The organism is Pseudomonas sp. GW821-FHT09A09, assembly GCF_059418405.1.
In genome coordinates this window covers 97,511-154,315 of the sequence record NZ_JBWKPU010000015.1, presented here as the reverse complement: position 1 = coordinate 154,315, position 56,805 = coordinate 97,511, and the positions used below count along the sequence as shown (strand labels likewise).

General features: G+C 60.7%; 50 protein-coding genes and 1 pseudogene (1 of these 51 running past the window's edge). 23 read left to right on the top strand and 28 right to left on the bottom strand.

The window, feature by feature from the left end; all coding sequences use genetic code 11:
- The 3 genes from hda to AC07OV_RS15800 form a co-directional block, all read right to left on the bottom strand.
- A protein-coding gene (gene hda / locus AC07OV_RS15810; RefSeq protein ID WP_010208669.1) for a DnaA regulatory inactivator Hda crosses the window boundary here: on the bottom strand, nt 1-506 show its 5' portion. Its footprint begins 199 nt before the window's first position; only the first 506 of its 705 coding nucleotides appear in the window; its start codon is at nt 504-506; its stop codon lies beyond the left edge, outside the window.
- 203 nt (nt 507-709) lie between these two features.
- Entirely contained in the window at nt 710-1,783 is a 1,074-nt protein-coding gene (locus tag AC07OV_RS15805; protein WP_176996238.1) for an AI-2E family transporter, read from the bottom strand.
- Between the two features lie 42 nt (nt 1,784-1,825).
- Nucleotides 1,826-2,866, bottom strand: a complete 1,041-nt coding sequence (locus AC07OV_RS15800; protein ID WP_495092536.1) for a DUF2066 domain-containing protein — start codon at nt 2,864-2,866, stop codon at nt 1,826-1,828.
- Nucleotides 2,867-3,220: 354 nt separating this feature from the next.
- On the opposite strand from AC07OV_RS15800, the gene purM reads away from it, so the two are divergent.
- From purM to AC07OV_RS15780, 4 genes are all read left to right on the top strand, one after another.
- A complete protein-coding gene (gene purM, locus AC07OV_RS15795; RefSeq protein ID WP_034099596.1) occupies nt 3,221-4,279 on the top strand; it encodes a phosphoribosylformylglycinamidine cyclo-ligase in 1,059 nt (352 codons plus the stop codon).
- Nucleotides 4,279-4,929: a phosphoribosylglycinamide formyltransferase gene (purN, locus tag AC07OV_RS15790; RefSeq protein WP_071482945.1), complete on the top strand. Its 651-nt coding sequence runs from the start codon at nt 4,279-4,281 to the stop codon at nt 4,927-4,929. The genes purM and purN overlap by 1 nt, the downstream gene beginning before the upstream one ends.
- Nucleotides 4,930-4,937: 8 nt before the next feature.
- Entirely contained in the window at nt 4,938-5,651 is a 714-nt protein-coding gene (locus tag AC07OV_RS15785) for a DUF3108 domain-containing protein (protein WP_176996241.1), read from the top strand.
- A gap of 379 nt (nt 5,652-6,030) precedes the next feature.
- A complete protein-coding gene (locus AC07OV_RS15780; protein ID WP_178919837.1) occupies nt 6,031-6,219 on the top strand; it encodes a hypothetical protein in 189 nt (62 codons plus the stop codon).
- Nucleotides 6,220-6,392: 173 nt separating this feature from the next.
- Here AC07OV_RS15780 and AC07OV_RS15775 read toward each other — a convergent pair whose 3' ends face one another.
- The 7 genes from AC07OV_RS15775 to AC07OV_RS15745 form a co-directional block, all read right to left on the bottom strand.
- Nucleotides 6,393-6,938 carry a DUF2058 domain-containing protein gene (locus AC07OV_RS15775; protein WP_176996243.1) on the bottom strand — a complete coding sequence of 182 codons (546 nt, stop codon included), beginning with the start codon at nt 6,936-6,938 and terminating at the stop codon, nt 6,393-6,395.
- 25 nt (nt 6,939-6,963) lie between these two features.
- Nucleotides 6,964-7,797 carry a nucleoside triphosphate pyrophosphohydrolase gene (gene mazG / locus AC07OV_RS15770; protein WP_495092546.1) on the bottom strand — a complete coding sequence of 278 codons (834 nt, stop codon included), beginning with the start codon at nt 7,795-7,797 and terminating at the stop codon, nt 6,964-6,966.
- A gap of 158 nt (nt 7,798-7,955) precedes the next feature.
- Nucleotides 7,956-10,199, bottom strand: a complete 2,244-nt coding sequence (gene relA / locus AC07OV_RS15765) for a GTP diphosphokinase (RefSeq protein ID WP_176996244.1) — start codon at nt 10,197-10,199, stop codon at nt 7,956-7,958.
- 137 nt (nt 10,200-10,336) lie between these two features.
- Entirely contained in the window at nt 10,337-11,689 is a 1,353-nt protein-coding gene (rlmD, locus tag AC07OV_RS15760) for a 23S rRNA (uracil(1939)-C(5))-methyltransferase RlmD (RefSeq protein WP_494997568.1), read from the bottom strand.
- Entirely contained in the window at nt 11,689-12,591 is a 903-nt protein-coding gene (cysM, locus tag AC07OV_RS15755) for a cysteine synthase CysM (protein WP_178919840.1), read from the bottom strand. The genes rlmD and cysM overlap by 1 nt, the downstream gene beginning before the upstream one ends.
- Before the next feature lie 103 nt (nt 12,592-12,694).
- A complete protein-coding gene (locus AC07OV_RS15750; RefSeq protein ID WP_495092535.1) occupies nt 12,695-13,303 on the bottom strand; it encodes a tRNA-uridine aminocarboxypropyltransferase in 609 nt (202 codons plus the stop codon).
- Nucleotides 13,304-13,309: 6 nt separating this feature from the next.
- On the bottom strand, nt 13,310-14,203 hold the full coding sequence (locus AC07OV_RS15745; RefSeq protein ID WP_017134867.1) for a LysR family transcriptional regulator: 894 nt from the start codon (nt 14,201-14,203) through the stop codon (nt 13,310-13,312).
- Nucleotides 14,204-14,451: 248 nt separating this feature from the next.
- Between AC07OV_RS15745 and speB the strand changes: the two genes are divergently transcribed.
- From speB to AC07OV_RS15725, 4 genes are read left to right on the top strand one after another with little or no spacing between them, the layout of a single operon-like run.
- Nucleotides 14,452-15,402, top strand: a complete 951-nt coding sequence (gene speB, locus AC07OV_RS15740; RefSeq protein ID WP_021490873.1) for an agmatinase — start codon at nt 14,452-14,454, stop codon at nt 15,400-15,402.
- Nucleotides 15,402-15,824, top strand: coding sequence for a YybH family protein (locus AC07OV_RS15735; RefSeq protein WP_176996248.1), 423 nt, complete (start codon nt 15,402-15,404; stop codon nt 15,822-15,824). The genes speB and AC07OV_RS15735 overlap by 1 nt, the downstream gene beginning before the upstream one ends.
- 21 nt (nt 15,825-15,845) lie before the next feature.
- A complete protein-coding gene (locus AC07OV_RS15730; RefSeq protein WP_176996249.1) occupies nt 15,846-17,357 on the top strand; it encodes a purine-cytosine permease family protein in 1,512 nt (503 codons plus the stop codon).
- A 35-nt stretch (nt 17,358-17,392) separates the two neighbouring features.
- A complete protein-coding gene (locus AC07OV_RS15725) occupies nt 17,393-18,775 on the top strand; it encodes a sodium:solute symporter family protein (protein ID WP_176996250.1) in 1,383 nt (460 codons plus the stop codon).
- A gap of 82 nt (nt 18,776-18,857) precedes the next feature.
- On the opposite strand, the gene AC07OV_RS15720 is transcribed toward AC07OV_RS15725, so the two are convergent.
- The 4 genes from AC07OV_RS15720 to ptrR all read right to left on the bottom strand — a co-directional run bounded on the left by AC07OV_RS15720 (nt 18,858) and on the right by ptrR (nt 23,500).
- Nucleotides 18,858-20,912, bottom strand: coding sequence for an FAD-dependent oxidoreductase (locus AC07OV_RS15720; protein WP_495092534.1), 2,055 nt, complete (start codon nt 20,910-20,912; stop codon nt 18,858-18,860).
- A gap of 584 nt (nt 20,913-21,496) precedes the next feature.
- Nucleotides 21,497-22,099 carry a peptidoglycan recognition protein family protein gene (locus AC07OV_RS15715; protein WP_176996252.1) on the bottom strand — a complete coding sequence of 201 codons (603 nt, stop codon included), beginning with the start codon at nt 22,097-22,099 and terminating at the stop codon, nt 21,497-21,499.
- A 242-nt stretch (nt 22,100-22,341) separates the two neighbouring features.
- Nucleotides 22,342-22,464: a PA1414 family protein gene (locus AC07OV_RS15710; protein ID WP_003193089.1), complete on the bottom strand. Its 123-nt coding sequence runs from the start codon at nt 22,462-22,464 to the stop codon at nt 22,342-22,344.
- 142 nt (nt 22,465-22,606) lie between these two features.
- On the bottom strand, nt 22,607-23,500 hold the full coding sequence (gene ptrR, locus AC07OV_RS15705; RefSeq protein ID WP_176996253.1) for a putrescine utilization regulator PtrR: 894 nt from the start codon (nt 23,498-23,500) through the stop codon (nt 22,607-22,609).
- A 103-nt stretch (nt 23,501-23,603) separates the two neighbouring features.
- Here ptrR and AC07OV_RS15700 point away from each other — a divergent pair, with 103 nt between their 5' ends.
- Nucleotides 23,604-24,803, top strand: a complete 1,200-nt coding sequence (locus AC07OV_RS15700) for an MFS transporter (protein ID WP_495092533.1) — start codon at nt 23,604-23,606, stop codon at nt 24,801-24,803.
- Here the strand turns inward: AC07OV_RS15700 and AC07OV_RS15695 are convergent.
- The 3 genes from AC07OV_RS15695 to AC07OV_RS15685 form a co-directional block, all read right to left on the bottom strand.
- Nucleotides 24,715-26,157, bottom strand: a complete 1,443-nt coding sequence (locus tag AC07OV_RS15695; protein WP_176996255.1) for an NCS1 family nucleobase:cation symporter-1 — start codon at nt 26,155-26,157, stop codon at nt 24,715-24,717. The two genes, AC07OV_RS15700 and AC07OV_RS15695, sit on opposite strands and share 89 nt — an antisense overlap.
- 199 nt (nt 26,158-26,356) lie before the next feature.
- The gene (locus tag AC07OV_RS15690) at nt 26,357-26,755 is read right to left on the bottom strand and encodes a DUF2177 family protein (protein WP_495092532.1); all 399 of its coding nucleotides are present in this window, start codon (nt 26,753-26,755) and stop codon (nt 26,357-26,359) included.
- A gap of 111 nt (nt 26,756-26,866) precedes the next feature.
- The gene (locus AC07OV_RS15685; protein WP_034099624.1) at nt 26,867-27,703 is read right to left on the bottom strand and encodes a CvfB family protein; all 837 of its coding nucleotides are present in this window, start codon (nt 27,701-27,703) and stop codon (nt 26,867-26,869) included.
- 334 nt (nt 27,704-28,037) lie between these two features.
- Here AC07OV_RS15685 and AC07OV_RS15680 point away from each other — a divergent pair, with 334 nt between their 5' ends.
- From AC07OV_RS15680 to AC07OV_RS15665, 4 genes and pseudogenes are all read left to right on the top strand, one after another.
- Nucleotides 28,038-28,217, top strand: a complete 180-nt coding sequence (locus AC07OV_RS15680) for a PFL_1563 family small protein (RefSeq protein WP_003193095.1) — start codon at nt 28,038-28,040, stop codon at nt 28,215-28,217.
- Nucleotides 28,218-28,426: 209 nt separating this feature from the next.
- Nucleotides 28,427-29,149, top strand: coding sequence for a TorF family putative porin (locus tag AC07OV_RS15675; RefSeq protein ID WP_176996257.1), 723 nt, complete (start codon nt 28,427-28,429; stop codon nt 29,147-29,149).
- 66 nt (nt 29,150-29,215) lie between these two features.
- Nucleotides 29,216-30,108 (top strand): annotated as a pseudogene (locus AC07OV_RS15670) (DUF6279 family lipoprotein).
- A gap of 92 nt (nt 30,109-30,200) precedes the next feature.
- Entirely contained in the window at nt 30,201-31,238 is a 1,038-nt protein-coding gene (locus tag AC07OV_RS15665; protein WP_494997576.1) for an alpha/beta hydrolase, read from the top strand.
- Between the two features lie 60 nt (nt 31,239-31,298).
- Here AC07OV_RS15665 and AC07OV_RS15660 read toward each other — a convergent pair whose 3' ends face one another.
- On the bottom strand, nt 31,299-31,688 hold the full coding sequence (locus tag AC07OV_RS15660; protein ID WP_176996260.1) for a transcriptional regulator: 390 nt from the start codon (nt 31,686-31,688) through the stop codon (nt 31,299-31,301).
- Nucleotides 31,689-31,842: 154 nt separating this feature from the next.
- On the opposite strand from AC07OV_RS15660, the gene AC07OV_RS15655 reads away from it, so the two are divergent.
- Entirely contained in the window at nt 31,843-32,118 is a 276-nt protein-coding gene (locus tag AC07OV_RS15655) for a hypothetical protein (protein ID WP_494997577.1), read from the top strand.
- 50 nt (nt 32,119-32,168) lie between these two features.
- On the opposite strand, the gene AC07OV_RS15650 is transcribed toward AC07OV_RS15655, so the two are convergent.
- Nucleotides 32,169-33,515 (bottom strand): DEAD/DEAH box helicase, encoded by a 1,347-nt coding sequence (locus AC07OV_RS15650; protein ID WP_494997578.1) that lies wholly within the window; start codon nt 33,513-33,515, stop codon nt 32,169-32,171.
- 193 nt (nt 33,516-33,708) lie between these two features.
- On the opposite strand from AC07OV_RS15650, the gene AC07OV_RS15645 reads away from it, so the two are divergent.
- Entirely contained in the window at nt 33,709-35,007 is a 1,299-nt protein-coding gene (locus AC07OV_RS15645; protein WP_495092531.1) for a mechanosensitive ion channel family protein, read from the top strand.
- Nucleotides 35,008-35,147: 140 nt separating this feature from the next.
- Here the strand turns inward: AC07OV_RS15645 and AC07OV_RS15640 are convergent, their stop codons facing one another.
- The 3 genes from AC07OV_RS15640 to AC07OV_RS15630 form a co-directional block, all read right to left on the bottom strand.
- Nucleotides 35,148-36,014, bottom strand: coding sequence for a carboxylate/amino acid/amine transporter (locus tag AC07OV_RS15640; protein WP_176996264.1), 867 nt, complete (start codon nt 36,012-36,014; stop codon nt 35,148-35,150).
- A 202-nt stretch (nt 36,015-36,216) separates the two neighbouring features.
- Nucleotides 36,217-36,816 (bottom strand): FMN-dependent NADH-azoreductase, encoded by a 600-nt coding sequence (locus AC07OV_RS15635; RefSeq protein WP_495092530.1) that lies wholly within the window; start codon nt 36,814-36,816, stop codon nt 36,217-36,219.
- 151 nt (nt 36,817-36,967) lie between these two features.
- Nucleotides 36,968-37,282 carry a 3-phosphoglycerate kinase gene (locus tag AC07OV_RS15630; protein WP_176996266.1) on the bottom strand — a complete coding sequence of 105 codons (315 nt, stop codon included), beginning with the start codon at nt 37,280-37,282 and terminating at the stop codon, nt 36,968-36,970.
- A 49-nt stretch (nt 37,283-37,331) separates the two neighbouring features.
- Here AC07OV_RS15630 and AC07OV_RS15625 point away from each other — a divergent pair, with 49 nt between their 5' ends.
- The 5 genes from AC07OV_RS15625 (at nt 37,332) to aqpZ (ending at nt 42,533) form a co-directional block, all read left to right on the top strand.
- Nucleotides 37,332-38,255, top strand: a complete 924-nt coding sequence (locus AC07OV_RS15625; RefSeq protein ID WP_495092529.1) for a LysR family transcriptional regulator — start codon at nt 37,332-37,334, stop codon at nt 38,253-38,255.
- A gap of 14 nt (nt 38,256-38,269) precedes the next feature.
- Nucleotides 38,270-39,073, top strand: coding sequence for an alpha/beta fold hydrolase (locus AC07OV_RS15620; protein WP_495092528.1), 804 nt, complete (start codon nt 38,270-38,272; stop codon nt 39,071-39,073).
- A 3-nt stretch (nt 39,074-39,076) separates the two neighbouring features.
- Nucleotides 39,077-39,640 (top strand): peptidylprolyl isomerase, encoded by a 564-nt coding sequence (locus tag AC07OV_RS15615; RefSeq protein WP_176996269.1) that lies wholly within the window; start codon nt 39,077-39,079, stop codon nt 39,638-39,640.
- 83 nt (nt 39,641-39,723) lie between these two features.
- The gene (locus AC07OV_RS15610; RefSeq protein WP_176996270.1) at nt 39,724-41,556 is read left to right on the top strand and encodes an ABC transporter ATP-binding protein; all 1,833 of its coding nucleotides are present in this window, start codon (nt 39,724-39,726) and stop codon (nt 41,554-41,556) included.
- A 275-nt stretch (nt 41,557-41,831) separates the two neighbouring features.
- The gene (aqpZ, locus tag AC07OV_RS15605) at nt 41,832-42,533 is read left to right on the top strand and encodes an aquaporin Z (protein ID WP_176996271.1); all 702 of its coding nucleotides are present in this window, start codon (nt 41,832-41,834) and stop codon (nt 42,531-42,533) included.
- Between the two features lie 91 nt (nt 42,534-42,624).
- Here the strand turns inward: aqpZ and AC07OV_RS15600 are convergent, their stop codons facing one another.
- A complete protein-coding gene (locus AC07OV_RS15600; RefSeq protein WP_495092527.1) occupies nt 42,625-43,749 on the bottom strand; it encodes a GNAT family N-acetyltransferase in 1,125 nt (374 codons plus the stop codon).
- Between the two features lie 282 nt (nt 43,750-44,031).
- Between AC07OV_RS15600 and AC07OV_RS15595 the strand changes: the two genes are divergently transcribed.
- A complete protein-coding gene (locus tag AC07OV_RS15595) occupies nt 44,032-45,354 on the top strand; it encodes a putative porin (protein WP_495092526.1) in 1,323 nt (440 codons plus the stop codon).
- 122 nt (nt 45,355-45,476) lie between these two features.
- Here the strand turns inward: AC07OV_RS15595 and AC07OV_RS15590 are convergent, their stop codons facing one another.
- The 5 genes from AC07OV_RS15590 to aceK all read right to left on the bottom strand — a co-directional run bounded on the left by AC07OV_RS15590 (nt 45,477) and on the right by aceK (nt 53,762).
- Nucleotides 45,477-45,710, bottom strand: a complete 234-nt coding sequence (locus tag AC07OV_RS15590) for an anti-sigma factor family protein (protein ID WP_178925562.1) — start codon at nt 45,708-45,710, stop codon at nt 45,477-45,479.
- Nucleotides 45,704-46,318: an RNA polymerase sigma factor gene (locus AC07OV_RS15585; RefSeq protein WP_176996277.1), complete on the bottom strand. Its 615-nt coding sequence runs from the start codon at nt 46,316-46,318 to the stop codon at nt 45,704-45,706. Before AC07OV_RS15585 ends, AC07OV_RS15590 begins: the two co-directional genes overlap by 7 nt.
- Before the next feature lie 119 nt (nt 46,319-46,437).
- On the bottom strand, nt 46,438-47,559 hold the full coding sequence (locus AC07OV_RS15580) for a beta-ketoacyl-ACP synthase III (protein WP_495092525.1): 1,122 nt from the start codon (nt 47,557-47,559) through the stop codon (nt 46,438-46,440).
- Nucleotides 47,560-47,923: 364 nt separating this feature from the next.
- Nucleotides 47,924-51,835 (bottom strand): ATP-dependent RNA helicase HrpA, encoded by a 3,912-nt coding sequence (gene hrpA, locus AC07OV_RS15575; protein WP_494997585.1) that lies wholly within the window; start codon nt 51,833-51,835, stop codon nt 47,924-47,926.
- 217 nt (nt 51,836-52,052) lie between these two features.
- The gene (gene aceK / locus AC07OV_RS15570; RefSeq protein WP_495092524.1) at nt 52,053-53,762 is read right to left on the bottom strand and encodes a bifunctional isocitrate dehydrogenase kinase/phosphatase; all 1,710 of its coding nucleotides are present in this window, start codon (nt 53,760-53,762) and stop codon (nt 52,053-52,055) included.
- Nucleotides 53,763-54,162: 400 nt separating this feature from the next.
- Here aceK and AC07OV_RS15565 point away from each other — a divergent pair, with 400 nt between their 5' ends.
- Complete coding sequence (locus AC07OV_RS15565) at nt 54,163-55,788, top strand: methyl-accepting chemotaxis protein (protein WP_495092523.1); 1,626 nt, start codon at nt 54,163-54,165, stop codon at nt 55,786-55,788.
- Between the two features lie 52 nt (nt 55,789-55,840).
- Nucleotides 55,841-56,728: a DMT family transporter gene (locus AC07OV_RS15560; protein ID WP_495092522.1), complete on the top strand. Its 888-nt coding sequence runs from the start codon at nt 55,841-55,843 to the stop codon at nt 56,726-56,728.
- Nucleotides 56,729-56,805: the final 77 nt, after the last annotated feature.

Below are 56,805 nucleotides of genomic sequence, written 5' to 3'. Positions count from 1 at the left end.
TCGTCGGACAACGGGCGCATCTGGAAGATCAGCGCCAGGGTCATGCGCGACTTGAGGTCAGCCAGCTTGATCGGCAACTCGCGTGGCGAGGTGGATGCCGCGATCAACAGGCGCCGGCCGCTGTCACGCAGGCGGTTGAACAGGTGAAACAACGCCTCTTCCCACTCGGCCTTGCCGGCGATCGCTTGCAGATCGTCCAGGCACACCAGCTCGTATTGTTCCAGATGGTCGAAGATACCGATCCCACGATCCATCAACTCCGCCAGGGGCAGGTATACCGCCGGCTCGCCCATCTGCTCGAAGCGCAGGCACGCGGCCTGCAACAGGTGGGTACGCCCCACGCCGTGCTTGCCCCACAGGTAGATCAGGCTTTCAGTCCACCCGGCGTCGGCTTCGCAAAGCCGCTCGACATAGCCGAGTGCAGCGGCATTGGCGCCTGGGTAGTAGTTGATAAAGGTGGCGTCGTCACGCAGACGCACACCCAAGGGCAGCTGAATCGGTTTCATGCTGACTGAACGGCTCCAAACGAACCGTTAGTGGCCTCTGTGTAAAGTTTGCAAAGTTTATACCCGTGACGCCGGGCGCACAATGCAGCAGACCACAAGCAAAATCAAAGGTTTGCGTTAACTTGGGCGATTTGCGCAAATTGTTTGACGCAGTTCCCCCATAAACAACAAACCCGGCCTGGGCCGGGTTTGTGACGAAGGGGTTACAGGTCGGGGTCTTCCACCCCCGTGTATACATCCGAATCCTTGTACAGATCATGCACATGGCGCACCAGCACCATGATCACCGCCGCCACCGGTAGCGCCAGCAGGATGCCGGTAAAGCCGAACAGCTCACCACCCGCCAGGATCGCGAAGATCACGGCCACCGGATGCAGACCGATCCGGTCGCCCACCAGCAACGGCGTCAGCACCATGCCCTCCAACGCCTGCCCCACCATGAACACCGCAACGATGCCCAGCATCGGATACAGGTCGCCACCAAACTGGAACAACCCCGCCACCAGCGCCGCGCCGATACCGATCACAAAGCCCATGTACGGCACGATAGCGGCCAGGCCGGCGATCAGACCGATCAACAGGCCCAGCTCCAGGCCGATCGCCATCAGGCCCGCTGCGTAGATAATCCCCAGCGCCAGCATCACCAGTAACTGGCCACGTACAAACGCCCCCAGCACTTCATGACACTCCTCGGCGAGAGAGACGATGCGCTCCTCACGATTACGCGGCAGCAGGCTGCGGATCTTGGCCATCATGATGTCCCAGTCGCGCAGCAGGTAGAACGCCACCACCGGGATCAGCACCAGGTTGGTCAGCCAGCCGATCAACGCCAGGCTGGACGCCGTGGCCTGGCTGAGCACCACACCCACGATATCGGTGGTCTGCCCCATGTGTTCGCTGATGGCCGCCTTGACCTTGTCGAACTTCCAGAACCCATCCGACAGCCCCAGCTTGGCCTGGGCCCACGGCATGGCCGTGTGCTGCAGCCAGTCGAGCATCTGCGGCGCCAGTTCATAGAGGCGAAACAGCTGCTTGGCCAGCATCGGCACCAGGACCAGCACCAATGCCGTGATGATCAAGGTGAACAAGGCGAACACCGCCACCACGCCCCAGGTGCGCGACAGGCCGACTTTCTCCAGGCGATCCACCACCGGATCGAACAGATAAGCCAGCAGCAACGCAACCAGGAACGGCGTCAGGATCGAATGCAGCAAAAACACAAAACCGCACAGCAGGACAATCCCGCCAAGCCACACCCAACGACGCGTATCCGCCATAAACCACTCCATCTCTAGCTGCTTCTATATAAGGAAGAACATTTACCAACGAAAACGCAGTTGCGCCTGAGGCTCGGGAGCAGGGGCCGGTTGAGTGCCCTCCACTGCCGGCTGCTGTGCAGGTGCCTCACCCGCAGGCACTTCCTGCAACTTGGCCAGGCTCAACTGGGTACGCAACTGATCGGCACTGCCATTGACGCGGTACACGATGCGATTGCCATCGACCAATTGGGGCTGCCCACCAAACGGCTCAAGCAGATGGCCCAGTGCGGCATAACGCTCAAGGGTCATGCCCTGCACTTCCAGCAGTTGTTCAGTACTCACGCCCGGCTTGACCGCGAAGCGTGGCGCGAGCTTCTGACTGACCGCCAGCATCACCGCGTCGGCGACGGCGCCGGTATCAGCGCCTTGGGCGGTGCCCTGCTCGCTCTTGTCACCCAGCCACAAGCGCCACTTGGCTTGCCATTGGCTGCCTTCCTGGCGCGCATGCACCGCCAGCAACGCATCGGCGCCGTAACGCTCGGACGCGGCGCGCAAGGGTGTGGCGTCAGCGTTTTCCAGGTTCGGCCCAGTGGCGACCACTTGCTCGTCCAGGTCACCCAACGGCAGGCGCAGCGGCAAGCCACGATGTTGTGCGGCTCGGCGCAATGCCTGGGCGACCGCCTGGCCGTCACCGACCAGGCTGCTGCCTTCGGTGGAGTCGTTCAGCCACCAACCGAGGATCGACGGCCGATTGCTGCCCCAGATCGACAAACCCGCCTCACGCAAGGCGCGGTCGGTGCTCACCGGATCGAAATCCACTTGCAGGCTTTCGGGAGGGCCGGCGTCGTAGCCGTACTGGCTGATGATTTGTTGCGGATCTTTACGGACGGCCGCCAGGCCCGGGCCATCGGCAGCCTTGGCGTCGCCGGTCAGGCGGATCACCAGGGTCTGCACGGCGCGCTGGGTGGCCTGGTCACGCTCTTGGGGCGACTGACTGCTGACCGGTTCAAGTACTTGGTAAAGACCATTGAGGGTTTCGGCATGACTCGCCAGGCTGACCAACGACAAGCAGCCTACAAAGAAGAATTTGCACAGACGCATGAAAGATTCCCGAACGACAAAATTAGCGGCTGGAACAGACCGTGTGAACTCGGTTTGCCAAGGCTGTGACCACAGCGACTGGTAAAACATTCACAGGGTCTTGGTAAGTTTTCGCAACGTCATAACGATAGCGGGTTCAAGGCTATACCTTAATACGCGCCTTGGCAGACCCGGTCAGCATTTTTAACCAGCTTTTTTCACGGATATGGCCCTGCCCGTCGGCCCGAGGATGGCCGCTGCCCCTCAAGCCTGATAAAATCGCGCGCCTTCGCAGACCGTCAACGGCTGGGCCTTTTACAAAAAGCGCCTGCCCGCTCGGTCGTTACCCAGAAATCCCCCCTAAAGGCCTGGATCATGAGCAAGCAACCCTCCCTGAGCTACAAGGACGCCGGTGTAGACATCGACGCCGGTGAAGCATTGGTCGAACGCATCAAGAGCGTCGCCAAGCGCACTGCGCGCCCCGAAGTCATGGGCGGCCTGGGCGGTTTTGGCGCCCTCTGCGAAATCCCGGCCGGCTACAAGCAGCCTGTACTGGTCTCCGGCACCGACGGCGTGGGCACCAAGCTGCGCCTGGCACTGAACCTGAACAAACACGACAGCATCGGCATCGACCTGGTTGCCATGTGCGTCAACGACCTGGTGGTATGCGGCGCCGAGCCGCTGTTCTTCCTCGACTACTACGCCACCGGCAAGCTGAACGTGGACACCGCGGCACAAGTGGTCACCGGTATCGGCGCTGGCTGCGAACTGTCGGGTTGCTCCCTGGTAGGCGGCGAAACCGCTGAAATGCCGGGCATGTACGAAGGCGAAGACTACGACCTGGCCGGCTTCTGCGTTGGCGTTGTAGAAAAAGCCGAAATCATCGACGGTTCCAAAGTCGCCGCGGGCGACGCCCTGCTGGCCCTGCCGTCCTCCGGCCCGCACTCCAACGGTTACTCGCTGATCCGCAAGATCATCGAAGTGTCCGGCGCCGACATCGAGAACACCCAGCTCGACGGCAAGCCGCTGACCGACCTGCTGATGGCCCCGACGCGCATCTACGTCAAGCCACTGCTCAAGCTGATCAAGGACACCGGTGCTGTCAAAGCCATGGCCCACATCACCGGTGGCGGCCTGCTGGACAACATCCCGCGCGTCCTGCCAAAAGGCGCCCAGGCCATCGTCGACGTGGCCAGCTGGCAGCGTCCTGCAGTCTTCGACTGGCTGCAAGAGAAAGGCAACGTCAACGAAACCGAGATGCACCGCGTGCTGAACTGCGGCGTGGGCATGGTGATCTGCGTGGCACAAGAACACGTTGAAACCGCGCTGAACGTGCTGCGTGAAGCGGGCGAGCAGCCTTGGGTCATCGGTCAGATCGCCACTGCCCCGGAAGGCGCAGCCCAGGTTGAACTGAAGAACCTCAAGGCTCATTAATGTCTCAGACCTGTGATGTCGTGGTGCTGCTTTCCGGCACCGGCAGTAACTTGCAGGCCCTGATCGACAGCACGCGCACCGGCGACAGCCCGGTGCGCATTGCTGCGGTGATCTCCAACCGCAGCGACGCCTACGGCCTGCAACGCGCCAGGGACGCGGGTATCGAAACCCGTTCGCTGGATCACAAGGCTTTCGAGGGCCGCGAGGCCTTCGACAGCGCCTTGGTCGAACTGATCGACGCCTTCAACCCAAAACTCGTGGTACTCGCCGGTTTCATGCGCATCCTCAGCGCTGACTTCGTGCGCCACTATGAAGGGCGCCTGCTCAACATCCACCCTTCCCTGCTCCCCAAGTACAAAGGCATGCACACGCACCAGCGCGCGCTTGATGCTGGCGACAGCGAGCATGGCTGCAGCGTGCACTTTGTCACCGAGGAACTCGATGGCGGGCCTCTGGTCGTACAGGCAGTGGTTCCGGTAGAGTCTGCAGACTCGGCGCAGACGCTTGCGCAACGGGTTCACACCCAGGAACACAGGATTTACCCGCTGGCTGTTCGCTGGTTTGCCGAGGGGCGGTTGATTCTTGGTGAACAGGGTGCATTATTGGACGGTCAGTTACTCGCGGCCAGCGGCCACTTGATTCGAACCTAGGAGATTTTATGCGTCGCGCCTTGCTCTTCGCTTTTGCGCTGTTCGCCTTGCCTGCCGTGCAAGCAGCAGACCTTCACCCTTTCTCCGCCAGCTACACCGCCGACTGGAAACAGTTGCCCATGAGTGGTTCGGCCGAACGCAGCCTGACCAAGAATGACAATGGCTCCTGGACCTTGAACTTCAAGGCTTCCATGATGATTGCCAGCCTCACCGAAACCAGCGTGATCCAATTCGACAAGGACGCCTTGCAACCGAAGAGCTACACCTTCGAACGCGGCGGCCTGGGCAAGGCGAAGAAGATCAACCTGGACTTCGACCACTCGACCAACAAGGTCACCGGTTTCGAAAACAAGGACCCGGTCAACGTCACCCTCGAAAGTGGCATGCTCGACAAGTCGACTTACCAGCTGGCGCTGCAACGTGACGTGGCTGCCGGCAAGAAGAGCATGAGCTACCGCGTGGTCGAAGGCACTGATGTCGACACCTACGACTTCCGCGTGATCGGCCCGGAAAAGGTCCAGACCAAGGCCGGCTCCATCGATGCGATCAAGGTCGAGCGTGTACGCGACCCGTCGCAGAGCAAGCGCATCACCCAGATGTGGTTTGCCAAGGACTGGGGCGGCATCCTGGTTGCCCTGCGCCAGGTTGAAACCGACGGCAAGGAATACAACATCATGCTGCTCGACGGCACCGTTGACGGCAAGGCTGTCAAAGGCAGCTGATGGGCGGGTGAGTTAGAGAAGAGGCCTCGCGGAATGCGGGGCTTTTTTTTGCCTGTCGGTTTTGCGTTGAAGCTTCTACCGCTATCGCCGGCAAGCCGGCTCCTACAGGAGGAATGCGTTCAAACTGTAGGAGCCGGCTTGCCGGCGATGGCGTCAGCATGGCCAATACAGCCCCATAAGCCTGACCCGAACATGAAACTTCTGTCATAAAACTCAATGACCTGCGACGCAATGTCACGGTTTACGTGGCCTGCAGGATAGTTGCGTTTTATGCAAAGAATTGTTGCGCGGAAAATCGGTTTACTTAGCAAGCTAACAAAACATATAAAAGAGGCCTGCGACGACTTGCCGCAGATCAACCAGAGATTGGAGCAAGCAGATGACTGTAAAAGTAACTGAACGCGACGACGAACATATGTCCCACGAAGCAGTAGCCCACGGGATTCATATCTGGGATGTACATCAGCAAGATCAGCTGGTCGGCATGTTTCACAACGAGAACGAAGCCCACAATTATAAAAACGAGCTCGAAAGTCTCGAACTGAAACGCCAGGCGCAAAGCTCCTGAGTATTCGTATGGTTCGGGTCCCTGGCCCACGCAGCCTTGATACCTGAAAACACAAAACCCGCCTTTTGAGCGGGTTTTGTATTGAAGGGGCCGCTACGTAGCCCGGCGCGGGGCAAGCCCGCTCACTACAAACAAAAACCCCGCCATTGGCGGGGTTTGTTGTTTTTACCGGCTTACCACATCAGATCGTCCGGGATCTGGTAGGCGGCGTATGGATCATCCTCATCCGGCACCTGGCTTTCGGTGAGGACATTGAGCTGCACGATACGCTCCGGTGCACGCTCCTGGATCTTCAGCGCCGCTTCACGCGGGATCACTTCATAGCCGCCACCGTGATGCACGATCGCCAGGGAGCCGTTGCTCAGCTTGTTGCGCATCAAGGTGTTGACCGACAGGCGCTTGACCTTCTTGTCGTCCACGAAGTTGTAGTAGTCCTCGGTGGTCAACTTGGGCAGGCGCGAGGTTTCAATCAGTTGCTTGACCTGTGCCGTGCGGGCCTTGGCCTCGGCTTTTTCCTGCTGCTGGCGGTTCAGCTCCTGGTCGCGCTTGACCTTCTCGGCCTGCGCTTCCTGGGCCAGGCGCGCCTGGGTGTCATCGGCTTCGATCTGGCCTTTGTGGACCAGACGTTGCTGCTTCTGTTTCTCTTTGCCGACCTGCTTGGCCTGCTTTTGGTTGACCAGACCTGCTTTGAGCAACTGGTCGCGAAGGGAAAGGCTCATGGTGCTTACTCACTTAGGCAACTGCTCAACCGCAGCTGGACACATTCTTTTCCTGACGTTTGGCTTCACCCCACAGGGCGTCCAACTCTTCGAGGGTGCAATCTTCTATGGGTTTGTGCGTATCGCGCAATGCCTGTTCGATAAATCGGAAACGTCGTTCGAACTTGGCATTGGCGCCACGCAGTGCGGCTTCCGGGTCGACCTTGAGGTGACGGGCCAGGTTGACGGCGGCAAACAGCAGGTCGCCGACCTCATCAGCGATGGCCGCAGAATCGTTATCAGCCATGGCTTCGAGCACTTCATCCAGCTCTTCGCGCACGTTGTCCACCACCGGCAGCGCGGATGGCCAGTCGAAACCGACCTGGCTGGCGCGCTTCTGCAATTTGGCGGCACGGGATAAAGACGGCAAGGCGGTGGGCACATCATCAAGCAGGGACAATTGCTCCGGCGCGTCGGATTTTTCCGCACGCTCCTCGGCCTTGATCTGCTCCCAGCGCTCCTTGACCTTTTCCTCGCTCAGTTTCGGGATGTCCAATGGCGCATACAAGTCGCCCGTAGGGAACACGTGAGGATGGCGGCGAATGAGCTTGCGGGTAATGCTGTCGATCACCCCGGCGAACTCAAAACGCCCCTCTTCCCGCGCCAGCTGGCTGTAATACACCACCTGGAACAACAGGTCGCCCAACTCACCTTGCAGGTGATCGAAATCACCGCGCTCAATGGCATCGGCAACCTCGTAGGCTTCTTCCAGGGTATGGGGCACGATGGTGGCGTAGGTTTGCTTGATGTCCCACGGGCACCCGTATTGCGGGTCGCGCAGGCGGTTCATCAGATGTAGCAGGTCTTCAAGCGAATACATCATTCAATCTCTGCGCATATTTCCAGAACACTGAAAATCAACTGTGGGAGCTGGCTTGCCTGCGATGCTGACAACTCGGTCCATCAAGCAGACCGAGGCGATGCTATCGCAGGCAAGCCAGCTCCCACACAAGCCCGGTTCCCACGGGTTGTACCGCATCAAGGGGTGCGGTTACGCCGCGTCTCGATGATGTTCGGCAACTGGGAAATGCGCCCCAGCAACCGCCCCAATGCGTCCAGCCCCGGAATCTCGATGGTCAGGGACATCAACGCGGTGTTGTCCTCTTTGTTCGAGCGGGTGTTGACCGCCAGCACGTTGATCCGCTCATTGAGCAGCACTTGCGAGACGTCACGCAGCAAACCGGAACGGTCGTAGGCGCGAATGACGATATCCACCGGGTAGGTGAGCACCGGCACCGGCCCCCAACTGACCTGGATGATCCGCTCCGGCTCACGCCCGCCCAGCTGCAGCACCGAGGCGCAGTCCTGGCGGTGAATGCTCACGCCCCGGCCCTGGGTGATGTAGCCGACGATGGCGTCGCCCGGCAACGGCTGGCAGCAACCGGCCATTTGCGTCATCAGGTTGCCCACGCCCTGGATCTGGATGTCGCCGCGCTTGCCCGGCTTGTAGCCCGTGGCCTTGCGTGGGATCAGTTCCAACTGTTCGCTGCCGCGCTCCGGCTCGACCAGTTGCTGGGCCAGGTTGACCAGTTGCGCCAGGCGCAGGTCGCCGGCACCCAGCGCCGCGAACATGTCTTCGGCGATCTTCATGTTGGCCTTTTCGGCCAGCTTGTCGAAGTCCACCTGCGGCAGGCCCAGGCGCGCCAATTCGCGCTCGAGCAAGGTTTTGCCGGCTGCGACGTTCTGGTCGCGGGCCTGCAACTTGAACCAGTGGACGATCTTCGCCCGTGCCCGCGACGTGGTGATGTAGCCCAGGTTCGGGTTCAGCCAGTCGCGGCTCGGCGTGCCGTGCTTGCTGGTGATGATCTCGACCTGTTCACCGGTTTGCAGGCTGTAGTTGAGCGGCACGATGCGCCCGTTGATCTTGGCGCCCCGGCAGTTGTGGCCGATCTCGGTGTGCACGCGGTAGGCAAAGTCCAGCGGCGTGGCGCCCTTCGGCAAATCGATGGCATGGCCGTCAGGGGTGAAGATGTAGACCCGGTCCGGCTCGATATCCACCCGCAACTGTTCGGCCAGGCCGCCGATGTCGCCCAGCTCTTCGTGCCATTCCAGCACTTGGCGCAGCCAGGAGATTTTCTCTTCGTACTGGTTGGACCCGGCCTTGACGTCGGTGCCCTTGTAGCGCCAATGCGCGCACACACCCAGCTCCGCCTCTTCGTGCATGGCGTGGGTGCGGATCTGCACTTCCAGTACCTTGCCTTCGGGGCCGATCACGGCGGTATGCAACGAGCGGTAGCCGTTCTCCTTGGGGTTGGCGATGTAGTCGTCAAACTCCTTGGGAATGTGCCGCCACAGGGTGTGGACGATGCCCAGCGCGGTGTAGCAGTCGCGCATTTCCGGCACCAGCACGCGCACTGCACGCACGTCGTAGATCTGGCTGAAGGCCAGGCCCTTGCGCTGCATTTTGCGCCAGATGGAATAGATGTGTTTGGCACGGCCGCTGATGTCGGCTTCAACACCGGTAGCCTGCAATTCGGAGCGCAGCTGGTTCATCACATCGGTGATAAAGCGCTCACGGTCCAGGCGCCGTTCGTGCAGCAGCGTAGCGATCTGTTTGTATTGGTCGGGCTCAAGGTAGCGGAAGGAGAGGTCCTCCAGCTCCCACTTGATGTGGCCGATACCCAGGCGGTGCGCCAGCGGCGCGTAGATATCGAAGACTTCACGGGCAACGCGATTGCGTTTTTCGTCGTCGGCGGTCTTCACCGCGCGGATCGCGCAGGTGCGCTCGGCCAGCTTGATCAGTGCAACGCGCACGTCATCGACCATGGCCACGAGCATCTTGCGCAGGTTCTCGACCTGGCCCTGGGTGCCCAGCACCATGGATTGGCGCGGGCTGAGGCTGGCGCTGATGGCGGCCATGCGCAGCACGCCGTCGATCAGCTTGGCCACCACGGCGCCGAAACGCTGGCTGACCAGCGGCAACGCGATATGCCCTTCACGCACGCCGCGATAGAGCACGGCGGCGATCAGTGAATCCTGGTCCAACTTGAGATCGGCGAGGATCTCGGCGATTTCCAACCCGGTGCGAAAGCTTGAAGTGCCTTCGGCCCACAGGTTCTTGGCCGCATTGTTTTGCTGCTCCGACTCACGAGCGAACTCGCAAGCGGCCTTCAAGGCTTCACGGTCCAGTGCCGGGTCGACACTGACGGCATGATCCAGCCATGCCTCGAGATTGATACTGCCGTCGGTGTTGATCGGCTGGTGTGCTCTCACCTGTACCATCTTGCTTACCTTCCCTACGACGCACCTTCGATGCGCCAAAAATCATCGCTGACCTGCTTTAACTGTTAAAGCTTACACACGCTCCCTGGCAGGTCACGGCCCTGGAGAATGCAGGCCAGTCGGATTAAACGGGCATCCTAGCCCGCTTCAAATAACGCCATGGCCTCGACATGCGCTGTCTGCGGAAACATGTCGAGGATCCCGGCACGCTTTAGCCGGTAGCCTTGCTTGACCAACTCAACCGTGTCCCGCGCCAGCGTGGCCGGGTTGCAGGACACATACACCAGGCGCTTGGCCTTGAGGGTCGCCAGCTTGCGCACGACCTCCAGGGCACCATCACGAGGTGGGTCCAAGAGTACCGCAGAAAAGCCCTGTTTGGCCCATTCTGCGTCGGTCAAAGGCTGGGACAAATCGGCCTGAAAAAACTGCGCATTATGCAAATTGTTGCTGACGGCATTGAGCGCCGCCCGGTCGACCATGGTCTGTACACCCTCTACCGCCACCACTTCACGCACCTGTTGGGCCAGTGGCAGGGCAAAGTTGCCCAGGCCACAGAACAGGTCCAGCACGCGCTCATCCGGCTGTGGCGCCAGCCATTCCAGGGCCTGGGCGACCATCGCCTCGTTGACGCCAGCGTTGACTTGCACGAAGTCGCCCGGGCGGTAAGCCAACTCCAGATTCCACTGCTCCAACCGGAAGCCCAGCTCCGCGTCGGCTTCGACCGGCTCTGGTTGCCCCTCGCCATGCAGCCACAGCTGGGCTTCATGGAAGGCACAGAATTCTTTCAACACCGCCAGGTCTGCGTCGGACAACGGCGCCATATGCCGCAGCAACACGGCGATGGACGTGCCACTGAACAACTCCACGTGCCCCAGGGCCTGTGGTTTGCTCAGGCGCCGCAACATGTTTGGCAAGCGCTGCATGATCGGTTGCAAGGCCTGTACCAGCACCGGGCAATCGTCGATGGCCACAATGTCCTGGCTAGCCACGGCGCGGAAACCCACCTCCAGATGTTTGGCCTTGGCGTCCCAACGCACCGCCACACGGGCACGGCGACGGTAGCCAAATTCCGGCCCACTGAGTGGGGCCGCCCATTCTTGCGGCTCGACACCCGCCACACGGGACAATTGTTCGGCGAGCATGCGCTGTTTCAGGGCAAGTTGTTCGGCATGGGGCAAATGCTGCACGCTGCAGCCGCCACAACGGCCGACGTGGGCACACGGCGCCGGCCGGCGCAATTCACTGGCTTTGAACACCCGCTCGGTACGCGCCTCGACGATTTTGCCGTGAGCGCCCAACACCCGCGCCTCGACTTCTTCGCCGGCGAGCGCACCGTTCACAAACCAGGTACGGCCTTCGAAGAACACGATGCCCCGGCCATCATTGGCCAGGCGCTCGATGGTCAGTTTTTGCTTCTTGCCTACAGGGATCTGCGGGGCCCGGCTGCCGCCCGTCGGTTGGAAGCGCAGGCCTCTCTCGTGCTTGGCCATCAGTTGGGTTCGTCGAAGATGCCGGTCGACAGGTAGCGGTCGCCTCGGTCACAGATGATCGCGACGATCACCGCGTTTTCCACTTCTTTGGACAAGCGCAACATGCCGGCCACGGCGCCGCCCGAGGACACGCCGCAGAAGATGCCTTCTTCACGCGCCAGGCGGCGGGTGGTGTCTTCGGCTTCACGCTGGGCCATGTCGATGATGCGGTCCACGCGGGTCGCGTTGTAGATCTTCGGCAGATACTCCTCGGGCCAGCGGCGGATACCGGGGATGGCCGCGCCTTCCATCGGTTGCAGACCAACGATCTGGATCGCCGGGTTCTGCTCCTTGAGGTAGCGCGAGTTGCCCATGATGGTGCCGGTGGTGCCCATGGAACTGACGAAATGGGTGATGGTGCCCCCGGTCTGGCGCCAGATTTCCGGGCCAGTGGTGGTGTAGTGCGCCTCGGGGTTATCACCGTTGGCGAACTGGTCCAGCACCAGGCCACGGCCTTCGGCGGCCAGGCGCTCGGCCAGATCACGCGCGCCTTCCATGCCTTCTTCCTGGGTGACCAGGATCAACTGGGCGCCATAGGCGGTCATCGCCGCCTTGCGTTCGGCGCTGCCGTTGTCGGGCATGATCAAAATCATCTTGTAACCCTTGATCGCTGCGGCCATGGCCAGGGCGATCCCGGTATTGCCCGAGGTGGCTTCGATCAAGGTGTCGCCGGGCTTGATCTGCCCGCGCAATTCGGCGCGGGTGATCATCGACAGCGCCGGGCGGTCCTTCACGGAACCGGCCGGGTTGTTCCCTTCGAGCTTGAGCAACAGGGTGTTGCTGGTTTCACCCGCCATGCGTTGCAAGCGGACCAGGGGCGTGTTGCCGACGCAATCGGCGATTGTAGGGTACTGCAAGGTCATGGCGTATTCGCAATCCAGACTGCGGGGCGCACATCATACCGGGAAAGGCCGGCGGGCCATATCACGCAAAGTGCGGTGCTTATGGCTTAAAGGAATAAGCCGGTCATGGGCCGGCAGGGCCATCGCCATGGTTTCTTTGAAACACCTCATCCCCCATCGCCACAATCTGGCCCTCGATCAACGCCTCGAACGGTTTGAGCAACGCTTCAAACGATCGTGGCACTTCCAATACCTGTAATGCCTGCGCAATCGCTTCAATGGTGGACAAGGCCCCCGGTGCCGGCGCCTTGCGCAGCCGATAGCGGGAAACGCCGCCCTCGGCCAGGGTGACTCGAGGCAATGCGGCCAGCAGCGGGTTGAGGTGCAACATTTTGCGCGCCTTGCGCCAGGTGCCGTCGGGGACCACCAGCAGCAGCGGCTGATCGGAAGATGCGTAGGCCTGCAATGGCTGGGCATCATCGGCCGGAAACAACAGTCGGGCCTGATAGCCCGGTGGGTTGAGCAAGCTGGGCAAGTCCTCAAACACCTCGCCCACCACCAACTGCGCATTGTTCAACCCCAACGCCGCCAACCGCGCAGTGTTGAGCGCATGGTTGACCTCGCTCGGGTGCTGCAACAGCAACACCCGGGTGCGGCTGTCGAGGCAGGGGATCAGCGGGCACAGGCAGTGGGTAACGGGCCGCAGGCAGCGGGAGCATTGGGGTCTGGACATGGTTTATCAGGCCTGGTTGAGCTGAGCTTTGAGCAAGTCGCGGAAGGTCTGGATCAGCGGCTCGCGGCTGCGGCCACGGCGCATGATCATCGAGAACGGCGCCTGGTAGCCAAAGGTCGCCGGCAGCAACACGCGCAGGTCGCCCTTGTCGGCCCATGCCTGGGCGTAGTGCTCCGGCAGGTAGCCGATATAGGCGCCGGACAGCACCAGGATCAGCTGCGCCTCCATACTTTCCACCGTGGCGGCGCTGTGCTTGAAGCCGTGGCGCGCGAGTTCTGCCTGGCTCCAGTAACCGCGCCCGACCATGCGTTGCTGGGTAATGACCTGTTCGGGGATGCGCCGTTCGTTGAACAAAGGATGGCGCGTACTGCAATACAACCAGTGCTGCTCACGGTACAGCGGCATATAGATCAGGCCGCTCATGCGGTTGGAAAAGGCGCCGATGGCCAGGTCCAGGCGATTGTCCTGCACGCCCAGTTGCAGCTCATAAGGGCTCATTACCGACAGGTGCAGGTGAACGGCCGGGTGCTCCAGGCTGTAGGCACCGATCACTTCAGCAAAGGGCAAAGCCTTGTCGCTGACGGTGGAGTCGAGCACGCCCAGCTTGAGCGTGCCGCGCAGTTCGCCTTTGAGTGCCGCGGCGTACTGCTCGAAACCCTCAAGCTCACCCAGCAACCGCAGGGTTTCCTGATGAAACAACTCGCCCTTGCTGGTGAGGCTGAACCCGCCCCGGCCACGATGGCACAGCACCAGGCCCAACGCCGACTCCAGTTGGCTCATGTAGGTACTGATGGCCGACGTGGACAGGTTGAGTTCGTGCTGGGCGTTGGCGAACCCCTGGTGCCGCACGACGCTGACGAAGATGCGCAGGAGTTTCAGGTCGGGCAAGGCATTGGCCATGGGGTCTCCGAAGGCACACACATAATCCTGTGGGAGCGGGCTTGCCCGCGATGGCGGTGTATCAGCAATACAGGTGCAAGCTGACCCACCGCTATCGCAGACAAGCCAGCTCCCACATTTGAACGGAGTTTACCTCAGGCATTAGTTTAGAAAAATCTGAACTAAGTATTTGCCCCTGCCGATTCTTTCGTATCGGCGTATTTCGCATTATCGGCCCCTAATAAACAAAACAACGATGAGGCACTCCCGTGGACAAGATTTTCCACCAACCACTGGGCGGCAACGAAATGCCGCGCTTCGCCGGCATCGCCACCATGATGCGCCTGCCCCACCTGCAAACGGCCAAGGGCCTGGACGCCGCCTTTATCGGCGTGCCCCTGGACATCGGCACCTCCCTGCGCGCCGGCACCCGCTTCGGGCCCCGTGAAATCCGTGCTGAATCCGTGATGATTCGCCCGTACAACATGGCCACCGGTGCTGCTCCGTTCGATTCGCTGTCGGTGGCCGACATCGGTGACGTGGCGATCAACACCTTCAACCTGCTCGACGCCGTGCGCATCATCGAAGAAGCCTACGACGAGATCCTCGAGCACGATGTGATCCCCCTGACCCTGGGTGGCGACCACACCATCACCCTGCCGATCCTGCGGGCGATCCACAAGAAACACGGCAAGGTCGGGCTGGTGCACATCGATGCCCACGCCGACGTCAACGACCACATGTTCGGCGAGAAAATCGCCCACGGCACCACCTTCCGCCGCGCGGTGGAAGAAGGCTTGCTGGACTGCGACCGCGTGGTGCAGATCGGCCTGCGTGCCCAGGGCTACACCGCCGAAGACTTCAACTGGAGCCGCAAACAGGGCTTCCGAGTGGTCCAGGCCGAAGAATGCTGGCACCACTCGCTCGCGCCGCTGATGGCCGAAGTGCGTGAAAAAGTCGGCGGCGGCCCGGTGTACCTGAGCTTTGATATCGACGGTATCGACCCCGCGTGGGCACCCGGCACCGGCACCCCGGAAATCGGTGGGCTGACCACCATCCAGGCCATCGAGATCATTCGTGGCTGCCAGGGCCTCGACCTGATTGGTTGTGATCTGGTAGAAGTTTCGCCGCCGTACGACACCACCGGCAACACCTCGCTGCTCGGCGCCAACCTGCTGTACGAGATGCTCTGCGTACTGCCCGGCGTGGCCCACCGCTGATGAGCGCCCACGACGTACTGAAAGCCGCGGCCGACCTGGTGTCGGCCTTCGCCCGCAATGACCGCGCCGCCTACTTCGGCGCGTTCACGGCCGATGCCAGCTTTGTGTTCTACACCCTCCCCCAGCCGCTGCTCAGCCGCGACGCCTACCAGGCGTTGTGGGACAGCTGGCGCCAGGACGAGGGGTTCGAGGTGCTGTCCTGCACCTCGAGCAATGCCGTTGTCAGCCTGCAGGGCGACGTGGCGATTTTTATTCATGACGTGGCCACCGAGCTGCGCATGAACGGGGAGCAATTTTTTAGCCAGGAACGCGAGACCATTGTCTTCAAGCGACAAGGGACGAGCGAACAACAAGAACAAGGCCTGTGGCTGGCCTGTCACGAACATTTGTCCGCAATGCCGGAAGGGCTGCCGCCCCCTTAGCCAATGTGATCGGAGCTGATCATGAATAATAAAAACAACGAAAACAGTATTCGCAAAATAGAAACCAACGGGGTCGAACAGATCCCGGACCACGAACGCACTGCCGGCCCCAAGGATCTGTTCCGACTGATCTTCGGCGGTGCCAACACCTTTGCCACCGCCGTGCTGGGTTCCTTCCCGGTGCTGTTCGGCTTGTCGTTCCAGGCCGGTGTCTGGGCGATTGTGCTGGGCGTGCTGGTGGGTGCGCTGATCCTGGCACCCATGGGCCTGTTCGGGCCGATCAACGGCACCAACAACGCCGTGTCTTCCGGTGCGCACTTTGGCGTGCACGGGCGGATTGTCGGCTCTTTCCTGTCATTGCTGACGGCGATTGCCTTCTTCTCACTGTCGGTGTGGAGTTCAGGTGACGCGCTGGTAGGCGGTGCGAAACGTCTGGTAGGCCTGCCGGAAACCGACCTGACCCTGGGCCTGGCCTATGGCCTGTTCGCCCTGCTCGTGCTCACGGTGTGTATCTACGGCTTTCGCTTCATGCTATGGGTCAACCGCATTGCGGTGTGGGCCGCGAGCCTGTTGTTCCTGCTGGGCATCTTTGCCTTCGCACCGGCGTTCGACAGCCACTTCGCCGGCACCGTCGCACTGGGCCAGACCGGCTTCTGGGCGGCGTTTATCGGTGCCGCGCTGGTGGCCATGAGCAACCCGATTTCCTTCGGGGCGTTCCTCGGTGACTGGTCGCGCTACATCCCACGTGAAACGCCGAAAATGCGCATCATGCTGGCGGTGGTGCTGGCGCAGATCGCCACTTTGATCCCGTTTCTGTTCGGCCTGGCCACCGCGACCATCGTGGCGATCAAGGCGCCGGACTACATCGCGGCCAACAACTACGTCGGCGGTTTGCTCGCCGTGGCACCGAGCTGGTTCTTCCTGCCGGTGTGCCTGATCGCGGTGATCGGCGGCATGTCCACCGGCACCACCTCGCTGTATGGCACGGGCTTGGACATGTCCAGCGTGTTCCCGCGCCTGCTGTCGCGGGTCAAGGCCACGTTGCTGATCGGGGTGATGTCGATTGCCTTCATCTTCATCGGACGTTTCGCCGCCAACCTGGTGCAGAGCGTGTCGACCTTCGCCGTACTGATCATCACCTGCACCACACCGTGGATGGTGATGATGATCATCGGCCTGATCGTGCGCCGTGGTTACTACTGCCCGGATGACCTGCAGGTGTTCACCCGTGGCGAAACCGGTGGTCGCTACTGGTTCAGCCATGGCTGGAACTGGCGCGGGCTGGGGGCCTGGATCCCGAGTGCGCTGGTGGGCCTGTGCTTCGTCAACCTGCCGGGGCAGTTTGTCGGGCCGCTGGGCAACCTCGCCGACGGCATCGATATCAGCTTGCCGGTGACGCTGGGACTGGCGTCGGTGGTGTACCTGACCTTGCTTCGCGTGTTTCCGGAACCGGCCGCTGTCTACGGCCCGGCGGACCCTCGCAGCAAGCGCACGGATGCGCGCGTTAAACCGGCGCTGCAACACGCCGCCTGATCGCTCATAAAAAAGATAATCGGAGACCCGCCGTCATGGCTTTGGATTTATTCGTCGTACTCATCTACGCCGCCGGCATGCTCGTGCTCGGCTATTACGGCATGCGCCGCGCCAAGACCCACGAAGACTACCTGGTAGCCGGTCGCAACCTGGGCCCTTCGCTGTACATGGGCACCATGGCCGCCACAGTATTGGGCGGTGCGTCCACCGTCGGCACCGTGCGCCTGGGTTATGTTCACGGCATCTCCGGCTTCTGGCTGTGCGCCGCGCTGGGCATGGGGATCATCGCGCTGAACCTGTTCCTGGCCAAGCCGCTGCTGAAGCTGAAAATCTTCACCGTGACCCAAGTGCTGGAAAAACGTTACAACCCCATGGCCCGCCAAGCGAGTGCGGTGATCATGCTGGCCTACGCCTTGATGATCGGCGTGACCTCGATCCTGGCAATCGGCACCGTGCTGCAAGTGTTGTTCGGCCTGCCGTTCTGGATCTCGGTGCTGCTGGGCGGTGGCGTGGTGGTGGTGTATTCGACCATCGGCGGCATGTGGTCGCTGACCCTCACCGACATCGTGCAGTTCGTGATCAAGACCGTCGGCCTGATGTTTATCCTGCTGCCGATCTGCCTGTACCGCGTCGGCGGCTGGGATGAGCTGGTGGCCAAGCTGCCGGCGTCGAATTTCAGCTTCACCGAAATCGGCTGGGACACGATCATCACCTACTTCATGATCTACTTCTTCGGCATCCTGATCGGCCAGGACATCTGGCAGCGCGTGTTCACTGCCCGTGATGAAAAGGTCGCCAAGTATGCGGGCACCTTCGCCGGCTTCTACTGCATTCTCTACGGCCTGGCCTGCGCATTGATCGGCATGGCAGCGCATGTGTTGATCCCCAACCTGGACAACGTCAACAACGCCTTCGCCGCCATCGTCAAACTGTCGCTGCCGGACGGCATCCGTGGCCTGGTGATTGCGGCGGCCCTGGCCGCGATGATGTCCACCGCCAGCGCTGGCCTGTTGGCCGCCTCCACTGTCCTGACCGAAGACCTGCTGCCACGCCTGCGCGGCGGCAAGCAGTCGAGCCTGGCGATCAACCGCCTGTTCACGATGTTGACCGGTATCGCCGTACTGGGTATCGCGCTGGTGGTGAACGACGTGATCAGCGCCCTGACCCTGGCCTACAACCTGTTGGTGGGCGGCATGCTGATCCCGCTGATCGGCGCGATCTTCTGGAAGCGGGCAACCACCTCCGGCGCAATCACCTCCATGACCCTGGGCTTTGTGACCGCACTGGTGTTCATGTTCAAGGATGGCCTGGATGCGAACACGCCGATCTACTACAGCCTGGCAGTCGGGCTGGTGAGCTTCGTGCTGGTGAGCCTGTTGTCGCGCAAGCCGGAGGCGATGGCGGCGCGGGCGGTTTGATATGTAACAGGATTTAGAGCGGTTTCTTCAGCGGGCACGACGTCGGATGTCGTGCCCGTTTTTTTTGTTCTGTTGAAACGCCTCAATTCGCCTGGATGATTTCCTGGACCAGCGAGGCCCACACCAAGCCCTGGGTTGTGCCTGCGGCGTAGGTTCCACCGGCTACGATGCGATGGTGGGCAGAGCAATAGACTATCGATAGCCCATCCTGAGTGCCGGGCCTGGCACATTCGATAATATCCAAGTCGCCAATTTCGATAGCCCTGCGATAGGAGTTCGGAAAGTGCCGAGCAACCGCCATCAGACATGCAGTCAATATTTCTTCCTTGTGCTCTGACGTTGAGCCGGGCACTACTTGCCCGCCAGAGACAAGAATATAGTCCCCGTCCAAACGGCAATTCATGACGCCTATTGGCAGATCGTACTGCAACTTGAACCCACGCATTTCGGCACCTTCATTACCAACCGCGCGCAGCTTGAAAAACCAGCCAATAATCGCGACGACCTCTGGCTCCTCCACTCCCATGGCAGTGACGACGAAGACGTCCTGGCTTAATTCGGCGATTTGAGAAGTGTTCAAATGCTGGGGTACAAACTGAACTCCGGAGCCCTGCAAAAGAGCCTCGACCTCTCCCATTAAATGGACAAACTCCAAGTCGTAGCCCGACACCTCGATCGCTCGGCCAACTCCGCAGACTCCATAGCGTCCTTGGAATTGCAGTGGCGCAATATCTGTTAGTTCACCTCCTGGCTTACCACTCGGCCAAGTCCTGTTTTCAATATCGCATTGCTCACGAATCGCTCTCTCTGCGCCTGTGTCCTCGTCCCTATAGGCTCGTACAACCCGTGCCTTTGCGAATCGCGCCAGCGACGGATTGTCCGCCAGAAGCTTTTCAAACAACTCGATGCCTGCACGATTGCACTCAATGGCCAAACGCTGATTGCCAGGCAATAAATAGTCGTTTTCCAGGGGCTTTGCGGTGGTCTCCGTTGCTGACATATGGCGCATGTTTATACGCTTGTGACTGGCTCCATCGCCCTGCTGATGTCCGCCATACACCGTGACCTGATAATTCGCGAGGCGCAGCATGACCGCTTGGAGCAAGCCATTGATGCCCCTACCGATGATTGCCACGTGCGGCGCACCGGCATCGGCAGGCCGTGGGGGGATCGTCAGTGATTGTGCGAGCTTGCGCCTGACCAAGCCGCGCAAGGCCATCAGACTCAGTTGCACCGAAACCGCATAGTCGAGGTCGCAATAGCAGCCTTCGGTCGTTGCCGCCTGAATCGTAAGTGTCGCGGGCTTGCACCACGTGCAGAGACTGCAGCCCAGTGTTTGTGTACGTATCCGAAATGCCTCCAGTGTCGTCGGCCCATAGTCCAGCACCAGTTGAACACCTTGAGCTGCCGCCAGAGTCAGTAAAGCGTCATCGCTGAAGACGTCCGGTTTAGCCACACAAACCAGGCGAGCGCTTTTGTGCAGGCATTGAATGAGGGCTCGATCAATGCGATGAATGGACTCATCGTTCAACGACAAACAGATGGCGACGGCATAAGCACCCTCCAGTGCTTCCTGCCAGTCCGTGACAAATATCACTCGGCTCTCAGAACTCGGCGCCTGATCGTGCCGAACCAACACCTTGATCCGAATATCCGGGGTTCGATCCAGTAACAACTTTACAAGCGCTTTCCCCACATTGCCGTATCCCAGCACGCTGATATCACGGGGGATGGAGCCGTCTCCTACTGTCAGCCAATGCGCAATATAGGCCGCAACGTGTGGTGCATTAACGCCGGGTAAGTTGATGACTCGGATGCTGTTGGACTCGCATAGCGCCAATGCCACCTTGTCCAAGCTCGTGCCTCTGCGAACCAAATAGAGATCGCCAAACGGGTGTGAAATACGCCATTGGGCAATGACGTCTGCATCGATCACTTGATCCCCGACGATGATCGCTGATGGATGCAAGAGTGCGATCTGTATGAGCAAGGATTGCTTGGTTAATGTCGGCGGAAAAAAGACTACGTTTTGGGGTGCGTCGGTCTTCCAGGATTTGGACACTGGCGCGATATGTAGAACAGTTTCATAAGTGGCAATCAGTGACGCGGCGACCGGCGGAACGCGAGAGGGGCGCATGGCTTTGTCTCCAACAATTCTGGCTGACCAACGCCCCAAAAACACACTCGATAAAGTTGGGCCACTAAAGAAATGCGCTTAGGTTCTACTCGGTCTTTAAAGGGCGTCAGGGCGGACCTTTCCTGGCAGAGTTCAACCTAGGCGCATCGATGGGATTAAATAAGTGCCCTGCTTCTGACAATGAGGTAGTCCGTTTCTGACGCTAAAACGTCAAGTCCGGGCGGGCCCGCGCTAAGGCATGCCCCCTCCAAACAGGTCGTCGCACGTCGTGCAGCCAAAATACTGCTGTACCCCCGGGCAGACGATTTCGCCCGTGTGTCCTGCGCGTACGTGCCAGGTACAGGCCTTTCCCTGATACGTCAGGGTGCCCTCAAGGTGACAAGGCGCCCAATTGTATTCGTCATGCAGCGTGCGCCCATCAATGCGCTCGGCACGCTTGAAGAAAGAGGCGATTTGCCGCTCATCGAGTGCAACGTCCGATGCTCGGCACGACTCAGGCTCCGTGGATTCAAAAAGCGTAATCGACACGTCGCTGACAGGCGAACAGCCCACGAGTAACACCGCAAACGTCCCTGGCCAAAACCTCATTGCCACACCGCACTGCCGGCTTCACCCAGATGTTTATACGAAATTTGCGGGTGGGTGTAGACGTCCTTCGACGTCAGGTTGAAATGACCGTATAGCTCAGCGACCAACCATTGCAGCGATTGATTTTGCAACGCCGTCACCTTCTCGTAATGTGTTTTGTCCAAGTGTTTTCCGACCAGCTCGATGCCTAATGAATCGGCATTCATGGGGTAACGCTCAGGGTAGTTCTTGGTGCGTTCATACCGATCCAACGCGCGGAACTGCAACTCCCAGGTGAGTGATTTAATAGCCTTCATCTGAACAGCGTCACACGTTGACTCATCCACCGCCTCGCACTTGGAGCGCAGTAGTCTCCCGACGTGATAACAGCGTTTTTTCAGGCTGGCCGTCTGGTAGATCACACCGTCCTTTTCGATGAGAAAGTGCGCGCCGTTGCCCTTATTTCGGTAGGTATTGAACGTGTGCTGCGCCGTCGGGGCGTCAGTCTGGTGGACCACCAGAGCGTGCACGCTACGCAGATCCCCCTGCTCGATCGCTGGAAAACGGCGGAGTTCGACCTTGCTGGAAATCAACATGCCTTCGTTATCAATGCTCGACATTCCGATGCCTTTTCATCCTTGTGAAGACGAAAATATAGAGGCTGAAATGGGGAAAAGGCGTGGATGACGGGATAAGCAGAAGGGTCTGACGATGGCACGTGCATCGTCAGACGATAAACGGGGGGAGGTGTTGCGAAAAAAGGAGGTGCGCTCAGATCACAGGGAACCGGAACTGCCCTGAAACACTACCTGTAGCATCAGCGCCCGCACGTTCAATGTCTGATCGTTTGAGCGCTTTACGCTTACCTGCGGCGTGGTCGGCGCTGCTCGTCATCCGTACGGATTGGCACCGGTTGCAGCGGAGGCTCGATCAAGCCCAGCGCAACGCCAAGGTCATGGAGCCAGTTTTGAATTTTCTCTTTCATGGTTGCCCCCTTTGAGGGTAATGCGCGTCGGCGAGGTTCTTGTCGCCTTTTCCTACAGTGATAGTAGCCCTAAGTCCTACGTAATGCTTGAACGAAACCACAACGAACTGTTACCAGATTGATGTGAATCCTGACGGATCGCTCAAGCAATCGCACGGGTGTCTTGCAGGAATTCGGCCTTGCCTTCTTGCTGCAGGTCGATCCATGCGTTGAGGTTAGCGCCGAGCATACCCTTTCGCCACATCAACCAGGTGGTCGCCATGGCATATGGCCCTGTCAGGGGATGAACGGACACGCTGTCCTTGCCCGGCAGGCTGTCGAGCATCGACTCGGACATCAACGCCACCCCGGAACCGGCAATCACACAGGCGAGCATGCCCTGGTAGGACTCGATCTCGATCGCCCGCCCCATCGCCACGTGTTCATGGGAAAACCAGGTCTCCAGCCGCGTGCGGTAGGCGCAACTGCGGCGGAACGTGAACACCGAACGCCCGGCGACATCCTGCGGGCCGCGCACCGGTGGGTGATCAGCCTCGCAAATCAGCACCAGCCGCTCTTCGCATAACGGCACGCCGTCCAGGGAAGCAATGGTGATCGGGCCATCCACAAAGGCCGCGTCGAGACGACCGGTGATCAGGCCCTCGAGCAATTCGCCGCTGGGGGCCGATTGCACCTGAAGGTTCACCATCGGGTAAGCCTTGTGATAACGCGCCAGCAACTTCGGCAAATGGACGGCCGCCGTGCTGTACATGCTGCCCAGCACAAATTCACCGGCCGGCTGCCCGCCTTGAACCGCGCCATGGGCTTCGTCGTGCAGGGCCAACAGGCGCGTGCTGTAGTCCAGCAGCACTTTACCGGCAGGAGAAAGCTGTAGCCGCTGGCGTTCACGTACGAACAGTTCAACGCCGAGCTGCTCTTCCATTTGCTTGAGGCGTGTCGACAGGTTCGAAGGCACACGATGCAGGCGATCGGCCGCCCGGGTAATGGAGCCCTCTTCCGCCACGGCCTGGAAAATGCGCAATTGACTGAACTCCATACCTTTCTCCAAAACTGAACAAGTTACTCACTATTATTCATTTTTACAGAAAGTCAATCAGCTTTAGCCTGAAGGTCATTCGCTTACCAGCAGGAACTTGACCATGTCACCCCGGATTCGCTTACTCGCCAGCTTCATCGCCCTGATGATGGCCATGGGCATTGGCCGCTTCGCCCTTACCCCGCAAATGCCCCATCTGCTCAGCGAGGGGCAGATTGACCTGACCGGCGCGGGTCTGATTGCTGCCGCCAATTACTTGGGCTACTTCGTCGGCGCGGTGGATTCGATCTTCGCCCGCAGCCATCACCACGTGCGCGGCCGTATGTACGGTGGGCTGTGGCTGTGCGTGCTGCTGACCCTGGCTTCGTACTGGGCCCATGGGTTCTGGCCGCATTTGTTGTTGCGCTTTGGTACCGGCGTCGCCAGTGCCTGGGCGTTGGTGATGATCACCAGTTTGAGTCAGCCGCTGGCGATGAGCATCGGCCGCCCGCGCCTCGGCGCCCTGATATTTGCAGGGCCGGGGCTGGGGATTTTGTTGACCGGGCTGTTGGCCTTGGGCTCGAACCTGATGGGGCAAAGCTCAGCGACACTGTGGTTGGTGTATGGCGTGGTAGCACTGGTGATGCTGCTGGCGGTCCTGCCGTTCCTGCCGCAGCCAAGCGCGGCGGCCACTCACGCGACCCACGTGGGCAACAATGAAAGCATCGCGCACCTGTGCTGGATCTACTTCCTGTACGGCCTGGGTTACATCATCCCGGCCACCTTCCTGTCGCAGATGGCCAGTGCGCAATTTAAGGGCGCCTGGCAAGCCGACCTGTTCTGGCCGTGCTTTGGCCTGGGGGCAGCGCTGGGCGTGGTGGTGGCGAGCCTGCGCCGCAAGGACCCGCAGACCACGCGCCGTTGGCTGATGACCACACTGTGGCTGCAAGCGGCCGGAGTATTCGCCTGCCTGTTGGGCAACGGCTGGGGCTTGGCGCTGGGCGTATTGCTGTGCGGCGCGCCGTTCCTGGCGTGCATGCAACTGGTGATGGCGCGCTTGCGTGATGTGGCGCCTCACGGCTACCAGCGCAGCACCGGCCTGCTCACCGCCAGCTTTGCCATCGGCCAATTGAGCGGGCCGCTGCTGGCCTCGGTGAGCAGCCACTTGAGCGGTGGGCTGCAGCCAGCGTTGATAGTGGCCGGCTGCGGGTTGGTGTTGGCGGGTGCGGTGCTGGTCAACCGGCAACCAGCGGCGCGGGCAGACGCACTTGCTCTCGCCGAGCAAGCACCAGGAAAAACAGCCCTCCCAGGAAACACCCGGTAAACCAGGCAAAGTTGGCCATGCCCTGCAACGCCGGTGTGAAGGTAATGGCGACGCCCACCAGCGTCGCCGGCACCAGCGCCTTGACCGCGGTCCAGTTCACACCGCCGTCGAAGTAGTAACGCCCACTTGGGCTGTCATCGAACAAGGCATCCACGTCGATCTTCTGCTTTTTGATCAGGTAGAAGTCCACCAGCAGGATCCCGAACAGCGGCCCGATGAAGGCAGCGAGAATATCCAGGGTGTAGTGGATCATCAGCGGGTTGTTGAACAGGTTCCATGGGGTGATGAAGATGGAGGCCACGGCAGCGATCATCCCGCCGGCGCGCCAGCTGATCTTGCTCGGCGCGACATTGGCGAAGTCAAAGGCGGGCGAGACGAAGTTGGCCACGATATTGATGCCGATGGTGGCGGTGACGAAGGCAAAGGCGCCAAGCAATACGGCCATGCTGTTGTCGATGCGCGACACGGTGGCGATCGGGTCGTGGAGCATTTCGCCGAACACCGGCAAGGTGCCCGAGACGATCACCACGGTGACCAGCGAGAACGCCAGGAAATTCACCGGCAGCCCCCAGAAGTTGCCGCGTCGCACGTCCTGCATACTGCGGCAGTACCGGCTGAAATCACCGAAATTCAGCGTCGGGCCAGAGAAGTACGACACCACCAACGCAGTCGCCACGATCACTTGGCCGAACGCTTGCCAACCCGACAAGGATTTTTCCGCCAGGGTGAAGCTGATGTTGGCCCAACCCGCCTTCCACACGATCCAGCCCGCCAAGGCAAACATGACCGCGTAGACCACCGGACCCGCCCAATCGATAAAACGGCGGATGGACTCCATGCCCGCCCAGAACACCGCCGCCTGCAACACCCACAGGCTGAGGAAACCAAACCAGCCCAAGTAGGAAAGGCCTGCGAAGTGCGGCTCGGCATACACCGCCATCTGTGGGAAAAACCGCAGCACCACAATGATCAAGGCACTCGACGCCAGATACGTCTGAATCCCATACCAGGCTACGGCGATCAGGCCGCGAATCACCGCAGGAATATTCGCACCGAACACCCCAAAGGCCAGTCGGCAAATCACCGGGTACGGCACAGCCGCCTGCTGGCTCGGCTTGGCCACGAGGTTGGCGATCAATTGCACGATGCAGATGCCGGCGAGCAACGCGATCAGCACCTGCCAACTGGCCAGCCCGAGGGCGAACAGGCTGGCGGCGAATACATAACCACCGACGCTGTGCACGTCGCTCATCCAGAAGGCGAAGATGTTGTACCAGGTCCATTTCTGCGGCAGTGGCCCCAGGTCCTTGTTGTACAGGCGCGGGCTGTAGCCTTTGGGCAATTGTTCGGTCATCGCTGGGCTCCTCGAAATACGGGCCTGCCCCGCCGTAGCAGTGTGCATACGGGAGGCGGCAGAGTTTGTATACGAGGCATTCAGCAGATTGCGTGCCAATAGCACACAATCCCCAATGGCACGGCGTTTCAAAGCAGGCTATAGCGCTTTAAATATGGGAGATATGCTCAGCAACGGTGCATACAAATCCTGTACACAATCAACCTTGCACTCGTTGTGCACACAGATAGCCAACCGTGCAACAGACCGCGGTGAGGAACGTGCCCCAGGCCATGTCCATGACGGCCAGCCCGCTGGACCAACCGTGCAGGGTGGCCCAGTTGCTCAGGTCGTAAGTGCCATAGGCGACCAAGCCCAGCAAGGCACCCAGGCGAGCCGCGCGTTGCCAGCTGGCGCTGGGCAACACCACGAACACCACGCAACCGAGGGCATACAGGAGATAAAACAGAATGGCGGGCAAAAGCCGTGGCTGATCAAGCATCAGCGGCCCGAGCAGGGCTTTGTAGGTAGGCCCCATGAGGACGCCCAGCCAGAGCCCGTCGAGCAGCAGGAAGGCGAGCAGTGTGCCTAGGTAGGCGTAGATGACGTTCCTGGACATGGCACACCCTCTGTAGGAGCCGGCTTGCCGGCGATGAGGCCTGCGGATTTGGCGGTGTTCTCTAAAACACCATCGCCGGCAAGCCGGCTCCTACAGAAGAGCAAAGCGTGGTCAGCTTAGTTCAATGCGATCGGCATGAATCACAATCTGGCCCTGCTTGTAGAGCGCACCAATGGCCTTCTTGAAGTTGCCCTTGCTCACGCCGAACAAGTTGCTGATCACGGCGGGGTCGCTCTTGTCGCTGACCGGCAGGGTGCCGTTGTTTTCGCGCAACTTGGCAAGGATCTTCGAGTTGAGGCTGGAGGCCGCTTCCTGGCCGACCGGTTGCAGGCTCAGGCTGATGTTGCCATCGGCGCGGATCTCTTTGATAAAGCCCTTCTCTTCCTTGCCTGGGCGCAGGAATTTGAACACTTCGTTCTTGTGGATCAGGCCCCAGTGCTTGTTGTTGATGATCGCCTTGAAGCCCATGTCCGTGGCCTCGGCCACCAACAGGTCGACTTCCTGGCCCACCTGGTAGTTGGCCGGGGTCTTGTCCAGGTAGCGGTCCAGGCGCGCGGTGGCGGTAATGCGCTTGGTGTGCTTGTCGAGGTAGACGTGCACCACGCAGTATTCACCGGCGCTCAACTGGCGCTTCTCTTCCGAGTACGGCAGCAACAGGTCCTTGGGCAGGCCCCAGTCGAGGAATACACCAATACTGTTGACTTCCACTACTTTCAAACTGGCAAATTCACCCACTTGAACTTTGGGTTTTTCAGTCGTCGCGATAAGTTTGTCATCGCTGTCCAAATAAATGAAAACGTTAAGCCAGTCTTCATCTTCACTGGGAATATCTTTGGGGATATACCGATTAGGCAAGAGGATTTCACCGTCTTGCGCACCGTCCAGGTACAAACCAAAGTTAGTATGTTTAACCACTTGCAAACTGTTGTAGCGACCGACTAAAGCCATTTCCAGATACCCTCGTTACGTGGGCGGCATTCTACCCGAGTTACGCCCGGTACGCGCGTGCGCCTGAAAAATCGCGGGCCAGCGTGGCGTTTCCGTGGTGTCTCACTGACGCCGCCCCGCTCGTCCGATCATCTGGCCCAATTGCACGACGACAAAACCGCCGAATGCCCCCATGGTTTCGAGTTAAAACAGTAAGTTAGGGGCTTATTTCAAAGATGAACTTGGGTTATTTCCAACGCCGCGCGTTATTCCCCGGGGATATTTACCAAGCAATTGTCAAGTCATTCCTGTACGATGCCTGGCCAAGTTAATTTTCTACAGGTTAGTGGCCGCCATGCGCGTAAAAGCATCCAACAGCAAAGCAAAGCCAGCTCCCGCCGTTGAAACCAGCGAATCGATCAACAGCCAGATCGCTGCTTTCCTCAAGTCCGGCGGCGAAATCCAGCAAATTGCCAAGGGCGTGAGCGGCCAGACTTTCGGCCCGTCCAAGCAGATCAGCCTGGGCAAAAAGTAATACCTGCGCATTGCACCTGGTCCCTAAGCGCCTTGCCTTCAAGGCGCTAGGACTAGAGCCCGAAACACCCTCCTGCTTAATCCCCTGGATGCACTAATCGACGAACGGGCCTCAACGCTACGCATTCGCCGGTATGCTTGCACACGTCTAGCACGGGCATCTGCTCGATTTCCTCCGTTACTGCTCCTCGCTTTTTCATGGAGTGAAGCATGTTCAAACCCTGCATTTTCCTGGTCACTGCCCTGGCAGCCAGCCCCCTCGCCGAAGCGCAGATTTTCCAGCGTGAACTGGGTGACTTCGACCTGAAATTGGGTACCACCCCAAGCCGCAGCATGGCCCAAGGCCTGGTCAAACCCACTTCGCCGGGCAGCGATTCGTTCCATGGCGGGCTGGACCTGAGCCACGACAGCGGCCTGTACATCGGCCAGTTTTCGCCGAACATGGGGTTGTCTTCCACCAGCAACCTGGAAGTCGACTCGTACATGGGCTTCAAACATCCCTTCGACCAGACCCTGGGCTATGAAGTCGGGTTGATTCACTACAGCTACCCCAAGCTCAGCCCCCTCGACAGCCAGGAGTTCTACGGCGGCCTCAACCTGCTGGGCAATCGTTTCGGCGCCTCATTCAGCAACGACCCGGATCGCCAGGACAGCACCCTGTTTGCCGACTTAGGCGGCACTCAGCCATTCGGCATCGGCGTCAGCATGAAGTACACCACCCATCAGTTGGGCACCCCGGTTTCGGTAGACGGCGGCTCCATTCGCAGCTTCAGCGACTGGTCAGTGCAATTCTCCCGGGAGTGGATGGGCGTGGACCTGAACCTGATCTACAGCGACTCCAGCCTCAGCGGCGGCGACTGCTCGGCCTACTCCGGACACAATTCGCAATGCGATGGGCTGTTGACCCTGAAGGCCGCACGGTCGTTTTATTGAGGATCTGAACTGTCGCGCCCGACGCGGGTTCACATGCATTAACTTCCTCTGCGCAAGGACCCGCTCATGCTGCGTCGGCTCAAACTACTGGTGATCTTGCTGACCCTGAGCCTGGCGCTCACCGCCTGCAGCCGCGTGGGCCTGGCCTACCGCAACCTCGATGTGATCATCCCCTGGACCCTCAGCGACTACCTGGACATGCATGCCGGGCAGAAGAGCTGGTTCAACGACAAACTCAAGGAACACCTGGCCTGGCATTGCACCACGCAATTGCCGGGCTACCTAGGCTGGCTCGACCGCTTGCAACAGATGGTCGATGACAACCAGGTCACCGATGCAGCCTTGCAGACCCGCACCGCCGAAGCCAAGCAAGCCATTGCCGAAGTCGCCCGCGAAATTACCCCGTCGGCCATTGAGCTGTTGCAGGGGCTGGACGATCAGCAGGTCACAGAAATGAACAACGCGTTGACCAAGGACCTGCGCAAGCGCCAGGACGAATACCTCAAGCCTCCGCTGGCCAAGCAAATCCAGGACCGCGCCGAACGCATGAATAAACGCCTGGACGCGTGGATGGGGCCGTTGAGCGACAGCCAGAAAAACCGGGTCACGGCCTGGTCCATCAGCCTGGGAGAGCAAAACCAGCAATGGATCGGCAACCGCCCCGCTGGCAGGCGCAATTCATCGACGCAGTGAAACAGCGTAAGAGCGCGAACTTCCCGCAGAAAATGCAGCAATTGCTGGTGGATCGGGAAAGCCTCTGGACGCCGGAATACAAAATCGCCTATGCACAAACCGAAGCGGCGGCGCGCAGCTTGATCGTGGACCTGATGGCCGAAAGCACCGCACAACAGCGCGTGAAACTGACGCAGAAAATCGACGGTGTGCGCAGCGACTTCAAGGCACTCAAGTGTATGAGGCCCACGACTGATGGCGCAATTATCAACGCCGGGCCCAAATAAACATTCTGTATAAAAATAAAGCAAACTACATCACGTTTAATCATGTTTATGCGAAAGGTGCGAAGTACATTTCCTCGAAAACAACAAGAGGAATGTTTCATGCCCCCCGCCCCCTGCTGATCATCACCACCGCGCTCCTAAGCCTTCAGGCAGCGGCCACGCCCGTCCTCCTCAAGGACATCAGTTCCTTCCACATCGGAGGTCAAACCGTCTCGCTCGAAGGGCTCCCGGTGTCACAAATATCAGCCATTGCAGGCACACAACGTACTTCGAACCCCAACGGTGACTACCAGGTAGGCCAGATGTATGTTCAGTCTTATCAACTTGAAGAGCCGCGGGCGCGCTATCCCTTACTGATGTGGCACGGTGGGGGGCTGACAGGCGTTACTTGGGAAACCCGCCCGGATGGCCAACCCGGGTGGCAGAATTTCTTTATGCGCCGCGGCCATTCGACCTATGTTTCCGATGCCTATGAACGAGGTCGCGCCTCCTGGCCGCGCACCCCAGAGCTGATCGACACTGAACCTGAACATCGCACACTGAACCAGGCCTGGTCGATGTTTCGCTTTGGCCCTGATAACGCCTATCCACAGCGGCGAACCTTCCCCGGCGCCCAATTCCCTGTCGATCATGTTGACCAGTTTGCCAAGCAATTTGTCGCTCGCTGGGCATCGCCCCAAGCCACTCAACGTGCCCAGGCCGCCTACGACCAATTGGTGGAGAAAGTCTGCCCGTGCGTAATCCTTGCCCATAGCCAGGGTAACGTCTTTGCTTTCAACGCGGCGTTGAAGTATCCCGATAAGATCAAGGCCATCGTTGCCTTGGAGCCCGCCGCCGGGCCGGACCCGTTGCGGGTTGATATCACCCCCGCAACAAAGGTTCCTCACTTGGTAATCTGGGGCGACTTCATCGATCAGTCCCCCTTATGGCAACGGTATCGAGCCCAATCCAACACCTTCCTCAACGCAGTACGGGACGCAGGCGGACAAGTGGACCTGATTGATCTGCCACAGCAGGGTATCCGGGGCAATTCCCATATGGCGATGATGGAAAAAAACGCGGACCAGGTTGCAGCCATGATTCAACAATGGTTCGATTCGAACGGCCTCATGCTGCCAATAGCCCGCTGATGAACAACCCGCATTGGCGCTGTTTCCGGCGAGCGGCCATCGCCAATGCGGGCAGATACCTCAGGCAATTTGCGCCTTCTTGGCCAACGCCTTGAATGTTTCCGGGTCCAGCGCATCCGCCTGTTCATCCAGCACCTGACGCGGGTGATCATTGCCGGGAATCGAGCTGTCGATCAGCGCCAGCAACTGCGCACCGAGTGCCGTCAGGATGAAATTCTCGCCATTGCCGCCCTCTTCCTCGGGCCGCGACTCGATGAAGCCGCGCTTGAACAGCAGCGCTTCATAATCCGCAGCGGTCTTCTTGAGCGCGTCCAGGTTACCGGTGGACTCTCCCGCCGTGGCCTTCTCGGCCGCTTCCTGCTCGGCGTATTTGCGCGGCGCAAAGCTGCCTTCGCCGTTCTGCACTTCATGCAACAGTCGTTCGATCAGATCCCAGTTGTAAGTCGTCATCCTGATTCCTCCTGCAGGCCGATGGAAAAGTGGCCCGTCAAAGGGTGGACAGGCTACGTCGCTGGCCGTTCAGCCGAATAGACGGACGTCATTTCTCTGAACTTTCCAGACGTTCGCGGCCTCAACAGCATATAACCGCCAAGGAGGTCTGCCCATGAAAACCCTGATGAACCTGGCCATCATCGCCACGCTAACCGCCGCCCTGCCCGCTTGGGCCTGCACGCCCGATGAGGCGACGGCCAAGCGCGAGGAGCTGGCCCAGGAAGTGGCCAAGCTGACCGAACAGAACCCGACCAAGGCCAAGGAGATGAACGACGAACTGCAGAAGATGGACCTGGACACCGAAAGCGCGGAGTTCCCCGACAAGTGCCAGCTGATCGACGCACGCCTGAAAGAACTCAAGGAAGCAGCGGCCAAGGCCAAAAACTGAGGCCATAAAAAAAACGGACAATCGTCCGGTTTTTTTATTTCACCCCTGCCTTACTCGGCAGCAGGTGCCTCTGGCTTGCGGCGCTTGAGCGGGGCCATGCCGTCCTTGCTGACGAGCGACAGGCTGTCGGTCTTCGGACGGTTGGCGATCTTGCGCTTGGTCGGCGACTTGGCGCCGGTTTTCTTCTTGTCACCCTTGGCGTCGGTCTTTTTCTTCTTCACGCCAACGGCCTTGCCCGATGCCTTGACCTTCTTCGGCCCGGTGTAGGTGCCTTTGACTTCCTTGATGGTGCGGCGCTCGAACGACTGCTTGAGGTAGCGCTCGATGCTCGACATCAGGTTCCAGTCGCCGTGGCAGATCAGCGAGATGGCCAGGCCATCGTTGCCGGCACGCCCGGTACGGCCGATACGGTGCACGTATTCGTCACCGCTGCGGGGCATGTCGAAGTTGATCACCAGGTCCAGGCCATCAACGTCCAGGCCACGCGCAGCCACGTCGGTGGCCACCAGGATCTTCACGCCACCGGCCTTCAGGCGGTCGATGGCCAGCTTGCGATCCTTTTGGTCTTTCTCGCCGTGCAGCACGAACGCCTTGTATTCCTGGGCCACGAGGCGGCCGTAGATGCGGTCGGCGGCAGCGCGGGTGTTGGTGAACACGATGGCCTTCTGATAGGTCTCGTTGGCCAACAGCCAGTTGAGGATCTGCTCTTTGTGCACGTTGTGGTCGGCGGTCACGATCTGCTGACGCGTGGTCTCGTTCAGGTCGCTGACGTTGTTGACCTGCAGGTGCTCAGGGTTGTTCAGCACCTTGGCGACCATGTCGCGCAGGGTCGAGCCACCGGTGGTGGCCGAGAACAGCATGGTCTGCTGGCGGTTGACGCATTCGCCCACCAGGCGCTGCACGTCGTCGGCAAAGCCCATGTCGAGCATGCGGTCGGCTTCGTCGAGCACCAACACTTCGACTTCCTTGAGGTCCAGGTTGCCGGCGTTGAGTTGCTCGATCATGCGGCCAGGGGTGCCGATCAGGATGTCCGGTACCTTGCGCAGCATGGCAGCCTGCACCTTGAAGTCTTCACCGCCGGTGATGATGCCGGACTTGATGAAGGTGAACTGCGAAAAGCGCTCGACTTCCTTCAGGGTCTGCTGGGCCAGCTCGCGGGTCGGCAGCAGGATCAGGGTCTTGATGCTGACACGAACCTTGGCCGGGCCGATCAGGCGGTTCAGCACAGGCAGGACGAAAGCCGCCGTCTTGCCGCTACCGGTTTGAGCTGTCACCCGCAGGTCACGCCCTTGGAGCGCGAGCGGGATGGCCGCTGCTTGCACAGGCGTAGGCTCGACAAATTTAAGCTCGGCCACGGCTTTGAGCAGGCGTTCGTGCAGGGCGAATTGGGAAAACACGGGTGCTACCTCGAAGAAATACAAAATATCAGCGCCATAGGTTACCGGTTTCGGGCGTCCAAACCGAGTTTCTTTACGCGAACGGTGCTAATCAGCTGCTTTTTTGTCAGTGCGTTTGTCCAGAACATCAACTTTGTTGCACTTAAATGCTCTAATCGCCCCGTCTTGTCCTACAGAAGAATCGGTTTCACCCATGGATATCAAACAGCGCTGGCTCAACGTCCAAGACCTCTGGGGCGCCCTCGATGAACACCCCCTGCTGCATTCCAGCCTGGGCTTGCTGGTGTTGATGGTGGTGGCGCTGCTGCTCGGACGGGTAGCGCGCTACCTCATTCTCCACGCCGTCAAACTGCTCGGCCGGCAACCCCCCCTGCACTGGCTCAACGATCTGCGGCACAACAAGGTGTTTCACCGCCTGGCGCAGATGACGCCGTCCCTGGTGATTCAATTCGGCCTCTACCTGGTGCCGGACCTGAGCAAGACCGCCACCCTGTTCATCGGCAACGTGGCCCTGGCGTTCACCATCCTGTTCATGACCCTGGCCGTGAGCGCCCTGCTCAACGCCCTGCTGGACATCTACGCGCGTACAGAACACGCACGCACCCGCTCGATCAAGGGCTACGTGCAGCTGGCCAAGATGGTGTTGTTCGTGTTTGCCGCGATCATCATCGTCGCCACCCTGATCGACCGCTCGCCGCTGTTGCTGCTGTCGGGCCTGGGAGCGATGTCGGCGGTGATTTTGTTGGTGTACAAGGACACCCTGCTGTCGTTCGTCGCCAGCGTGCAGCTGACCAGCAACGACATGCTGAGGGTCGGCGACTGGATCGAAATGCCCCAGGTGGGCGCCGATGGCGATGTGGTAGACATCACCCTGCACACGGTCAAGGTGCAGAACTTCGACAAGACCATCGTCTCCATCCCCACCTGGCGCCTGATGTCTGAGTCGTTCAAGAACTGGCGCGGCATGCAGGCCTCGGGCGGGCGACGGATCAAGCGCAGCCTGTTCATCGACGCCAGCGGCGTGCGCTTTCTGCGCGACGATGAAGAACTGCGCATGACCCAGGTGCACCTGCTCACCGACTACATCGGGCGCAAGCAGGCCGAACTCAAGGCCTGGAACGAAGCCCAGGGCCACAGTGCGCAACTGTCGGCCAACCGCCGCCGCATGACCAACCTCGGCACCTTCCGCGCCTACGCCCTGGCCTACCTGAAGAGCCATCCGGACATCCAGCCGAACATGACCTGCATGGTGCGCCAGATGCAAACCACCGCCCAGGGCGTGCCGCTGGAGATCTACTGCTTTACCCGCACCACGGCGTGGGCCGATTACGAGCGCATTCAGGGGGATATTTTTGACTATCTGCTGGCGGTGTTGCCGGAGTTTGGCTTGAGCTTGTATCAGCAGCCGAGTGGCAATGATTTGCGTGCGGGGGTGTTGCCCGCGGTATTGGGCGCCAGCCATTTGCCGTCCCTGGAAAACAAATCAGCCTGACGCCACCAAACCCACTGTCGGCGCGGGCTTGTGTGGGAGCGGCGGTGCGACGGTTCGACTTGCCCGCGAAGGCGGTGTATCAGTCAGCACATCCTTCTCTGACATACCGCATTCGCGAGCAAGCCCGCTCCCACAGGGGGTCAGTGTGGCGCTGGCTGCTTGCGTGCACCCAACCGACTGATCCACACCGCCCCCACAATCACCAACCCGCCCAATGCCAATCTCCCCAACGGCTCATGCTGGTTCCAGATCAGCAGGTTCAGCAGCAACCCCACCGGCACATGCAGGTTGTTCATCACCGCCAGGGTGCCGCCTTGCACCAGGCACGCGCCTTTGTTCCACCAGTACATGCCCAGCGCAGTGCTGACCAAGCCGAGGAACACCAGCACGCCCCATTGCAACGGGGCTTCGGGCAGGAAGTTGGCTTTGCCGAACATCAGGAATGCCGGCAGCACCACGATCAAGGCGCCCAGGTAGAAATAGCCGAAGCGCCGATAATGCGGCAGGTCGCTCGGGTAACGCGCCACCAGGTGCTTGTACATCACCTGGCCTGCGGCATAGGTGAAGTTGGCCAGTTGCAGCAGCAGGAAGCCGCCGAGGAAGTTCGGGGTGATCTGGTCGAAGCGAATCACTGCCGCCCCCGTGACGGCCACCAGTGCCGCCACCAGCGCCCAGGGGTTGAAGCGCCGGTTGAGGGCGTCTTCGATCAGCGTCACGTGCAACGGCGTGAGGATGGTGAACAGCAACACCTCCGGCACCGTCAACACGCGAAAGCTCAGGTACAGGCACACGTAGGTCACGCCAAATTGCAGCGCACCGATCATCAGCATGCCGCGCATGAAGGCCGGTTCCACCGAACGCCAACGGGTCAGGGGGATAAATACCAGGCCAGCCAGCACCACGCGCACCAGCACGGCGAAGTAACTGTCGACGTGACCGGCGAGGTATTCGCCAATCAAGCTGAAGGAAAATGCCTGAATCAGGGTGACAACCAGTAGATAGCCCATGCGCGCCTCGTTTCGAATGGGCGGGACATTAAAGGTTTTCGGCGTTGCACGAAACTCGAGGCAAAAAAAACCCGACCTCGCTATAGCGTCAGTCGGGCAGGAGCACTCAGGAGCAACAAGTGCAAAGGGAGGTTCTTACGCGTACTTGAAGGGTTTGCGTGGGCTTAGATAAACACCGCGCGATTATCTGACGATTAAAGGATCACGCGACCTGCGCCAACAGTGCCTTGGCGTGGTTGATGCCCTTCTCCTGGAAGTCGCCGCTCAGGTTCACCCCTTCGGCGTGAATGAAGGTGACGTCGTGAATACCGATAAAGGCCATGACCTGGCGCAGGTACGGTTCCTGGTGATCGGAGCTGGCGCCAGTGTGGATGCCGCCGCGAGCCGTCAGCACGATGGCACGCTTGCCAGTGAGCAAACCCTGAGGGCCGGTGGCGGTGTATTTGAAGGTGACGCCGGCGCGCAAAACGTGGTCCAGCCAGGCCTTGAGGGTGCTGGGAATGGCGAAGTTGTACATCGGCGCCGCCATCACCAGCACGTCGGCAGCCAGCAGCTCGTCGGTCAATTCGTTGGAGCGGTCCAGGGAAGCCTGTTCCACAGCGCTGCGCTGTTCAGTCGGTTTCATCCAGCCGCCAAGCAGGTTGGCGTCCAGGTGTGGAACCGGGTTGAGGGCCACGTCACGCACGGTGACCTGATCCGCCGGGTGGGCGACCTGCCATTGGCTGATGAACTGCTGGGTCAGTTGGCGGGAGATCGAATCCTGCTGGCGGGCGCTGCTTTCGATGATCAGAACGTTGGACATGGCTACGTAGGCTCCATCTGTAATTGCTGTAAGTCGATGGAGAAAAGATTAACCAGGGCCTATTCGATAAAAAAGCGCAAAAAACTGCTATAACCCATCTATAAATTTGTTTATAAGCGGAGTATTGCTGTAGGCATGCTCCGCCATTGCTTTATTTCGGTGCGCAGGCCAGGGCGATCCGCATCTTGATAATGGCGCGGCTGAACTTGACCGTGGTGTTGGTGCTTTTACCGGCGGGCACCGTGACCTTGCGGTTACGTGGCGACTCCGGGCCATTGGTGAAGGTTACCGAGCACACCGCATCGTTGGTGCCGTAGTTATTGAGCTGGATCGAGCTGATGTCGCCGTCCACGTCGGAAGCGGTGTAGTCCACTTTCACGCCGTCGATCTTTTTCGTCACGTCGATGGGGTAGGCAAAGGCGCTCAGCGGCAGCATCGCCAACAACACACAACAGAATTTTCTCATTCGGCAGTCTCCAATAAGGACCGCCAGCTTAGGACAAGAGGAGCTCATCTTGAAAGCGCCCCGCGTTACCCTTGATCAATGGCGCACGCTGCAAGCCGTGGTCGACCACGGTGGCTTCGCCCAGGCGGCTGAAGCGCTGCACCGTTCGCAGTCCTCGGTGAGCTACACCGTGGCCCGCATGCAGGACCAGCTCGGCGTGCCGCTGTTGCGCATCGATGGACGCAAGGCCGTGCTGACCGATGCCGGTGAAGTGCTGTTGCGCCGCTCCCGACAACTGGTGAAGAACGCCAGCCAGCTGGAAGACCTTGCCCATCATATGGAACAAGGCTGGGAAGCCGAAGTACGCCTGGTGGTGGACGCCGCCTATCCCAACGCACGCCTGGTGCGCGCGCTCACCGCCTTCATGCCGCAAAGCCGGGGCTGCCGTGTGCGCTTGCGTGAAGAGGTGCTGTCGGGTGTCGAGGAGTTGTTGCTCGATGGCATGGCCGACCTGGCCATTAGCGGGTTCATCATCCCGGGTTACCTGGGCACGGAAATGAGCGATGTGGAATTTATCGCCGTGGCCCATCCCGACCATTCGTTGCACCGCCTGAACCGCGAGCTGAGCTTCCAGGACCTGGAAAGCCAGATGCAGGTGGTGATCCGTGACTCCGGCCGCCAGCAGCCACGCGATGTAGGCTGGCTCGGCGCCGAGCAACGCTGGACCGTCGGCAGCCTGCCCACCGCCGCCACGTTCGTCAGCAGCGGCCTGGGCTTTGCCTGGTTGCCCCGGCACATGATCGAGCGCGAACTCCGCGAGGGCCTGCTCAAGCAGCTACCCTTGGAAAAGGGCGGCAGCCGCAACCCGACCTTCTACCTGTATTCGAACAAGGACAAACCCCTGGGCCCGGCCACGCAGATCCTGATCGATCTGCTGCGCACCTTTGACACCGCGCCCCTGGATACACCTTTCGCCGCGCCACAACAAGCCTGAAACGGAGTTCACCCATGGCCTGGTTCGACCATGAAGGCTGCAGCCTGCACTACGAGGAATACGGCCACGGCACACCGCTGATCCTGATCCACGGCCTGGGCTCCAGCAGCCAGGACTGGGAACTGCAGATCCCCGTACTGGCCAAGCACTACCGCCTGATCGTGGTGGACGTGCGTGGCCATGGGCGCTCCGACAAACCCCGCGAACGCTACAGCATCCAGGGTTTTACCTTTGACCTGCTCGCGCTGATCGAACACCTGAACCTGCCGCCCGCCCATGTGGTGGGCTTGTCCATGGGCGGCATGATCGCCTTCCAGTTGGCGGTGGACGAACCGAGCCAAGTCAAGAGCCTGTGCATCGTCAACAGCGCCCCCGAGGTCAAGGTGCGCAGCGCCGATGATTATTGGCAATGGGCCAAGCGTTGGAGCCTGGCACGGCTGCTCAGCCTGGCCACCATTGGCAAGGCTCTGGGCGATCGGCTATTTCCCAAACCCGAGCAGGCCGACCTGCGCCGCAAGATGGCCGAACGCTGGGCAAAAAACGACAAACGTGCTTATCTCGCCAGCTTCGATGCGATTGTGGGCTGGGGCGTGCAGGAACAACTTTCCCGAATTGCCTGTCCTACGCTGGTCATCAGCGCCGACCACGACTACACCCCCGTGGCGCAGAAAGAAAACTATGTAAAACTGCTGCCCGATGCGCGGCTGGTGGTCATCAAGGATTCCCGCCATGCCACGCCCTTGGATCAACCCGAAGTCTTTAACGCTACCCTGCTCGATTTTCTAAAGACAGTCGAAACCACTACCCAGGATCACTGACCCATGTTGAAAAAAATCGCCTTCTTTGCCGGTTCCGTTCTGTTCGCTGCCAACCTGATGGCGGCCGAGCCTGCCAAGGCTCAGCACGTGCTGATCAGCACCACCAACGGTGACATCGAAATCGAACTGGACCCGGTCAAGGCGCCGATCAGCACCAAGAACTTCCTGGCCTACGTCGACAAGGGCTTCTACACCAACACGATTTTCCACCGTGTGATCCCGGGCTTCATGGTCCAGGGCGGCGGTTTCACCGCGCAGATGTCGCAAAAGCCGACCGATGCGCCGATCAAGAACGAGGCCAGCAACGGCCTGCATAACGTGCGTGGCACCCTGTCCATGGCGCGCACCAATGACCCGAACTCCGCCACCAGCCAGTTCTTCATCAACGTGGCTGACAATGCCTTCCTCGACCCGGGCCGCGACGCCGGCTATGCCGTGTTCGCCAAGGTCGTCAAAGGCATGGATGTGGTCGACATCATCGTCAACTCCCAGACCACCACCAAGCAGGGCATGCAGAACGTGCCAATCGATCCTGTCGTGATCAAGTCGGCCAAGCGCATCGACTGAGGTCTGCAGGTAGCTTCGCGCGGTGCCCACAAGGCGCCGCGCGCATTTGAACAGGAGAGCCCGCCAGGCGGGCGTCAACCCTAATGCTCTATCGTCGTTTTGAACAACTGATCGATATCTTCCGCGACGCTCCCAGCGCGGCCCCTCCCGATAAAGTCCTGCCCTTCTACCTCTACTACCTGCGCCAGGTGTGGCCGCATTTTGCCGCCTTGCTGGTGGTAGGCCTGATCGGCGCGCTGATCGAAGTGGCGCTGTTCAGCTACCTGAGCCGCATCATCGATCTGGCCCAGGGCACGCCGCCCGCAGACTTCTTCCAGATCCACAGCGGCGAGCTGATCTGGATGGCCGTGGTTGCGTTGTTGTTGCGCCCGATCTTTGGCGCCCTGCACGATCTGCTGGTGCACCAGACCATCAGTCCGGGCATGACCAGCCTGATCCGTTGGCAAAACCACAGCTACGTGCTCAAACAGAGCCTTAACTTCTTCCAGAATGACTTCGCCGGGCGTATCGCCCAGCGCATCATGCAAACCGGCAACTCCCTGCGCGACTCCGCCGTGGCGGCCGTGGACGCGATCTGGCACGTGGCAATTTACGCCATCAGCGCCTTGGTGCTGTTTGCCGAAGCCGACTGGCGCCTGATGATCCCGCTGGTGACCTGGATCATCTGCTACAGCCTGGCGCTGCGTTACTTCGTGCCCCGCGTGAAGGAGCGCTCGGTGATTTCCTCCGAGGCGCGCTCCAAGCTGATGGGCCGCATCGTCGACGGCTACACCAACATCACCACCCTGAAGCTGTTCGCCCACACGAGCTACGAGCAGGAGTACGCCAAGGAAGCGATCGTCGAGCAGACCGAGAAAACCCAACTGGCCAGCCGCGTGGTGACCAGCATGGACATCGTGATCACCAGCATGAACGGCCTGCTGATCGTGACCACCACCGGCCTGGCCCTGTGGTTGTGGACGCAGTCGCTGATCTCCGTGGGCGCGATCGCCCTGGCCACCGGCTTGGTGATTCGTATCGTCAACATGTCCGGCTGGATCATGTGGGTGGTCAACGGCATTTTCGAAAACATCGGCCAGGTGCAGGACGGCCTGAAAACCATCGCCCAGCCGTTGGCCGTGATCGACCGCGAGAACGCCCCGCGCCTGAGTGTGCCCCACGGCGAAGTGCGTTTTGAGCAGGTGGATTTCCACTACGGCAAGAAGAGCGGGATCATTGGCGGCCTGAACCTTGAGATCAAGGCCGGCGAAAAGATCGGCTTGATCGGCCCGTCAGGCGCCGGTAAATCAACCCTGGTCAACCTGCTGCTGCGCCTTTACGACCTGCAAGGCGGGCGTATCCTGATCGACGGCCAGAACATTGTCGAAGTCGCCCAGGAGTCGTTGCGCGAACAGATCGGCATGATCACCCAGGACACCTCGCTGCTGCACCGTTCAATCCGCGACAACCTGTTGTACGGCAAGCCGGACGCCACCGACGAAGAGCTTTGGGCTGCCGTGCACAAGGCGCGGGCCGATGAGTTCATCCCCTTGCTGTCGGACGCCGAAGGCCGCACCGGGCTGGACGCGCATGTGGGAGAGCGCGGGGTGAAACTCTCCGGTGGCCAACGCCAACGCATCGCCATCGCCCGCGTGCTGCTCAAGGACGCGCCGATCCTGATCATGGACGAAGCCACCTCGGCCCTGGACTCGGAAGTGGAAGCGGCGATCCAGGAGAGCCTGGAAACCCTGATGCAAGGCAAGACGGTGATTGCGATTGCGCACCGGTTGTCGACCATTGCGCGCATGGACCGCCTGGTGGTGCTGGAGAAAGGCCAGATCGCCGAGAGTGGCAGCCATGCCGAGCTGCTGGCCCATGGCGGGCTGTATGCGCGGTTGTGGCATCACCAGACCGGGGGGTTCGTCGGTATCGACTGACCCAACACCGCCCCCACTGTGGGAGCCGGCTTGCCGGCGATGAGGCCCGGAAGATCACCGCATTGTTCCAGGCCGCCATCGCCGGCAAGCCGGCTCCTACAGTTTGAATAGCGCCAGGTCCCGATTTTAAAGGGGCCTGGCGCTTTTTTATGGCCTGGAATTGTGGCGCAACCGTGCTGTACTCACAGCAGTGCCCAGACGGGCGCTGTAGTAAATCTGCAGGGAGCATCACTGATTTACTGATTCGGTAGAGCGATCTATCAAGGACGGGCTTCATGTCTTTGTTCAAACGTTCAGTGACGGAGGGGTTAGGTACGTTTTGGCTGGTGTTGGGCGGTTGCGGGAGCGCGGTGTTGGCCGCAGCATTCCCCGCAGTCGGGATCGGGTTGCTGGGTGTGGCCCTGGCGTTCGGGCTCACGGTGCTGACCATGGCGTTTGCCATCGGCCATATCAGCGGTTGTCACCTCAACCCGGCGGTCTCGGTGGGGCTGGTCGTGGGCGGGCGGTTTCCGGCCAGGGAGTTACCGGCGTACATCATCGCGCAGGTCATCGGCGGCACCGTCGCTGCTGCGCTCCTGTACTTCATCGCCAGCGGCAAACCAGGCTTCGAACTGGCGAGCGGCCTGGCGTCCAACGGCTACGGCGAGCATTCGCCGGGAGGTTATTCCCTGGCAGCGGGGTTTGTCTGTGAGCTGGTGATGACGGCGATGTTCGTGCTGATCATCCTCGGCGCCACCGACCGTCGTGCCCCACCGGGCCTAGCGCCCATCGCCATCGGCCTGGCCCTTACGTTGATCCACCTGATCTCCATTCCCGTGACCAACACCTCGGTCAACCCGGCTCGCAGCACGGGCCCGGCGCTGATCGTCGGCGGGTGGGCGATCCAGCAGTTGTGGATGTTCTGGCTCGCGCCGATCCTGGGCGCGGTGATTGGCGGCGTGACCTATCGATGGCTCGGCAAGGAGGAGCCGGCCTGAACACACGGGCTCTGTAGTGAGCGGGCTTGCCCCGCGCCGCGGTCCACCTGACACACCGCAGCGCGGGGCAAGCCCGCTCACTACATTCGCCTTATGCCTGGCGGTAGGGCAGCGCTGCCCGCACCTCTTCGGCATACGCATGAATGCCCACGCGTTCACGCTCGAGAAAATCCTCCACGGCATTCTTCAACCCGGGATGGCGCAGGTAGTGCCACGAGCGGGTGATCACCGGCTCGAACCCGCGAATCAACTTGTGTTCGCCCTGGGCGCCGGCGTCGAAACGCTGCAAGCCTTCGGCGATGGCGTAGTCCATGCCCTGATAGAAACAGGTTTCGAAATGCAGGCGGTCAAACTCGGCCAGGCAACCCCAATAGCGGCCGTAGAAGCTGTCGCCACCGATCAGGCTGAACGCCATCGCCACCGGGCGTGAGCCTTGTTTGGCCAGCACCACGCGGATCGCTTCGGGCATGCGCTCGGCCAGCAGGCTGAAAAACGCGCGGGTCAGGTAGGGAGACTGGCGACGTACCGCGTAGGTATTGGCGTAGCAGGCGTAGACAAAATCCCACTGCGCCTCACTCAGTTCATGGCCTTGCAGCCATTCGAACGCGATGCCCTGCCCCGCCACCTGCTCGCGCTCTTTTCGCATCTGTTTGCGCTTGCGTGAACTCAAGGCGTCGAGAAAGTCCTGGAAGTCGCGATAGCCACGGTTCTGCCAGTGAAACTGACAACCCAGGCGCTGCAACCAGCCCGGCTGTTGTGCCAGCGCTTCGTCGGCCAATGGATCGGTGAAGTTGATATGAGCGCTGGAAAGCCCTTCGATTTCCAGGTAGCCCGGCAACGCCTTGAGCAACTCGAAGCCGTCCTGAGCATTCGCCGCCAGCAGACGCGGCCCGCTGACCGGGCTGAACGGCACCGCCGTGAGCAGCTTGGGGTAGTAGTCGATACCGGCGCGCTCACAGGCGTCCGCCCAGCCATGGTCGAACACGTACTCGCCGTAGGAATGCCACTTGCGGTAACTGGGCAACGCCGCCACCAGGCGTTCGCCCTCCCAATGCAGCAAATGCTCCGGCTGCCAGCCCGATTGCGGGCCCAGGCTGGCGCTGTCTTCCAGCGCGCTCAGGAAAGCATGCCGCACAAACGGCTGGGCCTGCGGCACCAGGGCATCCCAGGCCTGCGGGGCGATTTCGGACAGGCTGTCCAGGCGTTGCAACGGCATCGGCATCCTCACTACGTCGGGGCGTGAAAGCCTGGCGAGTATCGCTTATCGCCGGGGTTCGCACACCTTCAAATGGCGCGACAAAACCCGTGCCAGTTAGTTCCTTCTTAAATTATTTGTCATCTACATGACATCACTTAGCCACTGCTCCGTCATAAACGATCGTGATACTGACGCCTGTTTTTAGAGCGCCCGGTTATACCGAGCGGCTACTTGTCCGTCCGAAATCGGTCGGTTGTGTCCTGGATGGTTTGCCATCCCTCCTCACTTTCGGAGATTGATATGCGTCTTGCTTCCACTAAAACTGCGGCGCTCCTGTGTGGCGGCCTGCTACTGGCCCTGAGCATTCCGGCCAACGCCGCAGTCGACGCTAAATTGCTCGACATGCTCAAGGCCAACGGCCAGATCACCGCTTCGCAGTACACCGAGCTGCAAGCGGAATTGGCCAAAGACCAGAAAGAAAAGCAGATCGCACAGCAAGCTCAACAAGAGACCAACGAGCAGATCGCGGCCACCGCGAAAAAAACCAACGAGCTGAGCAGCTTCGACCAGAAGTTGGCTTGGGCTGCCAAGACTCAGTTCAAGGGTGACGTGCGTTTCCGTCAGGAAACCGTGAAGATCCAGGGCGAATCCAACAACGGCGGCCGCGACAAGGACCGTCAGCGCATCCGTGCCCGCCTGGGCGCGTACACCGAAATCAACTCCCAGGTTGATACCGGCATCCGTATCGCCACCGGTAGCAGCGACGACGCTCGCTCCACTAACCAGGACCAGGACAACTACTTCGACAAGAAGTCGATCTGGCTGGACCTCGGCTACATCGACTACCACCCTGACCAGATCAAGAACCTGCACGTGATTGGCGGCAAGATGCTGCAACCGTGGGTCAACATGGGCGACGTGATCTGGGATAGCGACATCAACCCTGAAGGTCTGGCACTGACCTACAAATACCCTCTGGGTAGCAGCGCCGAGCTGTTCGGCAGCATCGGTAACTACAACCTCAAGGACAACGTCGACGGCGACGGCGTGCAATTCCGTCACGACCTGCGTCTGACGTCCGGCCAGTTGGGGACTCGTTTCTCGGTCACCGACAACCTGAAACTGACCCTGGGCGGCAGCGTCTACGCCTACCAGAACGACAAGGACAGCCGCTGCACCACCACCACGACGCCGTGCGCACTGGCCGTCAACGGCAACTCCGCCGACAACCAGTTCCGCCTGTATGAAGGTTTTGCCCAGGCTGACATCGGTGGCCTGGCAGTACCGCTGGCCTTCTACGGCCAGTACGTGAAGAACAACGACGCCGTGACCGATCAGGACACCGCCTGGTTGCTGGGTGCCAAGTCCAAGGTGTTCGGTTTCAACCTGGACTACAACTACCGCGACATTCAGCGTAACGCGGTCGTGGGTGCCTTCACCGACTCGGACTTCGCCAACGGCACCACGGGTTCGCGTGGCCACAAGTTCAAGGTCAGCTACGACATCGACAAGAACTTCGCCCTGGGCGCCACGTACTTCCTGACCAAGGCTGACTTCTCCAGCCGTACTCAGCGCGACGCCAACACCAACACCCTGCAGTTGGATGCTGAAGCCAAGTTCTGATTTAGCACGTAATACGCCTTGGGCCAGGACGGCCCGAGGTGCCTTTAACAGCCTCGCGTGGTTGGGTCGGTCCCCATCATCCGTTCGACTCCGTCACGCGAGTCTGCCTTTACCCCCCGCTTTTACTGATCCTTCAGCCGCTCGGCTGCCAGGCGTTCAGCCAACGCATCCACATCCTTGACCGGTTCCTCCGGCATGATCTTCAGCGTCGCCTGCATCAGGCGCATCTGGCGGATAAACCGCCGGCAGTTGGGGCAGAACATCAAGTGATGACGCACCAGCAGACGCTCGCGAAAGGTCAATTGCCCGTCGAGATAATCACTGGACCGCGCCACTTGTTCTTTACAGGTCAACATTCGCCCGTTTCCTCAAAATGCTCCACCGTGGCGAAGACTTTAAGCCGTGCTCGATGCAACAGCACACGGACATTGGAGAGCGAGAGCGTCAGAAGATTACAGATTTCTTCCAACTCCAACCCCTGGCGTTCACGCAACACCAGTACGCTGCTTTGCAACTCGGACAAACTCAGGATTGTATGTTCCAGGCATTTGCGCAGTTCATCCTCGGTCAACAGAGCCTCGGGCGTGTCCTGGTGCCAGGCATACGGCGCGACCGCCCAATGGCCATCGTCCGGCACGAAGCGGTCATCGCCGATGGTGCCGTGGGGTGACGGCAAGTCATCGAGCAGCACTTCGCGGCGATTCTGTTTGTAGCGGCCCTTGGCGGAGTTGGCGGTGATGGTCAGCAGCCAGGTCTTGAGGCTGGAACGCCCTTCGAACTTGGCCAGGTTGCGCACCACCGACAGCCAGGCGTCCTGCACCACTTCATCGGCATGGCGCTGGCCGACGATGGCGTAGGCCACCGCACGCATGGCGCTTTGGTAGGTGGTGACCAGCTCCTTGTAGGCGCGTTGCTCACCCTTGAGCAGCCGTTCAAGCAGGTGCGTGTCGTCCGCTGCTGCCATTGTCTACCTCAATCCTGCTGTGGAAATCCGATACCTGTGGAAGCTGGCTGGCCTGCGATAGCGGCGGTGAATTCACCCTCGTCATCGCAGGCAAGCCAGCTCCCACATTGGCCAGCAGATCAGCGTTTGCGCAGGATCACGCTGCCAATCGAATAGCCCGCACCGAAGGAGCTCAGTACCGCGACGGAGCCTTTGGGCAGGTCGTCCTGGTAGGTGTGGAAGGCAATCACCGAACCGGCCGAGCTGGTATTGGCGTAAGTATCGAGAATCACCGGCGCTTCTTCCACTGTGGCTTCGCGGCCCAGCAGTTTTTTCACAATCAGGTGGTTCATGCTCAGGTTGGCCTGGTGCAGCCAGAAGCGCTTCACGTCAGCCACGTTCAGCTGGTTTTCTTCCAGGTGCACGCCGATCAGTTCGGCCACCATCGGGCACACGTCGCGGAAGACTTTGCGGCCTTCCTGCACGAACAGCTTGTCGGGCGCGCCGATGCCCTCTTCCGCCGTGCGGTTGAGAAAGCCGAAGTTGTTGCGGATGTTATTGGAGAATTTGGTCAGGAGCTTGGTGCTTACCACGTCGAACTGGTGCTCGGACGTCGCCAGGTCGGCGCGTTCCAGGATCACCGCCGTGGCCGCGTCGCCGAAGATGAAATGGCTGTCGCGGTCGCGGAAGTTCAGGTGGCCGGTGCAGACTTCCGGGTTGACCATCAGGATCGCCCGGGCCTGGCCCAGTTGGATGCTGTTGGCGGCGTTCTGGATGCCGAAGGTGGCCGACGAGCACGCCACGTTCATGTCAAAGCCGAAGCCTTCAATGCCCAGGGCTTCCTGGACTTCAATGGCGATGGCCGGGTAGGCACGCTGCAGGTTGGAGCAGGCGACGATCACGCCGTCGATGTCGGCCGCGGTCTTGCCGGCACGTTGCAGGGCCTGTTCGGCAGCGCCGACGGCCATCTGGCAGAGCACCGACCACTCGTCGTTGCTGCGCTCGGGCAGGCGCGGGGCCATGCGCTGCGGGTCGAGAATGCCGTCCTTGTCCATCACGAAGCGGCTCTTGATACCCGATGCTTTTTCAATGAACGCCGCGCTGGATTCGGTCAGCGCCTGCACATCACCACGCTCGATGGCGGCGGCGTTGTCGCTGTTGAACTGTTGCACGTAAGCATTGAAAGACTGCACCAGCTCTTCGTTGGAGATGCTGTTGGCCGGGGTGTACAGGCCGGTGCCGCTGATGACGACGTTATGCACGGTCGTTCCTCTAAATCTGTCAGGCAGAAGATATTGGTACCGTCGTACCAAACTTTAAGTCGTTCGATGCCGTCCAGCGGGCATCAAACTGGCAACGCTTTATTCCATCGCGCCGTGGCTGCGCACCAGCCTGTCACGACGATCCCGGCATTTATAGGCGCGAAGTTTGCCACAAACCTCGATATTTGGCGCTATCTGCGGACAAACACCGGTTTGCCTTGGAATGCATTCAAAATGTGGGAGCTGGCTTGTGTGGGAGCTGGCTTGCCCGCGATAGCATCACCGCGGTGTGACCAACACACCGAGGTGATGCTATCGCGGGCAAGCCCGGCTCCCACACAAGCCAGCGCCTACAGGGGATGTATCAGGCTTCGACCAAAGACCATTGCTTGCTCAGGCGCTTGTCGGAAATCGGCACTTTGGTGCCCAACTGCTGAGCAAACAATGACACCCGGTATTCCTCCAGCCACCAGCGGTACAGCTCCAGCTGGGGGTCGCGCTTACCTTCCTGGGCATGCTTTTTCAGGCGGTTTTCGTACTGGGTCCACAGGCCCGCCAGCTCTCCGCTCCACACCCGGTCCTTTTGCACCTGGCTCGGCAGCTTCTCCAGGCGCAGTTCGATGGCCTTGAGAAAGCGCGGCAATTCCTTGAACCATTGTGCCGGGGTTTCCCGCACAAAACCGGGATAGACCAGGTGGCTGAGCTGCTGCTTGATATCGTTCAAGGCCACGGCCTGGGCCAGGTCGATCTTGCCCTTGAAGCGTTTTTGCAGGCCATGCCAGAGTTTCAGCACCTCCAGGGTCAGGCGCGCCAGGCGCTCGGCGTGTTCGGTCCAGCTGCCGCGCTTGCGCTCGGCCAACGCCGCCAACCCGGCGCCATCACGTGGCAGGCTGGCTTCGCCCTCGAGCACGCAGGTGTCGAGGCTGGCCAGCAGGATGTCCTCCACCAGCGCATCAATGCGCCCCAGTTCGCGGTACATCAGGCCCAGTTCGGTCAGGCCCGGCAACTTGCCACGCAGGAATTTCGCCGGTTCCGCCAATTGCTGCATCAGCAAACGCTGCAACGCACGACGGTGCTGGAATTCGGCCTCGGCGGCGGTGGAGAAACGCCCTTCCTTGACCGTGCCGTTTTCTTCCACCAATGCCGGGTACACCGTCATCGACAGGCCAGCGATTTTTTGCTGGGTCTTCTCGGCCACTGCCGCGAACACCTTGGCCTCCACCGGTTGCTGGCTCTTTGCGGTTTGCGGCACGGCCAACGCGGCCTGGCTGGCCTCGGCGAACCGCGCGGTCAGTTCGGCCAGGTCGCGGCCTTCGCCAAGGAACTTGCCCTGACCGTCGACCACTTCCAGGTTCATCTTCAGGTGGTTCTCCACCTGCTGCGCCGCTTCGGCCCAGGCTTCATCGCTGACCCGCGCACCGGTCATGCGCAGCAACTCGCGGCCCAACGCCTGGGGCAACGAGCCCTGGCCGAATTCGATGCGTTGCAGCGCGGCCTTGACGAAGTCCGGCACCGGCACGAAGTTCTTGCGTAGGGCCTTGGGCAGGTTGCGCACCAGGGCGATGCACTTGGCTTCGATCACCCCCGGCACCAACCATTCCAGGCGCTCCGGCGGCAAGGCTGGCAAGAGCGGCGCCGGCACGCGCAGGGTCACGCCGTCGCGGGGGTGGTTGGGTTCGAAGTGGTAACTCAACGCCAGTTCCAGGTCACCCAGGTGCAGGGTGTCCGGGTAATGCAGGGCGGTGACCTCACTGGCCTCGCGGGCCAGTACGTCTTCTTCGCGCATGATCAACAGCTGCGGGTTCTTCTGGCTGTTGACCTTGTACCAGCTGTCGAACGTGGCGGTCTGGTGGATCTCGGCCGGCAGCCGCGCGTCGTAGAACGCGTAGAGAGTTTCTTCATCGGCCAGGATATCGCGCCGACGCGCCTTGGCTTCCAGCTCATCCAGTTGCTCCAGCAGTTGCTGGTTGGCCGCCAGGCACTTGGCGCGGGACTGAATCTCACCCCGCACCAGGCCTTCACGGATAAACAACTCGCGGGACACCACCGGGTCGACCGGCCCGTAATGCACCGGCCGGCGCCCGACCACAATCAGCCCGAACAAGGTGATCTGTTCAAACGCCACGACTTGGCCGCGCTTCTTCTCCCAATGGGGCTCGAAGTGGTTTTTCTTGATCAGGTGCCCGGCCAACGGTTCGATCCAGTCGGCATCGATCTTGGCCACCATGCGTGCATACAGCTTGGTGGTTTCCACCAATTCGGCGGTCATCAGCCATTGCGGACGCTTCTTGCCGATGCCCGACGACGGGTGAATCCAGAAGCGCCGCTGACGCGCGCCCAGGTAGTCACCGTCTTCGGTTTTCTGGCCGATCTGGCTGAGCAGGCCGGAGAGCACGGCCTTGTGTAGTTTCGGGTAGTCGGCCGGGTCCTTGTTGAGGGTGAGCTGCATGTCACGGCAGATCAAGCTCAACTGACGATGGGAGTCACGCCACTCGCGCAGGCGCAGGTAGTTGAGGAAGTTCTTGCGGCACCAATTGCGCAGCGGGCTGGCGGTCAGTTCCTGGCGTTGCTCTTCAAAACCGCGCCACAAATTGACCAGCCCGGCGAAGTCCGAGTCCGTGTCCTTCCACTGTGCGTGGGCCTGGTCGGCGGCCTGTTGACGCTCCGGTGGGCGCTCGCGCGGGTCCTGGATCGACATGGCGCTGGCCACGATCAGCACTTCCTGCAAGCTGCCGAGCTTGGCCGCTTCGAGCAGCATGCGACCCATGCGCGGGTCCACCGGCAGGCGCGCCAGTTGGCGGCCCAATGGCGTGAGCTGGCTGTTGCGGTCCACCGCCGAGAGTTCTTGCAGCAGGTTAAAACCGTCGCTGATGGCCTTGCCATCCGGTGGCTCGATAAACGGGAAGTCGGTGATCTCGCCCAGCCGCAAATGCAGCATCTGCAGGATTACGGCAGCGAGGTTGGTGCGCAGGATCTCGGGGTCGGTGAATTCCGGGCGCCCGATAAAATCTTCTTCGCTGTACAGCCGCACGCAAATGCCCGGCTCAACCCGGCCGCAACGGCCTTTACGCTGGTTGGCACTGGCCTGGGAAATCGCCTCGATCGGCAGGCGCTGCACCTTGGCGCGGTAGCTGTAGCGGCTGATGCGTGCGGTGCCGCTGTCGATCACATAACGAATGCCCGGTACGGTCAGCGAGGTTTCCGCAACGTTGGTGGCCAGCACCACACGGCGGCCCGGGTGGGATTGGAAAATGCGCTGCTGTTCGGCCGGCGACAGGCGTGCGTACAGCGGCAGGATTTCGGTGTGCTTGAGCTGGGCCTTGCGCAGCATGTCGGCGGCGTCGCGGATCTCGCGCTCGCCGGGCAGGAACACCAACACGTCACCGGGGCTGCGCCGTTCGCTGCGCTCATAGGCGGCGATCTCATCGAGGGTGGCGAGGATCGCCTGGTCGACGGTGAGGTCGTCCTCGACGCGGTTGCCCTCCTCGTCCTGTTCCAGGGTCAGCGGGCGATACCAGGTGTCGACCGGGAAGGTACGGCCCGACACCTCGACAATCGGCGCGTCGTCAAAATGCTTGGAGAAGCGCTCGAGGTCGATGGTCGCCGAGGTGATGATGACTTTGAGGTCCGGGCGACGCGGCAGCAGGGTCTTCAGGTAGCCCAAAAGGAAATCGATGTTCAGGCTGCGTTCGTGGGCTTCGTCGACGATGATCGTGTCGTAGCGTTCCAGGTAGCGGTCGTTCTGGGTTTCCGCCAGCAGGATGCCGTCGGTCATCAGCTTGATCAGCGTGTTGGAATCACTCTGGTCTTCGAAGCGCACCTGGTAGCCGACCAGCGCGCCCAGTGGCGTGCCCAGTTCTTCGGCGACCCGGCTGGCCACGCTGCGCGCCGCGATCCGGCGTGGCTGGGTGTGACCGATCAGGCCGAACTGGCCACGGCCAATTTCCAGGCAGATCTTCGGCAGCTGGGTGGTTTTGCCCGAGCCGGTTTCGCCGGCAATGATCAGCACCTGGTGCTTGTTCAAGGCCTCTTTGATTTCATCACGCTTGGCGGCAATCGGCAGGCTGTCGTCATAACGGATCAACGGCAGGCTGGCACGCCGCGCCGTAACCTGGGCGCAGGAGGCCTGCATGCGCGCCACCCATTGCGCCAACTTGTCCTCGTCGGGCTTTTTGCGCAGCTCAAGCAATTGCCGCCGCAAGCGGTGGCGGTCGGCGAGCATGGCGTGATCGAGGGTTTTGAGCAGTTGGTCGATAGTGGGCGCTTGGTCAGTCATCAGCTACTTGACGGTCATCTGTATAGGCACGGCCGGCAAGTGTGGCAGAAAAGCGTCTCGTCTGGCAGGCGGCTGAGCGGCATCAAGGATAAACCCAATCAAATGTGGGAGCGGGCTTGCCCGCGATTACGATCTGTCAGCAACACCTCTACCGCCTGATACACCGCTATCGCGGGCAAGCCCGCTCCCACACAAGCCCTCCCACAAGGAGCAGGCGTTAGAGCGGGTCCTTGCGCCGGTACGGGAACACATCGATGACCTTGCCCGCGCGAATCGCTTCCTGCAGGCCCTTCCAGTAGTCGGCGTTGTACAACTCGCCGTGCAGCTCATCGAACAGCTGGCGCTGGCTGGCGTCGGCGAACAGGAACGGCGGGAACTCCTCGGGGAACACATCGAGCGGGCCTATGGAGTACCAGGGTTCGGAGGCCATTTCGTCCTCGGGGGTGCGCGGCGCAGGGATATGGCGGAAGTTGGCTTCGGTCAGAAAGCAGATTTCGTCGTAGTCGTAGAACACCACGCGACCGTGGCGGGTGACGCCGAAGTTTTTCAGCAGCATGTCACCGGGGAAGATATTCGCCGCCGCCAATTGCTTGATGGCCAGGCCGTAGTCTTCCAGGGCTTCGCGTACCTGGGCGGGGTTGGCGTTGTCGAGGTAGAGGTTGAGCGGGGTCATGCGCCGTTCGGTCCAGCAGTGGCGGATCAGCACCGTATCGCCCTCCACTTCGACGGTGCTGGCCGCGACTTCCAGCAGTTCGGCCAGGCAGTCGGGCTCGAACTTGCTCAGGGGAAAACGAAAATCGGCGAACTCCTGGGTATCAGCCATGCGCCCGACCCTGTCGACACTTTTAACCAGCCGATACTTCTCGATCACCGTGGCGCGGTTGACGTTTTTCGACGGCGAAAAGCGGTCCTTGATGATCTTGAACACGGTGTTGAAGCCCGGCAGGGTAAACACGCTCATGACCATGCCACGCACGCCCGGGGCCATGATGAAGCGATCATCGGTGGTGGCCAGGTGGTTAATCAGCGCGCGGTAGAACTCCGACTTGCCGTGCTTGTAGAAGCCGATGGAGGTGTACAGCTCGGCGATGTGCTTGCCCGGCAGGATGCGCCTGAGAAAGCCGATGAATTCCGCCGGCACCGGCACGTCGACCATGAAGTAGGAACGGGTGAAGGAGAAGATGATCGACACGTCGGCTTCGTCGGTGATCAGCGCATCGATCTGGATGCCGCGCCCCTCGCGGTGCAGCAACGGGATCGCCAGCGGCCACTGCTCGTCGCGGGTGTAGAGGCGGCCCACGAGGTAGGCGCCTTTGTTGCGATAGAGCACCGAGGAAAACAACTCGACATTGAGGTCAGGGTCTTTGCACACCCAGTCCGGCAGGTTTTCCCGTAGCTGGGCTTCAAGGCGACGCAGATCAGCTGGCAGGTCGGCGTAGGGTTCTCTGAAGCGGTAGTCGGCAAACACCTGCGCCAGCATCTGGGCAATCTTGCCATTTGGCGTGTAGGTGCGGGTTTGCGCCGCCCGCGCCCGGCGCAGGCTGGGCCGGGTGGTGTGGATGAACATGCAGCCGTCGCTGATCAGGTCGTGGCTGAACAGGCCGCAGAAGATCGAGTTGTACCAGGTCTCGGACAGCTCATCGTCAAAGCGCAGGTCGATCAAGCCGATGTAGGCGCTTTTGACCAGGGGCCACGCGCCCACCTCCAACAACACCGCCTCGTCGAAGCTGGCTCGCAAGCGCGCCGTGACTTCGCCGACCTTTTCTTCATACAGGTTGATCCGCGCCGCCGACGCCGCCTGCCCTAGCTGCCACTGCGCCTTCTCGAACCGCTCGCGGGCACCGTCGGTGATCTGGCGGAAATGCTCACGGTAGTCGTCAAAACCATCGAGGATCATCCGGGCGATGGCGGGGGCGGATTGCGACATGCGGGAAACCTCTGGCGGGCATCTGGAAGCCCTGAGCTTAGCCAGTGAATAGAAGCAGGAGAAGGAGGATTTTTCGCGGCAGGTTGTACAGGTTTGCGCACTTGGTACATTTATTTTCAATTTTCATAATTCGACCACTCGGTCAGTAAATGCACCAAAAAGTCGCACGATTCGCTACCCGTCTTCACCTGCACGCCTGAATCGGCGGGGCTTGGCGCTTTTGCACGGTAAAACCCGCTATGTCACTGAAGTTCACCGTTTGTAACCATCTTGATACAGCGTAAGGGAAACCCTGATTACCACCTTAGTGGCACTTTGATATATAGCGCGCCCTCTCCCACCCTAACAAGGTCTGAAGACCGATCCGGGAACAGGTTCTAATCGCCCAAGGAGCATTGAGATGTCATTGAGGAACATGAGGATCGGATTGCGTGCCAGTCTGAGTTTTGGGGTTTTGGCCAGCATGTTGGTGATTGTCGGCCTGTTTGGCTTGGGGCAGATGGCCAAGCTGCGCGAAAGTGCACTGGTCATCGAAGATTCGTGGATGCCGAGCATCGAGAGCATCCACGACGCCGCCGCCTGTATCGCCAGCATCCGCCTGGAAGCCCTGCGCCTGGCGACCACCGACGAGTCTCGGGTGCGGGATAACAGCAAAAGCCTGATCACTCGCCAGCGCAGCGAACTGCAAACCTTGCTCGACCACCATCAAGACCTGCTCAGCGGCGATGAAGAACGCGAGATGCTCACGCAGCTCAAGGCCAACGTGAACACCTATGTGACCATCGTCGGGCAGATGGTCGCGCTGGTCGACAAGGACCAGCAGCAAGACGCCATCGACTTGCTCACCAGCCGCCTGGCCCCCCAGGGCACCGTCCTCAATAAAAGCCTGGAGGACATGATCACCTTCAACCAGAAAGGCGTGGAAGACGCCGCCGGCCTGGCCGCGCAGATGTACACCAACGCCCAGTGGGTGGTCGGCCTGATCATCCTGTGTGCCCTGATTGCCACGCTGCTGTTGGCCTGGCTGTTGACCCGCAGCATCACGGCGCCCATCGGCCAGGCCTTGGCCGTGGCCCGCACCATCGCCGGTGGCGACTTGAGCCAGCCGATCGTGGTGCACGGGCAGGACGAACCGGCCCAACTGCTGACTGCCCTCTCCACCATGCAGGTGCAACTGCAAACCACCATCCGTGGCATCAGCGAGTCGGCGCAGCAACTGGCCTCTGCCGCCGAAGAGATGAGTTCAGTGATGGAACAGAGCACCCGCGGCCTGCAGGCGCAGAACGATGAAATCGAACAAGCCGCCACGGCCGTGAACGAGATGAGCGCAGCGGTGGACGAGGTGGCAGGCAATGCGGTGTCCAGCGCCGAGGCGTCCAAGGCCTCCGATGAGGACAGCAAGCACGGCCACTACCAGATCAGCGAAACCATCAGTTCGATCCAGAATCTGGTGGACGAAGTGCTCGGTGCCTCGACCAAGGCCGAAGGCCTGGCCGTGCAAGCCCAGGACATCAGCAAGGTGCTGGAAGTGATCCGCGGCATCGCCGGGCAAACCAACCTGCTGGCACTGAACGCTGCCATCGAAGCCGCCCGCGCCGGTGAAGCCGGGCGTGGTTTTGCGGTGGTCGCCGATGAGGTGCGTTCCCTGGCCCAACGTACCCAGGACTCCACCGAAGAAATCGAGCAGATGATCACCGGTATCCAGCAAGGCACCCAAGGCACCGTCGAGGCGCTCAACAGCAGCGCCGAACACGCCGGCCAGACCCTGCAACGAGCCAACAGCGCCGGCAGCGCGCTGGAAAAAATCACCGCCGCCATCTCGCAGATCAGTCAGCGCAACCTGGTGATCGCCAGCGCCGCCGAGCAGCAGGCGCTGGTCGCCCGCGAAGTGGACCGCAGCCTGGTGAACATCCGCGATCTGTCCACCCAAACGGCTGCCGGCGCCACGCAGACCTCGGCCGCCAGCCAGGAATTGTCGCGCCTGGCGGTGGACCTGAATGGGCTGGTCACACGGTTTGTCCTGTAATCCGTCAAGGCGTCGTGCAACACTCGCCGCCTGATGGATGTAGGAGTATTTCGTGAGACCTGTCGACACCTTGTACCTGCTGGGGCTGGCTGCTATCTGGGGCGCCAGCTTCCTGTTCATGCGCATCATCGCGCCGGAGATCGGCACCGTGCCGACGGCGTTTTTTCGCGTGTCGATTGCCGCCGCCGGTTTGCTGGTGATCCTGGCGGTGATGCGGGTGAACTGGGACTTCCAGGGCAAGTTCAAGACGGTGTTGCTGCTGGGGGTGATCAACTCCGGGATCCCCGCGACCATGTACTCGGTGGCGGCCCAGGTGCTGCCAGCGGGTTACTCGGCGATCTTCAACGCCACCACGCCGTTGATGGGTGTGTTGATCGGCGGGTTGTTCTTCAGCGAGCGCCTCACTCCGTCGAAAATCGCCGGCGTGACCCTGGGCCTGTTTGGCGTGGGCGTGCTGACCCGCGCCGGGCCGGTGGCGTTTGACCTGCAATTGTTGATGGGTGCGCTGGCCTGCCTGCTGGCGACCACATGCTACGGCTTCGCCGGGTTCCTGGCGCGGCGCTGGCTGGATCAGCGCGGGGGGCTGGACAGTCGCCTGTCAGCGTTGGGCAGCATGCTCGGCGCGACGTTGTTCCTGCTGCCGTTCTTTGCCTACAGCGCCATCAGCCATCCGCCCGCCAACTGGGGTGGTTGGCAAGTGTGGTTGTCGTTGCTGGGGCTCGGGCTGGTGTGCACGGCGTTTGCCTACATTCTTTACTTCCGGTTGCTGTCGTCCATCGGGCCAGTGAAGTCGATGACGGTGACCTTCATGATTCCGCCGTTTGGTGTGTTGTGGGGGGCGTTGCTGCTGGATGAGCCGTTGTCGATGGCGCATCTGTATGGCGGGGTGTTGATTGCGGGGGCGCTTTGGCTGGTGCTGCGCCCTAAAAAAATCCTGTAGGAGCCCGGGGGGGGGGGGGGGGGGGGGGGGGGGGGGGGGGGGGGGGGGGGGGGGGGGGGGGGGGGGGCGAGGGGGCG

What these genes read in the sequence shown, in the direction of transcription:
- AC07OV_RS15805 (WP_176996238.1), bottom strand. Translation starts at nt 1,783, where the DNA reads ATGGCGGATACGCGTCGTTGGGTGTGGCTTGGCGGGATTGTCCTGCTG.
- hrpA (WP_494997585.1), bottom strand. Translation starts at nt 51,835, where the DNA reads ATGACTGACCAAGCGCCCACTATCGACCAACTGCTCAAAACCCTCGAT.
- AC07OV_RS15590 (WP_178925562.1), bottom strand. Translation starts at nt 45,710, where the DNA reads ATGTTGACCTGTAAAGAACAAGTGGCGCGGTCCAGTGATTATCTCGAC.
- mazG (WP_495092546.1), bottom strand. Translation starts at nt 7,797, where the DNA reads ATGTATTCGCTTGAAGACCTGCTACATCTGATGAACCGCCTGCGCGAC.
- AC07OV_RS15595 (WP_495092526.1), top strand. Translation starts at nt 44,032, where the DNA reads ATGCGTCTTGCTTCCACTAAAACTGCGGCGCTCCTGTGTGGCGGCCTG.
- AC07OV_RS15680 (WP_003193095.1), top strand. Translation starts at nt 28,038, where the DNA reads ATGCGCGTAAAAGCATCCAACAGCAAAGCAAAGCCAGCTCCCGCCGTT.
- purM (WP_034099596.1), top strand. Translation starts at nt 3,221, where the DNA reads ATGAGCAAGCAACCCTCCCTGAGCTACAAGGACGCCGGTGTAGACATC.
- AC07OV_RS15675 (WP_176996257.1), top strand. Translation starts at nt 28,427, where the DNA reads ATGTTCAAACCCTGCATTTTCCTGGTCACTGCCCTGGCAGCCAGCCCC.
- AC07OV_RS15785 (WP_176996241.1), top strand. Translation starts at nt 4,938, where the DNA reads ATGCGTCGCGCCTTGCTCTTCGCTTTTGCGCTGTTCGCCTTGCCTGCC.
- AC07OV_RS15685 (WP_034099624.1), bottom strand. Translation starts at nt 27,703, where the DNA reads ATGGCTTTAGTCGGTCGCTACAACAGTTTGCAAGTGGTTAAACATACT.
- AC07OV_RS15800 (WP_495092536.1), bottom strand. Translation starts at nt 2,866, where the DNA reads ATGCGTCTGTGCAAATTCTTCTTTGTAGGCTGCTTGTCGTTGGTCAGC.
- AC07OV_RS15585 (WP_176996277.1), bottom strand. Translation starts at nt 46,318, where the DNA reads ATGGCAGCAGCGGACGACACGCACCTGCTTGAACGGCTGCTCAAGGGT.
- AC07OV_RS15665 (WP_494997576.1), top strand. Translation starts at nt 30,201, where the DNA reads ATGTTTCATGCCCCCCGCCCCCTGCTGATCATCACCACCGCGCTCCTA.
- AC07OV_RS15635 (WP_495092530.1), bottom strand. Translation starts at nt 36,816, where the DNA reads ATGTCCAACGTTCTGATCATCGAAAGCAGCGCCCGCCAGCAGGATTCG.
- ptrR (WP_176996253.1), bottom strand. Translation starts at nt 23,500, where the DNA reads ATGGAGTTCAGTCAATTGCGCATTTTCCAGGCCGTGGCGGAAGAGGGC.
- AC07OV_RS15630 (WP_176996266.1), bottom strand. Translation starts at nt 37,282, where the DNA reads ATGAGAAAATTCTGTTGTGTGTTGTTGGCGATGCTGCCGCTGAGCGCC.
- AC07OV_RS15725 (WP_176996250.1), top strand. Translation starts at nt 17,393, where the DNA reads ATGGCTTTGGATTTATTCGTCGTACTCATCTACGCCGCCGGCATGCTC.
- AC07OV_RS15720 (WP_495092534.1), bottom strand. Translation starts at nt 20,912, where the DNA reads ATGCGCCCCTCTCGCGTTCCGCCGGTCGCCGCGTCACTGATTGCCACT.
- AC07OV_RS15695 (WP_176996255.1), bottom strand. Translation starts at nt 26,157, where the DNA reads ATGACCGAACAATTGCCCAAAGGCTACAGCCCGCGCCTGTACAACAAG.
- AC07OV_RS15610 (WP_176996270.1), top strand. Translation starts at nt 39,724, where the DNA reads ATGCTCTATCGTCGTTTTGAACAACTGATCGATATCTTCCGCGACGCT.
- aceK (WP_495092524.1), bottom strand. Translation starts at nt 53,762, where the DNA reads ATGTCGCAATCCGCCCCCGCCATCGCCCGGATGATCCTCGATGGTTTT.
- AC07OV_RS15710 (WP_003193089.1), bottom strand. Translation starts at nt 22,464, where the DNA reads ATGAAAGAGAAAATTCAAAACTGGCTCCATGACCTTGGCGTTGCGCTG.
- AC07OV_RS15615 (WP_176996269.1), top strand. Translation starts at nt 39,077, where the DNA reads ATGTTGAAAAAAATCGCCTTCTTTGCCGGTTCCGTTCTGTTCGCTGCC.
- AC07OV_RS15660 (WP_176996260.1), bottom strand. Translation starts at nt 31,688, where the DNA reads ATGACGACTTACAACTGGGATCTGATCGAACGACTGTTGCATGAAGTG.
- AC07OV_RS15640 (WP_176996264.1), bottom strand. Translation starts at nt 36,014, where the DNA reads ATGGGCTATCTACTGGTTGTCACCCTGATTCAGGCATTTTCCTTCAGC.
- AC07OV_RS15750 (WP_495092535.1), bottom strand. Translation starts at nt 13,303, where the DNA reads ATGTCCAGACCCCAATGCTCCCGCTGCCTGCGGCCCGTTACCCACTGC.
- AC07OV_RS15730 (WP_176996249.1), top strand. Translation starts at nt 15,846, where the DNA reads ATGAATAATAAAAACAACGAAAACAGTATTCGCAAAATAGAAACCAAC.
- AC07OV_RS15745 (WP_017134867.1), bottom strand. Translation starts at nt 14,203, where the DNA reads ATGGCCAATGCCTTGCCCGACCTGAAACTCCTGCGCATCTTCGTCAGC.
- AC07OV_RS15775 (WP_176996243.1), bottom strand. Translation starts at nt 6,938, where the DNA reads ATGAGCCTTTCCCTTCGCGACCAGTTGCTCAAAGCAGGTCTGGTCAAC.
- AC07OV_RS15690 (WP_495092532.1), bottom strand. Translation starts at nt 26,755, where the DNA reads ATGTCCAGGAACGTCATCTACGCCTACCTAGGCACACTGCTCGCCTTC.
- AC07OV_RS15600 (WP_495092527.1), bottom strand. Translation starts at nt 43,749, where the DNA reads ATGCCGTTGCAACGCCTGGACAGCCTGTCCGAAATCGCCCCGCAGGCC.
- AC07OV_RS15780 (WP_178919837.1), top strand. Translation starts at nt 6,031, where the DNA reads ATGACTGTAAAAGTAACTGAACGCGACGACGAACATATGTCCCACGAA.
- AC07OV_RS15715 (WP_176996252.1), bottom strand. Translation starts at nt 22,099, where the DNA reads ATGTCGAGCATTGATAACGAAGGCATGTTGATTTCCAGCAAGGTCGAA.
- cysM (WP_178919840.1), bottom strand. Translation starts at nt 12,591, where the DNA reads ATGACCTTGCAGTACCCTACAATCGCCGATTGCGTCGGCAACACGCCC.
- AC07OV_RS15700 (WP_495092533.1), top strand. Translation starts at nt 23,604, where the DNA reads ATGTCACCCCGGATTCGCTTACTCGCCAGCTTCATCGCCCTGATGATG.
- aqpZ (WP_176996271.1), top strand. Translation starts at nt 41,832, where the DNA reads ATGTCTTTGTTCAAACGTTCAGTGACGGAGGGGTTAGGTACGTTTTGG.
- relA (WP_176996244.1), bottom strand. Translation starts at nt 10,199, where the DNA reads ATGGTACAGGTGAGAGCACACCAGCCGATCAACACCGACGGCAGTATC.
- AC07OV_RS15620 (WP_495092528.1), top strand. Translation starts at nt 38,270, where the DNA reads ATGGCCTGGTTCGACCATGAAGGCTGCAGCCTGCACTACGAGGAATAC.
- purN (WP_071482945.1), top strand. Translation starts at nt 4,279, where the DNA reads ATGTCTCAGACCTGTGATGTCGTGGTGCTGCTTTCCGGCACCGGCAGT.
- rlmD (WP_494997568.1), bottom strand. Translation starts at nt 11,689, where the DNA reads ATGGCCAAGCACGAGAGAGGCCTGCGCTTCCAACCGACGGGCGGCAGC.
- AC07OV_RS15565 (WP_495092523.1), top strand. Translation starts at nt 54,163, where the DNA reads ATGTCATTGAGGAACATGAGGATCGGATTGCGTGCCAGTCTGAGTTTT.
- AC07OV_RS15735 (WP_176996248.1), top strand. Translation starts at nt 15,402, where the DNA reads ATGAGCGCCCACGACGTACTGAAAGCCGCGGCCGACCTGGTGTCGGCC.
- AC07OV_RS15655 (WP_494997577.1), top strand. Translation starts at nt 31,843, where the DNA reads ATGAAAACCCTGATGAACCTGGCCATCATCGCCACGCTAACCGCCGCC.
- AC07OV_RS15645 (WP_495092531.1), top strand. Translation starts at nt 33,709, where the DNA reads ATGGATATCAAACAGCGCTGGCTCAACGTCCAAGACCTCTGGGGCGCC.